This is a genomic window from Janthinobacterium sp. BJB304, from assembly GCF_002735765.1.
Classification (GTDB): domain Bacteria; phylum Pseudomonadota; class Gammaproteobacteria; order Burkholderiales; family Burkholderiaceae_D; genus Janthinobacterium.
On record NZ_PDZN01000006.1, the window covers coordinates 226,373 to 268,792 of the forward strand.

Annotated in this window: 30 protein-coding genes and 1 riboswitch (1 of these 31 running past the window's edge); of the genes, 18 read left to right on the forward strand and 12 right to left on the reverse strand. The window is 64.4% G+C overall.

Translation table 11 applies throughout. The features are described from left to right. A protein-coding gene (locus tag CSQ95_RS09715) for a DNA mismatch repair protein MutS (RefSeq protein WP_099409341.1) crosses the window boundary here: on the reverse strand, positions 1-691 show its 5' end (the start). It extends 875 nt beyond the left edge of the window; the window shows 691 of its 1,566 coding nt (coding positions 1-691); the start codon lies at positions 689-691; the stop codon falls past the left edge of the window. Between the two features lie 207 nt (positions 692-898). Between CSQ95_RS09715 and CSQ95_RS09720 the strand changes: the two genes are divergently transcribed. The 8 genes from CSQ95_RS09720 (at position 899) to CSQ95_RS09755 (ending at position 9,829) form a co-directional block, all read left to right on the forward strand. Further along, positions 899-2,164 (forward strand): efflux RND transporter periplasmic adaptor subunit, encoded by a 1,266-nt coding sequence (locus CSQ95_RS09720; protein ID WP_099409342.1) that lies wholly within the window; start codon positions 899-901, stop codon positions 2,162-2,164. Between the two features lie 34 nt (positions 2,165-2,198). Then, positions 2,199-2,915, forward strand: a complete 717-nt coding sequence (locus tag CSQ95_RS09725; protein WP_070223441.1) for an ABC transporter ATP-binding protein — start codon at positions 2,199-2,201, stop codon at positions 2,913-2,915. Positions 2,916-2,924: 9 nt separating this feature from the next. Beyond that, entirely contained in the window at positions 2,925-4,247 is a 1,323-nt protein-coding gene (locus CSQ95_RS09730) for an ABC transporter permease (RefSeq protein WP_099409309.1), read from the forward strand. 28 nt (positions 4,248-4,275) lie between these two features. Then, on the forward strand, positions 4,276-5,514 hold the full coding sequence (locus CSQ95_RS09735) for an ABC transporter permease (protein WP_099409310.1): 1,239 nt from the start codon (positions 4,276-4,278) through the stop codon (positions 5,512-5,514). Positions 5,515-5,542: 28 nt separating this feature from the next. Next, the gene (locus tag CSQ95_RS09740; RefSeq protein WP_099409311.1) at positions 5,543-6,895 is read left to right on the forward strand and encodes a sigma-54 dependent transcriptional regulator; all 1,353 of its coding nucleotides are present in this window, start codon (positions 5,543-5,545) and stop codon (positions 6,893-6,895) included. A gap of 14 nt (positions 6,896-6,909) precedes the next feature. Continuing rightward, positions 6,910-8,226: a PAS domain-containing sensor histidine kinase gene (locus tag CSQ95_RS09745; RefSeq protein WP_257218002.1), complete on the forward strand. Its 1,317-nt coding sequence runs from the start codon at positions 6,910-6,912 to the stop codon at positions 8,224-8,226. A 239-nt stretch (positions 8,227-8,465) separates the two neighbouring features. Beyond that, positions 8,466-8,990: an FxDxF family PEP-CTERM protein gene (locus CSQ95_RS29655; RefSeq protein ID WP_180279008.1), complete on the forward strand. Its 525-nt coding sequence runs from the start codon at positions 8,466-8,468 to the stop codon at positions 8,988-8,990. Positions 8,991-9,049: 59 nt separating this feature from the next. Then, positions 9,050-9,829 (forward strand): spermidine synthase, encoded by a 780-nt coding sequence (locus CSQ95_RS09755; protein ID WP_099409313.1) that lies wholly within the window; start codon positions 9,050-9,052, stop codon positions 9,827-9,829. A 15-nt stretch (positions 9,830-9,844) separates the two neighbouring features. Here CSQ95_RS09755 and CSQ95_RS09760 read toward each other — a convergent pair whose 3' ends face one another. Continuing rightward, positions 9,845-11,317: a PLP-dependent aminotransferase family protein gene (locus tag CSQ95_RS09760; protein WP_099409314.1), complete on the reverse strand. Its 1,473-nt coding sequence runs from the start codon at positions 11,315-11,317 to the stop codon at positions 9,845-9,847. A 108-nt stretch (positions 11,318-11,425) separates the two neighbouring features. On the opposite strand from CSQ95_RS09760, the gene CSQ95_RS09765 reads away from it, so the two are divergent. Both CSQ95_RS09765 and CSQ95_RS09770 read left to right on the forward strand, forming a co-directional pair. After that, positions 11,426-12,082: a pyridoxamine 5'-phosphate oxidase family protein gene (locus tag CSQ95_RS09765; protein ID WP_099409315.1), complete on the forward strand. Its 657-nt coding sequence runs from the start codon at positions 11,426-11,428 to the stop codon at positions 12,080-12,082. A gap of 88 nt (positions 12,083-12,170) precedes the next feature. Further along, entirely contained in the window at positions 12,171-12,998 is an 828-nt protein-coding gene (locus CSQ95_RS09770) for a class I SAM-dependent methyltransferase (protein WP_373631729.1), read from the forward strand. 59 nt (positions 12,999-13,057) lie between these two features. On the opposite strand, the gene CSQ95_RS09775 is transcribed toward CSQ95_RS09770, so the two are convergent. The 4 genes from CSQ95_RS09775 to CSQ95_RS09790 all read right to left on the reverse strand — a co-directional run bounded on the left by CSQ95_RS09775 (position 13,058) and on the right by CSQ95_RS09790 (position 19,551). Further along, complete coding sequence (locus tag CSQ95_RS09775; protein WP_099409316.1) at positions 13,058-13,252, reverse strand: hypothetical protein; 195 nt, start codon at positions 13,250-13,252, stop codon at positions 13,058-13,060. 267 nt (positions 13,253-13,519) lie between these two features. Continuing rightward, a complete protein-coding gene (locus tag CSQ95_RS09780) occupies positions 13,520-15,157 on the reverse strand; it encodes a serine hydrolase (protein WP_099409344.1) in 1,638 nt (545 codons plus the stop codon). A 22-nt stretch (positions 15,158-15,179) separates the two neighbouring features. Further along, positions 15,180-17,039, reverse strand: a complete 1,860-nt coding sequence (locus tag CSQ95_RS09785; RefSeq protein WP_099409317.1) for a M1 family metallopeptidase — start codon at positions 17,037-17,039, stop codon at positions 15,180-15,182. A gap of 118 nt (positions 17,040-17,157) precedes the next feature. Next, complete coding sequence (locus CSQ95_RS09790) at positions 17,158-19,551, reverse strand: M1 family aminopeptidase (RefSeq protein ID WP_099409345.1); 2,394 nt, start codon at positions 19,549-19,551, stop codon at positions 17,158-17,160. Positions 19,552-19,696: 145 nt separating this feature from the next. Further along, a riboswitch (yybP-ykoY riboswitch) is annotated at positions 19,697-19,878 on the forward strand. Between the two features lie 9 nt (positions 19,879-19,887). Here CSQ95_RS09790 and CSQ95_RS09795 point away from each other — a divergent pair. Then, positions 19,888-20,463 (forward strand): TMEM165/GDT1 family protein, encoded by a 576-nt coding sequence (locus CSQ95_RS09795; RefSeq protein WP_099409318.1) that lies wholly within the window; start codon positions 19,888-19,890, stop codon positions 20,461-20,463. Positions 20,464-20,575: 112 nt separating this feature from the next. Beyond that, entirely contained in the window at positions 20,576-20,782 is a 207-nt protein-coding gene (locus tag CSQ95_RS09800; RefSeq protein WP_099409319.1) for a hypothetical protein, read from the forward strand. On the opposite strand, the gene CSQ95_RS09805 is transcribed toward CSQ95_RS09800, so the two are convergent. Together CSQ95_RS09805 and CSQ95_RS09810 are read right to left on the reverse strand one after the other, a co-directional pair. Beyond that, positions 20,779-29,406: a GH36-type glycosyl hydrolase domain-containing protein gene (locus tag CSQ95_RS09805; protein ID WP_180279010.1), complete on the reverse strand. Its 8,628-nt coding sequence runs from the start codon at positions 29,404-29,406 to the stop codon at positions 20,779-20,781. The two genes, CSQ95_RS09800 and CSQ95_RS09805, sit on opposite strands and share 4 nt — an antisense overlap. 407 nt (positions 29,407-29,813) lie before the next feature. Continuing rightward, positions 29,814-31,841 carry an aminotransferase class V-fold PLP-dependent enzyme gene (locus CSQ95_RS09810; protein ID WP_099409320.1) on the reverse strand — a complete coding sequence of 676 codons (2,028 nt, stop codon included), beginning with the start codon at positions 31,839-31,841 and terminating at the stop codon, positions 29,814-29,816. A gap of 167 nt (positions 31,842-32,008) precedes the next feature. Between CSQ95_RS09810 and CSQ95_RS09815 the strand changes: the two genes are divergently transcribed. Then, positions 32,009-32,506, forward strand: coding sequence for an Lrp/AsnC family transcriptional regulator (locus CSQ95_RS09815; protein ID WP_099409321.1), 498 nt, complete (start codon positions 32,009-32,011; stop codon positions 32,504-32,506). 168 nt (positions 32,507-32,674) lie between these two features. After that, complete coding sequence (locus CSQ95_RS09820) at positions 32,675-34,657, forward strand: methyl-accepting chemotaxis protein (protein WP_099409322.1); 1,983 nt, start codon at positions 32,675-32,677, stop codon at positions 34,655-34,657. A gap of 17 nt (positions 34,658-34,674) precedes the next feature. Here the strand turns inward: CSQ95_RS09820 and CSQ95_RS09825 are convergent, their stop codons facing one another. After that, complete coding sequence (locus CSQ95_RS09825) at positions 34,675-35,187, reverse strand: co-chaperone YbbN (RefSeq protein WP_205602315.1); 513 nt, start codon at positions 35,185-35,187, stop codon at positions 34,675-34,677. A gap of 167 nt (positions 35,188-35,354) precedes the next feature. Here CSQ95_RS09825 and CSQ95_RS09830 point away from each other — a divergent pair, with 167 nt between their 5' ends. The 4 genes from CSQ95_RS09830 (at position 35,355) to CSQ95_RS09845 (ending at position 39,941) form a co-directional block, all read left to right on the forward strand. Next, entirely contained in the window at positions 35,355-35,645 is a 291-nt protein-coding gene (locus CSQ95_RS09830) for a DUF3349 domain-containing protein (protein WP_257218007.1), read from the forward strand. A 79-nt stretch (positions 35,646-35,724) separates the two neighbouring features. Then, positions 35,725-36,891, forward strand: coding sequence for an HPP family protein (locus CSQ95_RS09835; RefSeq protein WP_099409324.1), 1,167 nt, complete (start codon positions 35,725-35,727; stop codon positions 36,889-36,891). Further along, positions 36,888-37,985: a M48 family metallopeptidase gene (locus CSQ95_RS09840; protein ID WP_099409325.1), complete on the forward strand. Its 1,098-nt coding sequence runs from the start codon at positions 36,888-36,890 to the stop codon at positions 37,983-37,985. The genes CSQ95_RS09835 and CSQ95_RS09840 overlap by 4 nt, the downstream gene beginning before the upstream one ends. Before the next feature lie 135 nt (positions 37,986-38,120). After that, complete coding sequence (locus CSQ95_RS09845) at positions 38,121-39,941, forward strand: DUF885 family protein (protein ID WP_099409326.1); 1,821 nt, start codon at positions 38,121-38,123, stop codon at positions 39,939-39,941. A gap of 73 nt (positions 39,942-40,014) precedes the next feature. Here CSQ95_RS09845 and CSQ95_RS09850 read toward each other — a convergent pair whose 3' ends face one another. The 3 genes from CSQ95_RS09850 to CSQ95_RS29830 form a co-directional block, all read right to left on the reverse strand. Continuing rightward, the gene (locus tag CSQ95_RS09850; protein WP_099409327.1) at positions 40,015-40,854 is read right to left on the reverse strand and encodes an HDOD domain-containing protein; all 840 of its coding nucleotides are present in this window, start codon (positions 40,852-40,854) and stop codon (positions 40,015-40,017) included. Positions 40,855-40,930: 76 nt separating this feature from the next. Continuing rightward, entirely contained in the window at positions 40,931-41,779 is an 849-nt protein-coding gene (locus CSQ95_RS09855) for an ArsR family transcriptional regulator (RefSeq protein ID WP_257218003.1), read from the reverse strand. 441 nt (positions 41,780-42,220) lie between these two features. Then, on the reverse strand, positions 42,221-42,420 hold a 200-nt coding region (locus tag CSQ95_RS29830), incomplete at its 5' end, for a hypothetical protein (protein ID WP_218963594.1).

A 42,420-nucleotide genomic window follows, 5' to 3' on the forward strand; every position in this document is an offset into this window, starting at 1 on the left:
TGAAGGGCACGTAGTGCAGCAGCGAGCGCTCGATGGCGCGCGTCAGCCTGGCCGCCTGCGGGCCGCCGGCAGCCCATGGCAAGGCTGCCGGTCCATCAAGCCGCGCCAGCGCGGCACGGGTTTTCAGCAGGTGGCGCAAGGTATCGAGCGTGCGCTCCCATAGCTTGGCGCTTTCGTAAAAACGCACCTGTACGGCCATCAGCGCGACACAGGCGGCCAGCACGCCAAACAGCGCCGGCCAGCCCACCAGCCAGGCGGCGGCGATGGCCAGCAACAGGGCCAGCGGCACCAGCCATAGCCAGGCGCTCCACCATGGCGCCGGTGCCAGCGCCGCGCCGAACAGGGTCTCGCTCACCTCTGTATCGGCCTGGCGCAAGGGCAGGCAGGCGCGCTCCAGGCTGGTCACTTGTGCCGGGTCGTCCAGCAATTGCCGGACGCGCGCGACAGAGGCGGGATCGGCCTGGCCGCCGCTCAGACGCCGGTGCAGCTCCTGCTGGCCGAAGATGCCGGTCTCGCGCGCCAGCTGCGCCGCATACTGGTCAAGCAGCAGCTCGTCCCAGGTCTGGCCATCGAGCGATGGCGCCTCGCCCGTCAGCCGCTGCAGCATCGCCACGTCGCTGCGCGCGAACGGATAATCGAGCGCCGGCGCGAAGGCAGCGGCAGGGAAAAGTTGCTGGAGGAATGGATGCATGGCGCCTGCGGAGGAGTCGATGAAGGGAATGCCACAGCAGATGCAGGCGATTGCCAATTTATCAAGTGCCGCCTGCGGCCGCGGACACGCCGGACGGCGCGGACACGGCGGACAGCCGGACGCCCGATATTTTTCCCATTCAAATCAACGGCTTAATCATTGGCATGGATCGTGCATTGGAAAAGTCATCCTTCACGAGACATGACCATGATCCGCGATACCTCCTCTCAAGACGCCGTACTGTCCGCCCCGCCGGGCCAGCGCCGCAGGCAACACGCCCTTTTGCTGGCCGGCGCCGTCATCGTCATCGGCGCCGCCGTCGCGGTCGTTGCCGGCTGGCGCAACAGCGAGCATTCCGTCAACAGCAGCCGCCTGCGCATCGCCGACGTCACGCGCGGCACCCTGATCCGCGACGCGGCCGTCACGGGCCGCGTGGTCGCCTCGATCAGCCCCACCCTGTATTCGACCACGGTGGCCACCGTCACGCTGAAAGCGAAGGCGGGCGACACGGTGAAAAAGGGCGACATCCTGGCCGTGCTGGAGTCGCCTGACCTGTCCGACGCCCTCAAGCGCGAACAGTCGAGCGTGCAGCAGCTGGAGGCGGAAGTGGCGCGCCAGCAGATCCTGGCCAAGAAGCAGAAACTGCTGGCGCGCCGTGAAGCCGACACGGCCGAGATCGAGCGCCTGTCCGCGCAGCGCACCCTGGAGCGCTACGAAAGCGTGGCGCAGGTAGGCATCATCGCCAAGATCGATTACCAGAAGGCGAAGGATGCCTTGAATTCCGCCGATATCCGCAGCAAGCACGCGTCGCAGGCGGCGGGCCTGGAAAGCGAAGACGTGACCCTGGCGCTCAAGACCAAGGTCAACGAACTGGAACGCCAGCGCCTCGTCCGCGACAACGCCCAGCGCAGGGTCGACGAGCTGACCGTGCGCGCGCCCGTCAACGGCTTCATCGGCACCCTGTCGGTGGCCAACCGCAGCGTGGTGCAAGCCAATACCGCCCTGATGACGCTGGTCGACCTGTCGCAGCTGGAAGTCGAGCTTGAAGTGCCGGAAACCTATGTGGCCGACATGGGCCTGGGCATGCGCGCCGAGATCGAAACGGGCGCCGTCAAGGCGACCGGCAAGCTGTCGGCGCTGTCGCCTGAAGTAGTGAAAAACCAGGTGCTGGCACGCGTGCGTTTCGACGGCGCGCAGCCGGCCGGCCTGCGCCAGAACCAGCGCGTGGCGGCGCGCCTGCTGATCGATGAAAAACCGGATGTGCTGATGCTGGCGCGCGGCTCCTTCGTCGAAGCCGAAGGCGGCCGTTTCGCCTACGTCGTGCGCAACGGCATGGCGATGCGCACACCGATCAAACTGGGCGCGACCAGCGTGGCGGCCGTGGAAATCCTCGACGGCTTGAAGCTGGGCGACAAGGTGGTCGTCGCCGGCACGGAAAACTTCGAGAACGCGGCCCGCGTCTCGCTCAACTGAATCTCACTCATCTCACCCCACAAGAGGCCCCGCCATGCTGCGCATGCACAACCTGAGCAAAGTCTACCGCACCCACATGATCGAAACCCACGCGCTGCGCGGCTTCGACATCCACGTACAACAAGGTGAATTCGTCACCGTCACGGGGCCGTCCGGCTCCGGCAAGACGAGCTTTCTGAACATCGCCGGCCTGCTCGAGGAATTCACGGACGGCGAATACATCCTTGACGGCGTCAACGTCAGGGGCATGGACGACAATGCCCGTTCGCGCCTGCGCAATGAAAAGCTGGGCTTCATCTTCCAGGGTTTTAATCTGATTCCCGACCTGTCGCTGTTCGACAATGTCGACGTGCCGCTGCGCTATCGGGGCTTCAACCGCGCCGAACGCAAGGAGCGCATCGAGGACGCGCTGGCCAAGGTGGGCCTGGCGTCGCGCATGAAACACTATCCAGCCGAATTGTCGGGCGGCCAGCAGCAGCGCGTGGCAATCGCGCGCGCGCTGGCCGGGTCGCCCAAGCTGCTGCTGGCCGATGAACCGACGGGCAACCTGGACACGCAGATGGCGCGCGGCGTGATGGAACTGCTGGAAGACATTAATGCGCAAGGCACCACCATCCTGATGGTCACGCACGATCCGGAACTGGCGCTGCGCAGCCAGCGCAATGTGCACATCATCGACGGCCAGGTGTCGGACCTGGTGCAGCACGGCGCCTCGCTGTCGGCCAGGCCGCAGCACGCCGCGACCGCGTAAGGAGAGACCATGTTCCGCTACTATTTCACGCTGGGCCTGCGCAGCCTGCGCCGCAACCGCGCCCTGACCGCGCTGATGGTGCTGACCCTGGCCGTCGGCGTGGCCGCCAGCGTGTCGACCGTCACCATCCTGCACGCCATGTCGGGCGACCCGCTGCCGCACAAGAGCGACCGCATGTTCGTGCCGATGATCGACGTCGTCCCCTTGAAAAGTTATGTGCCGGGCGCCAAGCCCAGCTTCGGCCAGTCGCAGCTGGCTTATACCGACGCGAAGAATTTCATGGCCAGCAAGGTGGGCGTGCGCCGCACCGTCATGTACGGCGTGGCCGGCCCGGTCGAGCCGGCACGCACGGATATCGGTGCCTTCCAGGCCCAGGGCCTGGCGCCCACGCGCGATTTCTTCGCCATGTTCGAAGTCCCCTTCCTGTATGGCCAGCCATGGAGCGAAGCCGATGACGCCAGCGGCGCCGACGTCATCGTGCTGAGCCGCTCGCTGGCGGAAAAACTGCTGGGTACGGTCAATCCCGTGGGCCGGCGCGTGACGGTACTGGGACAGCCCTATCTGGTCAGCGGCGTGCTCGATCACTGGGATCCCGTGCCGCGCATACACCGCATCATCGGCAGCAAGGGCGCCTTTGGCACGGAAGATGAATTCTTCATTCCGTTTGCCAGCGCCATCCGCCATGAAACGCGGCATGACGGCGGCATGGCCTGCAGCGGCGTCGAACGCGGCCCCGGCTTCCAGGGCACCCTGGCGTCGGACTGCACCTGGCTGCAGTTCTGGTTCGAGATGGAGAGCGCGGGCCAGCGTGGCGAGCTGCAGGCATATCTCGACAGCTATGCTGCCGAGCAGCGCAAGCTGGGCCGCATGCCGCGCCACGCGCCCAACGCGCTGTACAACGTCAAGGAATGGATGGTGTTCCTGAACGTGGTCGACAACGACAACAAGCTGGCGGCCTGGCTGGCCTTCGGCTTCCTGCTGCTATGCCTGATCAATACCATCGGCCTGCTGCTGGCGAAGTTTTCCGTACGCGCCAGTGAAGTGGGGATCCGCCGTGCGCTGGGCGCCACGCGGCGCGACATCTTTCGCCAGTTCCTGATCGAGACGGGCGTCATCGGCCTGGCCGGCGGCGTGCTGGGCCTGCTGCTGGCGTATGCAGCGCTGGCCGTCGTGCGTTCGCAATCGAAGGAACTGGGCACCGTGGCGCACATGGATATCCCGATGCTGCTGCTGACGTTTGCCGTCTCCGTGCTGGCCGCCCTGCTGGCGGGGTTGCTGCCCACCTGGCGCGCCTGCCAGGTGACGCCGGCGATACAGCTCAAATCCCAATGACATTCACCGTACCGCAATGAGGTTCAACATGGAAATCCGCCCCATTCTGTCGGCACTGATGCGCAGCAAAACCGGTGCCGTACTCGTCGCCGTGCAGGTCGCCATCAGCCTGGCCATCCTGGCCAACGCCCTGCATATCGTTAACCTGCGCCAGGCGATCGCCGCCCGCCCCACCGGCGTGGCCGCTGAAAACGACATCTTTTATGTCAATATCCAAAGCATGGACAAAGGCAGCCACCAGCGCCAGCTGGCCGACCAGAAACGCCAGGCCGCCTTGCTGCGCGGCCTGCCCGGCGTGCTCTCCGTGGCGCAGACCTCGCAGGCCGTGCTGTCGCGTTCCGGCAGCAGCACCAATGTCTCCATCAAGCGTGGACAGCCCACGGCCAGCGCCACCACGTCGATGTATTTCACGCCAGACTCGCTGGTCAAGACATACGGACTCAAGCTGGTGGAAGGCCGTGATTTCCATCCCGACGAGGTGCTGGAAATCGATGAAAAAGTCGATGAGACCTTTCCCAAGGTGATCATCGTGACGCTCGCCGCAGCGCAAAAGATCTGGCCTGGCGAAAGCAGCTTTGTCGGCAAGACCCTGTTCAACGGCACCGGCGACGATGACGACGAAATGCGCGTGATCGGCGTGGTGGAGCGGTTGCAGACACAGGTCGGCCAGGTCAGCGCGCAGGGCGAGCATTCGCTGATCCTGCCGGCGCGCCTGACGGGTTCGCGCGACTCGCTGCTGTACGCCGTGCGGGCCGAGCCTGGCCAGCGCGACCGCCTGATGAAGGAGGCCGAGCAAGCCATCCGCAGCGCCACCAGCGAGCGCCTGCTGGTACGCACCGATACACTGGAAAAGCACCGCACGTCACGCTACCGGGCCGACCAGGGCCTGTCCTGGATGCTGATCGCCGTGTCGACCTTGCTGCTGCTCGTGACGGCCAGCGGCATCGTCGGCATCGCCAGCCTGTGGGTGACGCAGCGCAGAAAGCAGATCGGCGTGCGGCGCGCACTGGGCGCCCGCCGCGTCGACATCCTGCGCTACTTCCTGACCGAGAATTTCATGATCACCAGCGTCGGCGTGGCGTGCGGCGTGCTGCTGGCCCTGGGCTTGAACCAGCTGCTGGTAAGCCAGCTGGAAATGGCGCGCCTGCCGCCCGGCTACCTGCTGGCCGGCGCGCTCGTGTTCTGGCTGCTGGGCCTGGGCGCCGTGTACGGCCCGGCATGGCGCGCGGCCAGCATTTCGCCGGCCACCGCCACCCGCAGTACCTGAGCCGGCACCTGAGTGATATGCTGCGCGCATGCCTACCGTACTGATTATTGACGACAATGCCGCCGTGGCCATCGCGCTCGACGTGCTGTTTTCCCTGCACGAGATCGACGCCGTGCGCGCCGCCTCGCCCGAGGAAGGCCTGCACCTGCTCGAGCGCCACGCCATCGACCTGGTGGTGCAGGACATGAACTTCACGGCCGACACCACGTCGGGCGAGGAAGGCGGCGCGCTGTTCCACGCAATCCGCACGCGCTACCCCGACCTGCCCGTGATCCTGCTGACGGCATGGACCCAGCTCGACGCGGCCGTCGACCTGATCAAGTCCGGCGCGGCCGACTACCTGGCCAAGCCCTGGGATGACCGGCGCCTGATCGCCAGCGTGCAGAACCTGCTGGAACTGGGACAGGCCAACCGCGCGCTGCGCCAGCGCGTGCTGACCGAGCAGCGCCAGCGCCACGCCCTGGAACACGACTTCGACTTGCGCGGCATGGTGTGGCAAGACCCGGCCACGGAAAGAGTCGTGCACCTGGCGTGCCAGGTGGCGCGCGCCGACGTGCCCGTGCTCATTTCGGGGCCGAACGGCAGCGGCAAGGAACGCATCGCCGCCATCGTGCAAGCCAATTCCCAGGTCGCCGGCGGCCCCTTCGTCGTGCTCAATTGCGGCGCCGTTCCCGTGGAGCTGATTGAGGCGGAACTGTTCGGCGCCGAGGCCGGCGCCTATACCGGCATCACACGGGCGCGCGACGGCAAGTTCGACGCGGCCGACGGCGGCACCCTGTTCCTCGACGAGATCGGCAACCTGCCGCTGGCAGGACAAATGAAACTGCTGCGCGTGCTCGAAACGGGACGCTTCGAACGCCTCGGCTCCAACCGCGAGCGGCAAGTGAAAGTGCGCGTCATCAGCGCCAGCAACGCCGACCTGCCGGCGATGATCAAGGCCGGCACGTTTCGCGAAGACCTGTTCTACCGCCTGAACGTGATCGAACTGCGCCTGCCGCCGCTGGCCCAGCGCCCGCTGGACATCCTGGTACTGGCGCGGCATTTCCTGGGCAGCGAAAAAACGCTGGATGCGCAGGCGCAGGCTAGTTTGCTGGCCCACGGCTGGCCGGGCAATGTGCGCGAACTGAAAAACGTCATGCAGCGCGCCAGCCTGCTGACGGCCGGCCCGGTCATCGGCGCGATGGAAACGGGCTTGCCGCTGGCCGGTGCCACATCGCCGCGCGCGCCGCAGGATGCCGGCGCGGCGGAACCGGACCGCGACAACGTCACCGCGGCGCTCGCGCGCGCACACGGCGTGGTGGCGCAGGCGGCGCAGGAACTGGGCCTGTCGCGCCAGGCCCTGTACCGGCGCATGGAGCGCCTGGGCATCGCGCGCGGCTGATGGCAGACCGCCCCATGCGTCTTTCCTTGCTCACGCGCTGGACGGCGCTGATCGTCACCTTGCTGGTGCTGGGCATCGTCATCGCCCTGCTGCTCGCGCATTTTTTGCCAGGCCAGCCGCTGCTGGTGCTGGCCGGTACCCTGCTGTGCGTGCTGCCGGTGGCCGTCATTACCATACGCGCGCAACTGCAGGCGATGCTGTCGCTGTTTCGCGCCTTGAGCGGCACAGTCGCCAGCTACCAGGACGGCGACTTCGGCTTCAGCCTGCGCTGGCCGCAGAACGATGAACTGGCCGACTTGGTGGCGGCCCACAATGCGCTGGGCGACGTGCTGCGCAAGCAGCGCCTGGACCTGGTGCAGCGCGAACTGCTGCTCGACACCATGGTGCAAAACACGCCGGTGGCCATGCTGCTGGTGGCCGAGGGCAGCGCCATCGTCTACGCCAACCTGGCCGCGCGCCAGTTGCTGCACCACGGCCGCCGGCTCGAAGGGCATCATCTGGCCGACATCGTGCAGCAGGCGGCGCCGGCCCTGGCCGAAGCGCTGGCGCGCCGCAACGACGGCTTGTTTACCAGCGGCGAAGGGGAGCAGGAAGAGGTGTATCACCTGGCGCGGCGCAGCTTCAGCCTGAACGGGCGCAAGCACGAACTGCTGCTGCTGCGCCAGCTGACGCTGGAGCTGCGGCGCCAGGAAGTGCAGACCTGGAAAAAGGTCATCCGCGTCATCAGCCATGAGCTCAACAACTCGCTGGCGCCGCTGGCCTCGCTGGCCCATTCCGGCGCCGAGCTGGTGCGCCGTGGCCAGACGGAGCGCCTGCCGCAAATCCTCGCCACCATCGAGGAGCGCACGCGCCATCTGGAAACCTTCATCCTCGGCTACGCGCGCTTTGCCAAGCTGCCCGCACCGCGACTGGCACCGTGCGAATGGCAACCCTTCCTCGACAGCCTGGCCTCGCAAGCGGCCTTCACGCTGGACGGTCCGCCTCCCGCGCAGGTTGCCGTGTTCGATGCGGCGCAAATGCAGCAGGCGCTGCTGAACCTGCTCAAGAATGCGCTGGAGTCCGGCTCCAGGCTCCAGCATATCGGCCTGCACGTCAGCCAGGCGCAAGGGCAGCTGCGCATCGAAGTGCGCGACCGTGGGCCGGGCATGAGCGGCGCCGTGCTGGAAAACGCGCTGGTCCCGTTTTATTCCACCAAGCGCAGCGGCACGGGACTGGGCCTGGCCCTGGCGCGCGAAATCGCCGAAGCGCATGGCGGGCGCATCACCCTGGCCAACCGCGAAGGTGGCGGGCTGGCAGTGACCTTGATTCTTCCCTTGCTGGATAGAAATTAGTTCCTCGTGTAACGATTTTTACATCACAAAATCCCAGACTATTTTTGAATAAAATATTGATAATAATAGTTTTAATTATCACAACTTCTCGCAGCCTATGCCCGTGTGTTAGAAATAAGCTATTTAAGTTTTCATAATGATATAAAAATAGCTCGTTGACAACGAATTATCTTGGCGATAATTTATCACTGCGGCACGGTTTTTTTTGAAACATTAATCGTTTTTTCGCGGGGATAAATATGAAACTGAAATCACTCATCGCAGCGGCGGTACTCGGTGCTGCCTCCATCGGCAGCGCCAGCGCCGCCGCCTACACCGTCAACCTCGTCAATACCACGGGCAATCTATGGACGAGCGGCTTCGACGCCGTACCCAGCCCGCTCGGCGACTTCACCGATACCTTCACGTTCACACCCAACGCGACCTTCGGTTCCACCGCGCAAGCCTTCCTGGCCAATCTGTCTGTCACGGGCTCGGACAGCTCTTCCATCAGCTTCAGCAGTGCCAACCTGAACGGCATTTCGCTAAGCGGCTTTGGCGGCCCCACCGTCTTTGGCTATGCCCAGGGCGAAGTCCTGGCGCCAACGAGCATCCTGTTCAACGGCCCGCTGGTTCTGACCGTGATGGGCAACACCAAGGGCGGCAGCTATGGCGGCGTCTTCAACCTGAACCTGGCGCCCGTTCCTGAACCGGAAACCTATGGCATGCTGCTGGCAGGCCTGGGCATACTCGGCTTCCTGGCACGACGCCGCAAGCAATCTTGAGCGCACCACCCAAAAGACGCTACGGCGTCTTTTTCTTTGGCGGCTGCTAAACTGGCGCCATGACGACCGACTTTATCTCCACCAGCCACACCGCTTTCAGCCACCCGGGCCACCCGCCCGCCACCACCACCGAACACCGCGGCATCCGCTACCTGCACCTGGGTACCAAGTGGGTGCAGGGCGCGATGCGCCTGGACAAGCCCGACGCCATCGAGCTCGAATACGTGCAGATGATGATGATGTGGATGCTGTTCAAGACGCAGCCCAAACGCATCGTGCAGCTGGGCCTGGGCAGCGCCGCGCTGACCAAGTTCAGCTACCGCCGCTTTCCCGACGCCACGGTCACGGCCATCGAACTCAATCCGAACGTGATCGCCATCTGCGGCGCCCAGTTCGCACTGCCGCCGAACGACGCTCGTCTGGACGTGCGCGAAATGAATGCGCTCGACTTCGTGCTCGACCCGGCCAACCACGGCACGGTCGACGCGCTGCAAGTGGACCTGTACGACGAAGACGCACGCGGCCCCGTGCTCGACACGCCCGAGTTCTACCAGGCCTGCTTTGACTGCCTGACGGACGACGGCATCATGTGCACGAATGTCTTCGGCGACTTCCCCAACTACGACAAGAACTTGCAGGCGATGGAACTGGTCTTCGACGCCGTCGTCTGGGTGCCGGAAATGGAAGATGAAAACATCGTCGTGCTGGCCTTCAAAAAATCGCCATCGCTCGACTTCAGCGAGCTATATGAACGCGCCGCCACCATCAAGAAACAGTTCAACCTGCCCGCCAAGAACTGGGTCAACGGCTTGAAGCAGTGGATGCAGGATCAGCAGTAAGGCGGTAGCGCCGCATCACGCCGGCAGCAGCGCGCCCAGGCGGCGCGCCAGGCCATCCATGTTCTCGGCCGGCACCTGCGCATAACCGAGCAGGAAACCGCTCCAGCCCGCCCCGTCTCCCGTGCCATGCGCGGACAGCGCCAGCGCCACGATGCCGTCCTGCGCGGCGCGGCGGCTCAGCGCCAGGTCATCCCATGCCGTATCGTGAAAACGCAGCGCCAGGTGCATGCCGGCCGTGCCGCCATGGATGGCCGCGCCCGCACACGCATGGCGCTGCAAGGCCTCGCTCAAGGCGTCGCGGCGCTGGCGGTACAGCCTGCGCATGCGGCGCACATGGCGCGCAAACAGGCCGCTGCGCAGGAACTCGGCCAGCGCCAGCTGCTCGGCGACGCGCCCCCGTGCGGCGCCCTGCGCCTGCATCTGCGCGAAGGCGCCGGCCAGCGCGACGGGCACGACGATAAAGGCGATGCGCAAGGCGGGAAACATGGTCTTGCTGAAAGTGCCCAGATACACGACGGGCGCGTCGGCCACCAGTCCCTGCATGGCTGCCAGGGGCGGTCCGCCATGGCGAAACTCGCTGTCGTAATCGTCTTCGATGATCAGCGCTCCGGTCGCGCGCGCGCGTTCGAGCAGCGCCATGCGGCGCGCGGGACTGAGCACGCTGCCCGTCGGATACTGGTGCGACGGCGTCGTATAGATCAGACGCGGCGGCGTATCGCGCCAGTCGGCGTCCGTCGGCGCGATGCCATCCATGTCGACGGCGACGCCGGTCACCTGCAAGCCGGCGCCACGGCCCGCCGCCAGCGCGCCGCCATAGCCGGGATGCTCGATCCACAAGGTATCGCCCTGGTCGGCAAACGCGCGCAGGCAGACATCGAGGCTGCTCTGCGTGCCGTCCGTGATGAACACCTGGCCCGCATCGCAGACGACGCCGCGCGCGGCGCGCAAATGGTCGGCGATGGCCATGCGCAGCTGCGGCTCGCCGGCAGGGTCGCCATAATTGAGCTGGCGCGGCGTCAGCGCGCGCCACGCGCGGTCCAGCATGCGCCGCCACTGCGCCAGCGGAAATGCGTCGAGCGCCGGTACCCCAGGCGCGAACGCGCCCATGGCGTCGGCGGGAAACACCAGCGCCGCGCTGGCATCCTGTCCTGACACGCCGCGCAAATGCCGGGCGCGGCCCGACAAGCCATCCTGGCCGCCGCTCACTGGCGACGTCACCGGCATGCCGGCGCCGCCGGCGACGACGGTGCCGCGCCGGTCCGGCAAGACAAACCCTTCGCTGGCGAGCTGCTCGTAGGCATACAGCACGGTATTGCGCGCCACTCCCAGTTCGGCCGCCAGCACGCGCGTGGCGGCCAGGCGCGTGCCGGGCGCCAGCTGGCCGCCGCGGATGGCCGCGCGCAGGCATTCATGCAGCAGGCGCTGGCGCGGCCAGCCCCGCTCGCGGTGCGTGCGCTCGAACGCGCCCAGCAGCAAAGCGAAATCCATGCGCCCCTTTCATCGTGGCTCTATATTATTTGGCAGTTCTGGATCTTTTTTCAGGGCCAGATGCCGATTATAGTGCGGTCTGCTTCTTCAACCAACCGGATTCCCGCCATGACCGCTACCGCCCTGCCTCCCAGCCCCCGTACCCGCGTGCGCCGCGTCGCCGAACTGGCCAGCTACGAGCAAGCAGCCCTGTACGCCATCGTCGATGCCGCCTACCTGTGCCATATCGCCTTCCACGACGACAAGGGCAGCCATTGCATCCCGACCGCCTGCTGGCGCATCGATGGCCACCTGTACATCCATGGCTCGAACGGCAGCCGCATGCTCAAGCGTTTGCAAGAGAGCGACGTATGCGTGACCATCACCCATCTCGACGGCCTGGTGCTGGCGCGCTCCGCCTTCAACCACACGATGAACTACCGCTCGGCGACGGTGTACGGGCAGTTTGAAAAAGTAAGCGATATCGGCCGGCAGCATGCGGCCATGGATGCGCTGATGGAAAAGCTGGTGCCGGGACGCCTGGCGCACGTGCGCGGCGGCAGCGCCAAGGAATACGCGGCCACCACCGTGCTGCGCATCGCGCTCGACGAATATGCCGTCAAGCAGCGCCAGGGCGGCCCGCTCGACGACGCGGACGACATGGCGCATGCCGTCTGGACGGGCGAACTGCCGTTTACCCACGGCCGTGGCGCGGCCATCGCCGATGCGCTCAACACCAGCGACATGCCCGCGTATGCCGCCGCATGGGGTACGGAATCCGCTTGACCGGCCGGCGTGCTTGACCGATGATCGGCGTTGATGGCGATCGCCACCAAGTTACCAACCGATCCAATCACGCATGGAGCATATGATGATGAAGCGAGTATCCCTGGCAGCGGCCCTCACGGTCATGCTGGCCAGTGGCGGCAGCGGCGCGGCACTGGCCGCCGATACGGGCGACGCGGCCCTGAAGGCGGCCATCGCCGGCAACGCGCGCACGCCGGCCAATGCGCTGCGCGACAGTGCCCGCCACCCGTATGAAACACTGACGTTCTTCGGCATCAAGCCGACCATGACGGTGGTGGAACTGGCACCCGGCGGCGGTTGGTACACGGAGATCCTGGCGCCCTACCTGCGCGACAACGGCAAGCTGATCGCGGCCGGCAACGACCCGCAATCGGCCAGCGAAGGCGCCCGCCGTGGCGCGGCGCGCTTCCAGCAAAAACTCGACGCCAACCAGGCCGCCTTCGGCAAGGTGGAAATCGGCGCCTTCGCACCGCCCACCACCTACCGCATCGCGCCCAAGGGCACGGCCGACATGGTGCTCACCTTCCGCAATATCCACAACTGGATACCGATCGGCGAAGCGGGCATGCAGACCCTGTTCAAGGAGGTGTATGACAGCCTGAAACCGGGTGGCGTCTTCGGCGTCGTCGAGCATCGCCTGCCGGCGCACAAGGCGCAGGACGCCACGGCCAGCAGCGGCTACATGCACGAAGCGTATGTGATCAAGCTGGCCGAAGGCGCGGGCTTCAAGCTGGCGGGCAAGTCGGACATCAACGCCAATCCGAAAGACACGGCGGACCACCAGGGCGGCGTCTGGGCGCTGCCACCCACCTACGCCAACAAGGATGTGGACCGGGCCAGGTACACGGCCATCGGCGAGAGCGACCGCATGACCTTGAAGTTCGTCAAGCCATAGTCAATCCAACGGCGGCGTGCCAATCCGGTGCGCCGCCCGAGCGCGGATTTACCTGCCGGCTACAGGTGGATGCCGTACACGCCGCACAGGCGCTTGACCAGGGTGCAGGAGCCGGCATCGCCGTCCACCACGCACGCGGTGTAGGCTTCCTCGCAGGTTTCGCGCGACGGCAGGGCATACGCCGAAGAACTGACGGCGCCGGCAAAACCGACGGCGGCGCAAAAGACAAATACGGCTTTTTTCACATTGATCATTTTTATCCCATTCCCAAGAGTTGAGTCGTTATAAAAAACATGGCACAAGCGCCAGCCGCCCGCATGCATCGGTCTCCAGGCATAGGGCGCATGGAAATAGTAGCACCTTGAAAAGTTAGTAAATACGCAAACTACAAATCAAGATAACGTTTATTTTTCGCCCCATTTCATGGAATAAAAACCGGCCCGCCGCCCTTGCGCCGCGCATTTGCATGGCAACGGGCGAAAAAAAACCGCAGCACAGGCTGCGGTTTTGGTATCGACCCTTTATTTCTTCGCTTCCTTCGGCTTCACCGGCACCAGGCTCAGGTCCTGGAAGTCGTAGCTGAAATCCGTCTCGGCCGACACAGGCGCCATCTTTACCCGGTCGATGCTGCCATCGGGGTTGAGCGAGAACGTCACGTAGGCGTCCGCATTGAAATTGCGCTCTTTCCAGCGCACGATGAAGGTGTCGTGCTGCCAGTGTTCCAGCTCGCCCGTCAAGTCCGGCGTGCGCGTAAAACTGAGGATATGTTTTTTCCCTTCCGGCTTGATCACGACCTTGCCGTACCAGGCGTCTTCATACTCGCCGTCATACGCCGCCAGCGGCAGCGAAGGCCGCGATTTCGCCGCGCGCGCGCTCGACGCCTTGCCCTGCTTTTTCACTTCTTCCGCATGCTGGTCCTGCTCCACCTTGGCCACCAGCGCCAGCCAGTCCGACGGCGCCGCCTGCAGGTAATGGTCGAGGATGCGCCATTGCAGCGCCGTCATCGAACCGCCATTTTCCGCATTGGTGAGGATGGCCACGCCCAATTTCGCTTCCGGCACCATCACCACGCGCGAATAAAATCCCTGCAGCGCGCCGCCGTGCATGGCGACCTTCATGCCCTTGTAGTCGCGCAGCTGGAAGCCCAGGCCATACGCGCTGAAGTTCGGTTTCGTCGCGGCCAACGCCGGTTTCGGCTCGGGGATCTTGATCGGCGTTTGCGCCGTCCACATTTCGCGGCCCTGCTTTTCGCTGAACAGGCGCGCTTCCTTGCCGTCCTTGCCCTGCACGCCGGCGATCTTGCCGCCGTCGAGCAGCACCATCATCCACTTGGCGATGTCTTCCGCATTCGTGTTGATGCCGACGGCGCCCACGGCGTTCGGCACGGGCATCGACTTGACGGCGGCGATCTTGCCGTCGATCTTGCTGTGCGCGCTGGCGACGTCGGGATTGCCCGCATTCTCGGCCAGGCTGGTGGTGGTGCCCGTCATGCCCAGCGGCGCCAGGATGCGCTCATGCATGGCCTCGCCCCAGCTTTTCCCCGCCTTGTCGGCGATGATCTTGCCGGCCACGATGTACAGCAGGTTATCGTAGGCATAGCTGTTGCGAAAACTCGTGGCCGGACGGATGTAGCGCAGCTTCTCGATAATCTCGTCGGTGCTGAACGTGGTGGTGGGCCACCACAGCAAGTCGCCGGCGCCCAGGCCCAGGCCGCTACGGTGCGTCAGCAAATCGCGGATGGTCATGGCGCCCGTGACGTAGGAATCGTGCATCTGGAAGCCGGGCAGATGCTTGGTGACGGGATCGTCCCAGGCCAGCTTGCCCTCGTCGACCAGCATGGCCAGCGCGGCGGCCGTAAAACCCTTCGAGTTCGATGCCACCTCGAACACGGTCTGCGCATCGACGGCGGCCGGTTCGCCCAGCTTGCGTACGCCAAAACCCTTGGCGGTGACGACTTTGCCATCCTTGACGATGGCGATCGCCATGCCGGGCACGTCGAACACTTTCAGGGCGGTGGCGACGTCGCGCTCAAGATCGAAGGCCGGCGCGGGGGCGGGCGCAGCGGCAACGACGGGGGCGGCGTCAAATGCCAGCGCCGGCACGGCGATTCCGGAAAACGCCAGCACGATGGCGGCGGCGAGGCGGTACATGGTATGCATGGTCAGGTTATCCAAAGAAGATTCAATGCGCTTGCGCGGCCATCAATTTATCGACGCTTTCCTGCGTCACCGGGTGGTAGCGTTCGCGCGCCTGCGCATACACGTCCTTGGCCCAGGCATGGCCTTGCGGCGTCTTCATCAAGGCGCTGTACAGGGGCACGACGAACTTCTGGCGGCCCACGCTCAGCAGGAATGCCTGCAAGGGCTGGCGCACGTCGTAGCCGGCGTTCACGGAGGCCAGGTAGAAGCGGTAGGCCACTTCATTGTTGCCGCTCTTGCCCACGCCATACGCCTGGTCCAGCTCACGCAATTGCGCCGCGCTGGCCTTGTTGTTGATGTCGTTCAGGAAGTGCATCGATTCGATGGCGATCCACTTGTCCATGCCCAGGTCCTTGGTCGCCAGCTCGCCCTTGAGCCAGGCGTCGCGGTGCTGGTCGAGCAGCGCCAGGCGCGGCGAGACGACGCGCTGCGCGCTGGCCGGCACGCCCGTGCCATACAGCCATTCATCGAGTTCCGCTTGCGGCATCACGTCCGGATGCTGCGCCAGCAGGTTCTTGCGCAGGTAGGCGATGAACTGCTCCGTCGTCACGCTCTGGAACGCATGCTGGTCGAACCAGCCGCGCAGGAAAGGATCGAACACGGCGCGGCCGGCGCGGCGCTCCATGGTGGCCAGGAACCAGGCGCCTTTCGGGTAGATGATGCCGTCGTCCGTGTACGTTTCCGCCGGGTTGGCATCGGCGTCGCGCGTGATCAGCGCCGTTTTCGCCGCCGGCAATTCGCGGATCGCAGCGGCCAGTTCTTCCTGGTCGACCTGCACGCCCATCTGCGCCACGTCGCTGCCATACAGCTGCTCGACGATGCGCGTCGTGACGTAGGTGGTGAAGCCTTCGTTGAGCCACATGTGCTTCCACGAGGCGTTGGTGACCAGGTTGCCCGACCATGAGTGGGCCAGTTCATGCGCGATCAGGTCGACCAGGCTGCGGTCGCCCGCGATCATGGTCGGCGTGAGGAAGGTCAGGCGCGGGTTTTCCATGCCGCCGTAGGGGAACGATGGCGGCAGCACGATCATGTCGTAGCGCCCCCAGCCATACGGGCCATACAGCGCTTCGGCCGCCTGGATCATCTTTTCCGTGTCGGCCAGCTCGTATTCGGCCGCCTTGATGCGCGGCGGTTCCGCATACACGGCGGAGCGTGGGCCGAGTTTGCGCACTTCGAGTTCGCCGATGGCGATCGCCAGCAGGTACGAGGGAATAGGCTGCGGCATCCTGAATTTCCAGCCGCCCTTGCCGGTCGCCTTTTCGTCGTTCTCGGCGCTCATCACGACGCGCATGCCGCTTGGTGCCTCGATGCGCGCGCTATACGTAAAGCGCACGGCCGGCGTATCCTGCGACGGCACCCACGAGCGGGCGTTGATGCTTTGCGACTGGCTGAACATGAAAGGCAGCTTGCCCGACATCGTCTGCTGCGGCGTGAGCCACTGCAGGGCGATGGCGTTCGGCGCCGTGTGATAGTAGACGCGCACCTTGCCCGGCTGGCCCGTGGTCATGATGCGCAGCGCCTGGCCCTTTTCCGGGTCGGCCTTGTCCAGCTGGTACGGCGCCATCTGCCAGGCGCCGCGCTTGTCCTGTACCTGCACCTTGGCGATCGACAGATCGCGCGTATCGAGCACCAGCGTGCGCGCCGCCGGATCGATCCAGTTCAAGGACAGCTCGGCATAGCCGGAGAGCGTCTTTTGCTTGAAGTCGGCTTTCAGGTCCAGCTGCAGGTCGCGCGTGCGCACCTGGTCGTAGCGCGCGTAGCTGAGGGGATCGGCGTGCGCAGCCAGCGTTAGCTGGCAAAATAGCGCACAGCCCAGCGCGCGCAGGAAGGTCAAAGTTTGCATGGTCGTCTTTTGAATGATTTGCGAAAGCCCCGGTCCGTGTGCGCCGGGGCGTCGCGCAGAATAGCACTTCCGGCGCAGGCCGGCAGAAAAAAGCGCCGGACCGGCCGACGCTGTTTCCCTATTTTTCATCTGCCCTGGCTTGCGGCTTGGCCTCGGGCGCCTTCAGCGGCGTATTCAAATCCTTCATCAGATTATGCTTGTCGCGGTCCTGCTTGAACAACTCCAGGCGCGACGGCGTGATCTTTCGCGGCCAGGCGTTATTGCTGGTGTCGATATCGGCCGTCTCCCAGTACGGGTCCTGCACCAGGCCCACCATCGGCTCGTCCGTGATGATCACCTTGCTGATCTTGTGCGGCGCGTAGCGCCACACTTCGGCCGGCACGCGCTCGATGATTTTCTTGCCGCTTTGCAGTTCGATTTCCAGGATCAGCGGCATCACCAGGCCGCCGAGATTCGAAAAATCGACCAGGTACAGATGCTTGCCCATGTTGCGCTGTTCCAGCAGCTTCCGCTCCCACGGCTCCAGCGTTTCCTGCTCTTCCGCATAGCTGTTGCGGTCCTTGTTGGTGACCGTGAATTCATCGTGCCGGTTATAGAAATCCTTCAGCGCTGGATCGGTATCCACCTTCTTCGGCAGCGCCTTGTTGCGCTGGTCCGAGATCGAGATGGGCTGCGCCTCCTTCTGCGCCTTCTTCCACGCTTTCTCGACCTCCGGATTCTTCGTGCTCACGCCGTATTCGCTGATGCCGTCGATGCTGATGTCGACCGCATCGGTTGTATAGAACCAGCCGCGCCAGAACCAGTCCAGGTCCGTGCCGGAAGCGTCTTCCATGGTGCGAAAAAAGTCGGCCGGCGTCGGGCGCTTGAACTTCCAGCGCAAGGCGTACTGCTTGAAGGCGAAGTCGAACAGCTCGCGCCCGAGGATGGTTTCACGCAGGATGTTGAGCGCCGTGGCCGGCTTGTCGTAGGCATTCGCCGTGAACTGCAGCAGGGACTCGGAATTGGTCATGATGGGCACCTGGTTCTGGCTGCGCATGTAGTCGACGATCTTGCGCGGCTCGCCATTCCAGGAAGGGAAATGCTCTTCCCACGCCTGCTCGGCCAGGTACTGCAGGAAGGAGTTGAGGCCCTCGTCCATCCACGTCCACTGGCGCTCGTCCGAATTGACGATCATGGGGAAATAATTGTGCCCCACTTCATGGATGATCACGCCGATCAGGTCATATTTGGTCGTCTTCGAATACGTGAGTTCCCCCGTCTTCTTGTCCTTCACGGGGCGCCCGCCATTGAACGCAATCATCGGATACTCCATGCCGCCCACGGCGCCATTGACGGAAATCGCATTCGGATACGGGTAATCGAAACTGTACTTGTTGTACTGCTCGATCGCATGCACGACGGCGCGCGTGCTGTACTGCTGCCACAGCGGATTGCCCTCGTTCGGATAATACGACATGGCCATCACGCGCTTGCCGCCGCTGTCGAGCCCCTGCGCATCCCAGATGAACTTGCGGCTTGAAGCCCACGCCACGTCGCGCACATTGGCCGCCTTGAAGTGCCAGGTTTTCATGCCCGCCGGCTTGCCCTTTTCCGCCGCCAGCGCCTCGGCGGGCGTGATCACCAGCAGCGGCGTAGCGCTGTTTTTCGCCCGCGCCAGGCGCTCGCGCTGCGCCGCGCTCAATACGGCGCCAGGATTTTGCAGCTCGCCCGTGGCGGCCACCACGTGGTCGTCCGGCACGGTCAGGTACAGCTCGTAGTCGCCAAACTCCAGCGTGAATTCGCCGGAGCCGAGGAACTGCTTGTGCTGCCAGCCGACGGCGTCGTAATACGCGGCCATACGCGGGAACCACTGCGCGATCTGGAAGATAGCGTTCTTGTCGTCCTCAAAATACTCATAGCCGGAGCGCTCGACCAGCACCTTCTGGTCATTGATCCGGTACGACCAGTCGATGTTGAACGTGACGCTCTGGCCGGGCGCCAGCGCCACCGGCAAATCGATGCGCAGCATGGTCTGGTTGACCACATACGGCAGCGGCTTGCCGCTGGCCGCTTTCACGGCGGTGAGCTTGAAGCCGCCGTCAAACTCGCGCCCCGCATGGATGGCGCGCAAGTCCTCGAATTTCAGCGCTTCATCTTCGTTGCCGCTCAACCAGGCCTGGCGCGACGGTGCGCTTAATACGCGGCGCTGGTCGGCATCCTGGCGCAAGCCATTCTGGTCCAGCTGCAGCCACAGATACGCGAGGCTGTCGGGCGAGCGGTTGTGATAGGTGATCTGTTCGCTGGCCGTAATGGCGCGCCGGGCCTCATCGAGCGTGGCGCGGATCACGTAATCGGCGCGCTGCTGCCAGTAGGCGTGACCGGGCGCGCCGGACGCCGTGCGGTAGCTGTTCGGCGTGGGCAGCAGTTCTTCGAGCTGGCGGAACTTGTCGTCGAAGGGCGCGGCGGCGCACAGGCCAGGCAAGGGAGCAAACAAGGTCAAACACAGGGCAAGCAAGCGGACAAGAACCGGCATGGCGCATTCCATCTGGGAGTCGTGGACAGAACTGCATTCTAAGTCGAGTCTGTTTGCAATCGATCATTGTTGTGGAAGTCCCACACGCAGCACGGCGCCCGCGGCCGGCGGCACTGGCGCAGAAACACGCATAGGCGTATGATGCGCCTCGAACATTGGGGAGTAGTCGTCCCGCGGTCCTGCCGCGGGAACCTGTATCAACATGATTGGCCCGCAGGCCATGGTGCAGGTGGTTGCAAAACTTGACGAGACCATTGATCCAGGGCGGCCGCATGGGCCGGAGTCGCCCGTGGATCATTGGTTAATTCGTCCGGCCCGCGTACCTCTTGCAATCTCATGGAAGCATTCCTCATCTCCACCGGCATCGTCGGTCTCGCTGAAATCGGCGACAAAACCCAACTGCTGGCCTTTTTGCTGGCCGCCAAATTCCGCAAACCCCTGCCCATCGTGCTGGCCATTTTCGTCGCCACCGTCGCCAACCACGCGTTCGCCGCCGCCGTCGGCGCCTGGATCACCGGCATGCTGGGCCCGGACGTGCTGCGCTGGGTGCTGGGCGTATCCTTTTTGGCCATGGCCGCCTGGACCCTGATCCCCGACAAGCTCGATGAAGAAGAGACCAAGCTGGCCAAATACGGCGTCTTCCTGACCACCCTGATCGCCTTCTTCATGGCGGAAATGGGAGACAAGACGCAGGTGGCGACGGTGGCGCTGGCGGCGCGCTACCACGATATCGTTTCCGTCGTGCTGGGTACCACCTTCGGCATGATGCTGGCCAACGTGCCGGCCGTCTACCTGGGCGACAGGATCGCCAACCGCGTCCCGCTGCGCCTCGTGCATGGTATCGCGGCCCTGGTCTTTGCCGTGCTGGGCGTGGCCACCCTGCTGGGCGCGGGCGCCGCCCTGGGATTTTGAGACAACTCTGCATAATTTCCTATTTACAATATTCATGCTCATAATTACAATATCGGCGACATGAATACCGGCGCGCCGATCCGGAACGGTCAGCGCGCTTCTTGAGGAATATATGCAGTTGAATAGAAACGTGGCGGCGCTGTGCCTGGCCGCTTGCGCCAGCCAGCCTGCCGCCGCCATGGTGGCACCCTTGCGTCACCACCAGACGGCGACGCCATCCGCGCCCGAAGTGCGCACGCGCGATTTGCTGCTATTTGGCGCCGGCCTGATCCTGCTGGCTGGCCGGCGCCGTCCCGAACACGAGAAGTGGCAAAACTAGAGCAGCAGTAGCACCGCATACTCGCGGCCCTCGTCGCGCAGGGCGATGCTGTTGCCGCCCTGTACCACGCCATCGAGCGACAATCCCGCGGGCCGCCCCTGCGCCTGCTCCACCGTGATGGCATAGCTGCTGGCGCCGAAACGGTAATGCAGCTTGAAGCTGTCCCATTCGACCGGCATGGACGGCGCCAGACGCAGCACGTTCGCTTCGCGCGTCAAGCCGAGCAGGGATTCGACGATCAGGCGGTACAGCCAGCCCGACGATCCCGTGTACCAGCTCCAGCCGCCGCGCCCCACGTGCGGCGCCACGGCATACACGTCGGCCGTCACCACGTACGGTTCCACCTTGTAGCGCGCCACCGCCTGCGCGTCGACGCCATGGCGTACGGGATTGATCATGCGCAGCAATTCCCACGCCTTTTCGCCGTCGCCCATGCGGGCAAACGCCATCGCCGTCCAGATGGCAGCATGCGTGTACTGGCCGCCGTTCTCGCGCACGCCCGGCACATAGCCGAGGATGTAGCCGGGATTGAGGTCGGCCTTGTCGAACGGCGGATCGAGCAGCTGGATCACGCCGGAATCCCGGCGCACGAGGCGCGCATCGACCTGGCGCATGGCCCCGGCGACCCGCTCCTTGTTGGCGGCGCCCGACAGCACGCCCCAGCTTTGCGAAATCGAATCGATCTGGCATTCCTCGTTCGTGTGCGAGCCCAGTGGCGTGCCGTCGTCGAAATACGCGCGCCGGTACCACTCGCCATCCCAAGCATGTTCCTCGACGTTGGCCGCCAGTTTCACGGCTTCGTCGCGGCAGAACTGGGCGAATGCGGCGTCGCCGCGCAGCATGGCCACCTCGGCGAAACGCTGCAGCACTTCGTACAGGAAGAAGGCCAGCCAGACGCTCTCGCCCTTGCCATGTTCGCCCACCTTGTCCATGCCGTCGTTCCAGTCGCAGGAACCGATCAGCGGCAAGCCGTGCACGCCCATGCGCAAGCCATGGCGGATGGCGCGCACGCAGTGCTCGTACAGGTCGGCCGACTCGCCCGAACGCATGGGCAAGTCATAGTAGGAATCCTCTTCCGGCTTGACGGCCCGGCCCTCAATGAAGGGCGCCACTTCCGACAGCACGTTGACGTCGCCCGTGGCGATCACATAGCGGCAGGCGGCCAGCGGCAACCACAGGTAATCGTCGGAGCAGTGCGTGCGCACGCCCCGGTCCGACGGCGGATGCCACCAATGCTGCACATCGCCTTCGACAAACTGGTGCGCCGCGCACAGCAGCAAGTGCTTGCGCAGCAATTGCGGCGCCGTGTGGATCATCGCCATCGCGTCCTGCAGCTGGTCGCGGAAACCGTAGGCGCCGCCGGATTGGTAATAACCACTGCGCGCCCACAAACGGCAGGCGATGGTCTGGTACATCAGCCAGCCATTGGCGATCACGTCGAGCGACGGGTCGGGCGTTTCGATGCGCACCGCGCCCAGAGTGGTGTCCCAGTGCGCGCGTACCGCGTCGAGCGCCATGCGGGCCGCTTCCTTGCCCGCATGGCGCTGCACCATGGTGCTGGCGTCGGCATTGCGGCGCCCGCCCACGCCGAGCAGGAAGACGATCTCGCGCTCCTGTCCCGGCTGCAGTTCGAACGGCACCTGGATGGCGGCACACTGGTCCAGCCCCGTGCCCGCCTTGCCGGACAGGCGCACGCGGCGCAGCGCCGCCGGCTGCGCCAGGCTGCCGTTGCGGCCGATGAATTCATTACGGTCGCAGGTGATGGAGCGGATGCTGGCGTCCGTATTGAAAAAGCCGACGCGGCCGGAAAACTCCGTGTTGTAGTTATTGCGCGCAAACAGCGCGCCGCTGATCGTATCGACTTCGGTGGCCACATGCATGCCGGACTTGGCGCGCAGGTCGGCCATCACCCATTCCACGTAGCCGGTGACGGACAAACGGCGCGGCACGCCGCTGTCGTTGCGCACCTTGATCACCGAGTATTTGACGGCCGCATCGAGCGCCACATAGGTGCACAACTCGGTGGCGATACCGCCCTCGCTGTGCTCAAAAATGCTGTAGCCGAAACCGTGACGCGTCACGTAGTCGCCGCTGCCGCGCGCGGGCAGGGACGAAGGCGACCAGAACTGGCCGGTCTGCTCGTCGCGCACATAAAACGCTTCGCCCGACAGGTCCGACACGGGGTCGTTCTGCCATGGCGTGAGGCGGAATTCATGCGCATTCTCGCTCCACGTGTACGCCTGGCCGGCTTCGGACACCACCGTGCCGAACTGCGCATTGGCCAGCACGTTCGACCACGGCGCCGGCGTCTGCTTGCCTTCTGCCGTGGTGATCACGTATTCGCGCCCATCGGGCGTGAAACCGCCGAGGCCATTTTCCAGGATCAGCTCGCGCTGCGGCGCCCGGTGCGGCACGCCGCCATGCTCGCGTGCCGGGTCCTGCAGCAGCGGCGGCATGCGCAGCACGGGGCTCGGCGGACGCTTGACCTGCTCGGCCAGGGTGCCGCGCAAATCGCTGATGATGGCGCGCGCCACCGATTGCAGCAAGATGCGGTCTTCGTTGGCGATCTGCTCGGCCAGGCGCACAAAGATGCCGCCCGGGCGGTCGATCGCCTGCGCATCGATGCCCGAGGCGATCAAGCCCATGATCTGGTCGTGCAGCAGCTGGCGGTAGCCCGACTGCTCTTCGTACCAGATCACCAGGTCGACGATCAATCCTTTCAGGCGCCAATAGGCATGCGCCTGCACCATCTGGCGCGCCAGTTCGATATTGGCCGCGTCGCGTATCTGCAGCAGCACGATGGGCAGGTCGCCGGATATCGCATAGGCCCACAGGCCGGACTGGCCGCGCTGGTTCTTGATCAGGATGCTCGCTTCGGCGCGCAGGGCCGCATTCGGGTAGATCACGGCGTTGGCCAGGCGCGCATACAGCTGCGCGTCCGCTTCGCTGGCGTTCAACTGGCGCAGCACCACCTGGCTGTGCGTCCAGGCCAGTTCGAAGACGCGGTCGGCCAGATGGCGGTCCTGGTATTTGTCGATCAGGTGCAGCGCCGCCTCGCGCTGCTCCACCATGCCGGTGACGCTGTCGACGGTGACGGCCTGGTCGGGTTCGAGCGTGATGACGTAGCGGATGGCCACGATGGGGTCGAGCACGGAACCGTGGCCGCCGCTGAGCGGCCCGTCGTCCTGCAGCGCCTGCGGCAGTTGCGCCGTGTTGCCGCGGCCGATGAAGCGCGCGCGGTCCGTCTCGAACGACACTTCGTAGCGCTCGATATCGTGCACGGTCATCACGTGCAGCAGCCACGGCATCTGCTCGTCCTTCGAGCGGGGCCGGCGCGTGCACAGGATCGCCTTTTCATGCGCGAGGATTTCCGTCTGCACGAACAGCTTGCTGAACGCGGGGTGGGCCGCGTCGGCCGCCGCCGGCGCCATCACCACTTCGGCAAAACTGGTGATCTCGATGCGCCGCTGGCGGTTCGAATTATTGCTGATGCGCGTACGGCGGATTTCGATGTCGTCCTCGGGCGAGACGACGATTTCCGTGTACAGGTCGAGACCATGGTCGGCGCGGCGAAACTCGGCCCGCCCTTCCGAAAAAATCACTTCGTATTTCTTCGGTTCGGCCAGGGTCGGCTGGTACATGGTGGACCAGACGGCGCCGTCGTCGAGGTCGCGCAGGTAGCAGAAATTGCCCCAGTTGTCGCGCGTGCTGTCCTCGCGCCAGCGCGTCACGGACAGGTCTTTCCAGCGGCTGTAGCTGCCGCCCGCATTGCTCACCATGACGTGGTAACGGCCATTCGACAGCAGCTGCGTTTCCGGCACGGCGCTGTTGGCCTGCGTGAGGATGCGCATCGGCATGGCCTGCTCGGGCGCGCCGCTGCGCAGCACCGCCAGTTCGGCCGTGTTCGAGTAAAACGCGCCGGCCTGCGGCGTGCGCTCCTGCAGCACCAGCAAGGCCGATTGCAGCAGCGGATCGGACTCGAAACGGCGCTGCATCGGGCGGTCGTGCAGCAGGTAGCTGAGGGCCAGAAAGCCCATGCCCTGGTGGTGCACCATGAAGGAGCGGATGACGGCGCTGCCCTGTCCGCGCGGCAGGCGCGCGGTGGTGAAATCGATCGCTTCAAAAAAGCCGTAGCGGCCCATGTAGCCGGCCGCCTGCATGCGCTGCAGGTTCTGGCACGACGCTTCCGGCTGCACCATCAGGCCCATCATGCTGGCGTACGGCGCCACCACCAGGTCGTCGGCCAGGCCCCGCTTCAGGCCCAGGCCGGGCACGCCAAAGGCGCGGTACTGGTAATTCAGGCTGGCGTCGACCGTGTTGTAGCCGGACTCGGAAATCCCCCACGGCACGTCGCGCTGGCGGCCATAGTCGATCTGCGCCTCGATGACGGAGTGGTAGGTCTGGTCGAGCAGGGTGTTCGGGTAGTTCGGCATCACCAGCAGCGGCATCAGGTACTCGAACATCGAGCCGCTCCACGACAGCAGCACGGGCTGGCCGGCCACCATGCACAGCTGGCGGCCCAGGGCGAACCAGTGCTCCTGCGGCAGCTGGCCCTGGGCGATGGCGATGAAGCTGGCCAGACGCACTTCGGAAGCCAATAAATCGTAGTAGCTGGGGTCCAGGCGCCGTTCGCTGACGTTGTAGCCGATGGCCAGCAGCTTGGTCGACGGGTTGTACAGGAAGCCGTATTCGATCTGCGCGAAGTCGCGCGCCTGGCCCGCCGCGTGGGCGATGTCGCGCATATGGCGGCCGGCCTGTTCGCGGCCTTGCGCCAGCAGGGCGGCCAGCTCGGATGGCGTGCCTTCGGGCACCTCCAGGTTGGCCAGTTCGCGCAGGGTCGGCATGCGCAGCCAAGCAGGATCGACACCCGCCTGCGCCACCCACGGCGCCAGTTGCAGCAATTCGGCCAGCGCCGCGCGGCACTGGCGCGCCAGCGCGCCCGTCCACATGGACAGCTCGCCATCCTCGCTTTGCAGGGTCAGCGACAACAGCGCATCGGCCGCGCCATTCGCGGCGGCGAGATAAGCATGCCATTCGGCCAAGGTGGCGGGCGCGGCCTGCGCCTGCAACAGGCTCATGCTCTCGCGCATGGCCTTGCCCTCGCCTTCGGCGGCGATGAATTCCTGCAGCACCTGCGCCGTCGTGCGGATGCCCTGCACCACTTGCGCGCCGATGATGGGAGCGTCGTACAGTTCCACCAGTCCCGGTTGCAAGGTCAGCAGATGGCCGGCCAGGTTGCCGCTGTCGACCGTCGAGATGTACATCGGCTGCAACGCCTTGAGCGTTTGCGTGTCGTACCAGTTATAGAAATGGCCCTGGAAGCGTTCCAGCTCCCCCATGCTGTGCAGGGTAGCGCGGCTGCGCTCGATCAACTGGCCCAGGGTCACGTAGCCGAAATCGTAGGCCGTCAGGTTGGCCAGCAGCGCCAGGCCGATATTCGTCGGCGAAGTGCGGTGCGCCACCACGAGGTTCGGATGTTCCTGCATGTTATCGGGCGGCAGCCAGTGGTCGTCCGGCCCGACAAAGGTATCGAAATACGCCCAGGTCTTGCGCGCCACGCCATGCAGGAAACGTCCCTGCTCGGCCGACAGGCGCGCCACGGCCCGCTCGATGGGGCGGCTGATCCACCAGGCGATGGCGGGCGCGGCCAGCCACAACAGCAGCACCACGGCGGCGGCCGGCAAGGCGGCCGGGCGCCAGTAGAGCAAGGAGGCGAAGGTGGCCAGCGCCAGCGCGGGCGAGCACCACATGGCGCGCCAGCTGTCGGCTTGACTGCCGGAAGAGCTGTGCAGGTTCGAGGCGCGCCAGTCGAGCAAGTGCTTGTGCGACACGCCGAGGCGCCACAGCGTGCGCGCGATGGCGTCCAGGCTGATCCACGCTTCATACGGCAGGAAGACGAGGGTCAGCATGGCGTGCGAAAACTGCACGCCGCAGCGCCGCTCGAAGGCGGCCAGATGCTGGCGCCACAGGGTGTCGCGCGGTTTGCGCAGCAGATCGTACAGGGCCGAAAACACGGGCGGCAGGAAGATGATGGCCAGCACGGCCGCGCTCCAGAAGGCCACGTGCGGCAGGAAGCCCCACACCAGCAACAGGGACACGGTGGTGGCCGGCGCCACGACGCTGCGGCGCAGGTTGTCGAACAGCTTCCAGCGCGACAGCATCGACAAAGGATTGCGTTCGCGCTTGCCGGCGCGGCCCGGCACCCGGCCCAGCAGCCAGCCGATCAGCTGCCAGTCGCCGCGGATCCAGCGCTGGCGGCGGCTGACGTCGGCGTCGTAGCGGGCCGGATATTCCTCGTACAGCTGCGAGTCGCTGAGCAGGCCGGCGCGCAAATAACAGCCTTCCAGCAAATCGTGGCTGAGGATTTTATTGTCGGGCAGGCGCTGGCCCAGCACGCGCTCGAACATGTCGAGGTCATAGATGCCCTTGCCGATGAACGAGCCTTCATAAAACACGTCCTGGTACAGGTCGGAGACGGTGCGCGTGTACGGGTCGATGCCCGGTTCGCCGCCGCACAGCAGCTCGTAGCGCGACGCGTTCGCGCTGGGCAGCGCCACGGCCACGCGCGGCTGCAGGATGCCGTAGCCGGCCACCACGCGCGTGCCGGCCGCGTCGAGCACGGGACGGTTCAGCGGGTGCATCATGGTGGCGATGAATTCGCGCGCCGCGTCGCGCGGCAGCTGCGTATCGGTGTCGAGCGTGATCACGTATTTGATCGTGCGCAGGCCGCGCAACTCGCCTTCCACCAGCGAGAATTTGTCGCGCGCGCCGCCGCGCAAAAACGCGTGCAGGTCGGACAATTTGCCGCGCTTGCGCTCTTGCCCCATCCACGCATTCTGCTGCGAATTCCACAGGCGCGGACGATGCAGCAGCAGGAACGGCCCCACATGGCCCAGCTCTTCCGGGTCGGCCAGGTCGCCGTTGTCCTTGAACTCGGCTCCCTCCACGCGGTATTTCTCGTTCAGGCCACGGATGGTCTCCTGCGCCTGGTTCAGCAGGGCTTCGTCGCCGGGCAGGGTTTGCGCCTGCGCGTCGACAAAATCCGTCAGCAGGCAGAAACGCAGGTTCGGGTCGCGGTTGGCGAGATAACGCACTTCCAGCGCCTCGCACAGGGCCGCTACGTTTTCCGCGCTGTAGATCAGGGTCGGCACCACGACGATGCCGCGCGCATCGGACGGAATGCCGGACCGGTAGTCCATGCGCGGCAGCGGATGCGGCGACGTCATCAGGGTTGCCAGCCAGTTCACCACGGCCACGGCCAGCTGGCTGCTGCCCAGCAGCGCCAGCGCGCCCAGTGCCGCCAGGGGCCAGCCCTGCACGCCATGGCGCACGGCGCGCTCGAGCAGCAAGGCGCTCGTCGCCAGGGTCAGGAACACAATGGCGCCCAGATAGCTGGCCAGCGGCGCGGCGCGCGCCGTATGCTGCAGCGCCTCGATGAACGGCAGCCTGGCGCCAGCCTGCTTTTCCAATACCAGCACGCCGCGCCCCACCAGGTAAAAGCCGATATGGCCGCGGCGCGCGTCATTGCCATTGCCGTGCGTGTGCGCCAGCTGCACCGCCATCTCGGCCACTTCCACTTCGCTGCGCGCGCTGCGCTTGGCGATGCGTTCGATGGCGTGGCGGTAGCTGTCGCGCGTAGCGAAATCCATCAAGCCATACGTGCCGGCCGGGTCCAGGCGCAAGGTTTGCTCGACCACGCTCATGGTCTCGACGAACTCCTGCCAATCCATGGTGCCGAGAAAACGCAGGCTACCGATGCTGTTGGCGATCGAGACCTGGTCGGCCGCTTGCTGCCCGATCTCCGACTGGATCTGCTGCTCGATGGTGAGGCCCGACTCGGCCAGCTTGTGCGTCAGCCACGACAGCGCCAGGGTCAGCGAGGAACTCTGTCCCTGCAGGCGGCGCGACAATTCGGCCACGAAGGCGCTGGTCATCGGCGGATTCGAACGGGCCATGTCCGCCACGAGCAGGATCAAGCCGCTGGGATTGCGCTCGGCGATCTCCGTCATCTGGTCGGCCCAGGTGTTGGCCAGATCGCGCTGCATGCGGTCGTCGGCCACGCGCGCGGCGACGCGGCGCAGATTTTCGATCAGCGCCAGACGCAGCATGATGGGCACGGCCCACAGTTCACCCAGGGTCAAGGTGGCCACGTCCTGGTATGCCTCGACGAAGTGGCAGAGGTTTTCCAGGTCGACCCTGCCATCGCCGTGCGAGATGATTTCCAGCGCGATTTTATACACGCGCGGGCAGCCCGCATCCACGCCGGAACTCAGCCGTGGCAACTCCTTGCTGTAATTCTTCGGCAAGTGGCGCCGCGTGGTGCGGATCTGCTCTTCGATCAGGTAAAAATTATCGAGCAGCCACTCCGAGGCGGGCGTGACCTGGCGCCCGCTTTTGACAGTCGCCGTCAGCTCATTGACGGTGGCCGTGATGAGGGCCGCATTGTCGGCCAGGCGCGCCAACAGGCGGTCGCGGCCATGATGCCTGCCCACCGCATGGCCGGCGGCCACGTGCTTGCCGTGGGCGGCCATCTGCATGGCGCTGAATAACTCGGAACGCAGGGGCAAGGCATCGTCGCGCGCGGCGTCGAAGGTGTCCGGTCCAAGGGAATGGTCGCGGAAGATTTCTTTGACTTTGGAAACCTGTTCCTTGATCTGCTGCGTGACAACTGCTGTGTACTCTTTCAACTTTAGCCTCGCTAGGTGCGCGCAGGCAGCCAGCGGCCACCGTCATGCGGGCCCAGTCTGGAAGAACACGATCGGACACTGGCGAAGACGGAAAGCGAAGCGCCGGAGCGTTGCGACGAATCTCAGGGTATAGGGAGATTTTCTGAACTTCATCGTAGGAGGGCGGCGCAGGCAAGACCGTGCGCTAGCGTACATACTCCGTGTTTTAGGGGCGTTTCAGCAAAGAAATCAGCGCGTTGAATGGCAGAAAAATGCCGCTGGGAAATGAACGGGAGAAAAGGCGCGACATGCACCGTGCCGATGATGGCACGGTGCAATATTTCATGGAAGAAAGTTCAAGCAGTTCAGGCCGCAATCGCCAGCGGATGGCGCGTCGCCTCCGCCATCGCCATGCCGCCGTTGAGTTGCCATGCCGCGCCGTGACCGAAGCGGCGCAGGCAGGCGGCGGCCCGTGCGCTGCGGTTACCGCTGCGGCAGAAAAACACTAGCGGGCGCTGCGGATGCTGCAGCCAGGCCGCCACCTGCCCCGCCAAGCGGCTCAGCGGTACGCTGCGCACTTCGCAGCCCTCGAAGACCGTGCCGGCGCACGCCGCGTGTTCATAGGCTTCGCGCACGTCGACGAGGATGGCGTCGGGATGCTGGCGCAGGAAGGCGGGCAAGGCGGCCGCGTCGAGCTGCAGTTCGGCGGCCGGCACGCTACCGTTCTGCACCGTGCGCACGGTGCCGCAGATGCTGCCGTCGTCGCCGGACGCGCACAGCACCGTGTCTTGCGTCAGCAGCGCCGCATCCAGCAAGGGGGTCAGCGCCTCGGGCGCCAGGGAGCCGATGAAGGCGAAGCGCTGCTCCAGCAGGTACACATGGGTTTCGCCGCACTCGATGCGGCGCAGCCGCTGCCGGCCCAGCGCCAGCTCGCCATCGATATCGACGCGGCCCACCTGCTCGATAGCGAGTTCCTGCAGCAGCGCCAGACGCGCGGCGCCATGGTCCGCTGGCGCCGTCGTGTGCACGATGGCGCGCAAGGCCAGGTGCTGGCAGCGGATGAAAGCGGCCAGACGCGGCACGAGCGCGGCTGCGGGATCGATGACGACGCAACTGGCGCTGGCGGCGTCGCTGAGCAGCCAGGTGCACTGGCCGTCGACGCTCAGCTGGATTATGCCGTCCTGCGGCGATGGCGCCAGCGCCGACGGCAGCAAACAGCTGCTGCGCAGCGCTTCGCCGCAGCGCTCGATGCGCGCGCAGGCGGAAGCGACCGTCGCCGCATCGATCAGGGGACCGAACGACAGCCGGATGGCGGAACTGGCGCGCCATTGCGGCACGTGCATCGCTTCCAGCACATAACTGGGCAGCGCCTTGGCGGCGGAACAGGCGCTGCCAGAGCTGACGCGCACGCGCGCCGCGTCGAACAGATCCAGCAGCTCTTTCGAGGACAGGCCCGGCACGGAAAAATTGAGCGTCGTCGGCAAGGACAAATCGAACGGCATATTGAACACGATGCCAGGGAAAGCGTGTTCCAGGCTGGCCACCAGCTGCTCGCGGAACGCGGCCAGGTCGGCGTGGCTGCGGAAGGTCTTGCCATCGTCCAGCGCGGCGAGCACGGCGTCCAGCGCGGCGATACCGGCCATGTTTTCCGTGCCAGAACGCAGGCCCGCTTCCTGGCCGCCGCCCATCATCAAGGGCGTAAATGGCGCGCCAGCGCGCACATACAGCATGCCGATGCCCTTGGGCGCATACAGCTTGTGGCCGGAAAACGGCGCGTAGTCGATGCGCGTGGCGGCCAGGTTCAGTTTCAGCTTGCCCAGCGCCTGCACGCAATCGACCATCCAGTAGGCGTCGGCACCGCGTTCCTGCAGCAGCTGGGCGATGGCGGACAAATCGCTGACGACGCCGGTTTCATTATTCGCCGCCATCGTGCACAGCATGGCCGCCTCGCCGATCAGCGCATCGAGCGCCTGCAGGTCGTGGCGCCCCTGCGCATCGACGGGCAGCTTGCGCACTTCCAGGTTCAGGCCCAGTAAACGGTTCCAGTGCGCCAGGCTTTCCGGCACGGCCTTGTGCTCGGTCGCGCCATACAGCAGCAGGCTGCCGATGCGCTTGCCCGCGTCGCGCCGTTCGCGCAGCGCGCACAGGGCCGACAGCACGGCCGTCTGGATGCCCTCGGTGGCGCCGCTGTTGAACATCAGACGGCCATCGCCCACGCCCAGCAAGCCGCTGGCGCGCTGGCGCACGCCATCCATCATGGCCTTGGCCTGCAAACCCGTCGCATGTGTGCTGCTGGGGTTGCCATAGCCCTGCTCCATCGCTTGCCGGGCGGCGGCAACGGCGGCGGGCAGCACGCAAGTGGTGGCATTGCTGTCGAGGTAGATTTCTTTCATGATGGCAGTCCGAATATTCTATAAAAAGGGCGCAGTTAAAAAGGCGCAGCGCAGGTGGCTGGAACATCTCGATAGTCTACCGGCCGGTCCCCGTGAAGATATGCCAAAAGACACTGCAACTACGCTACTATGCAGCATGTTCATGCCATAAAAACCGGAATATTAAAATGAATTCACCAAACGCCTCGCTCGACAAATTCGACTGCGCCATCCTCGCCGCCCTGCAGCAGGACAGCACCTTGTCGATCGCCGCCCTCAGCGAAAAGATCGGCCTGTCCAGCACGCCGTGCTGGAAGCGGGTCAAGCGCCTCGAGGAAGACGGCTATATCGAGAGCCGCGTGGCCATCGTCAACCGGCAAAAAGTGGGTTTGCCCGTGACCGTCTTCGTCAGCGTGCGTACGGGACAGCACGATGAAAAATGGCTGCGCCGCTTCGCCGCCGCCGTCATCGTCTTGCCCGAGGTACAGGAATTTCACCGCATGAGCGGCGACATCGACTACCTGCTGAAAGTCGTCACCACCGATATCAAGGGCTATGACACGTTTTATAAAAAACTCATCAAGGCAGCACAACTGACGGGCGTGTCGTCCGCCTTTTCCATGGAACAAATCAAGTACAGCACGGAATTGCCGCTGGAATTGATCGCCCACGGCTTGCCTGCCTGAGGCGTTTTCCGGCCATGCGGGGCAGATGTGGAAAACACGTTGCCGTAACGCAACATTAGTGAACGAAAAGCAGCAATAGTGCGGCGGGACGGCAGGCCCGGCCGGTATACTGGCCGCTCGCCTGCCCGCTTTTCTGTCTATTGTGCAGGCCATCCTCCAAGGTCTTCCATGTCTCTGCTCCGCCGCCTCTCCATCCAGAAAAAACTCCTGTTCAGCATGGGCTTGTGCCTGCTGCTCTTCATGGCGATCTCGTCTTTCCTCAGCGTGCGCATGAGCAGCGATTACGTGCGCGAGCGCGTCGTCAGCCAGGAGTTGCCGGCGCAGGTGGGCGAGATCCGCAACGACGTGCTGCGCCAGATCAGCCAACCCCTGTCGGTGGTGCAAACCATGGCCAACGATGTTTATCTGCAAGACTGGGAAGACGCCGGCTTGCCCGACAGCGGCATCGCCACCTTCCAGCGCTACGCCACCGTGGTCAAGGACAAGAACAAGGCCGCCTCGATCAACTGGGCTTCCGCCAGCACGGGCAAATACTTCACCACGGAAGGCTTGCTGCGCACCCTGGACAAGAACCAGGCAGCCGACCAGTGGTTTTATGGCTTGCTGGCCGGCGACAAGGCCTACACGCTCGATATCGACAAGGCGGACAATTCCAGCGACCTGATGCTCTATCTGAATGCGCGCGGCCAGACGGCGGGCGGCAAACAGATCGCGGCCGGCCTGGGCTTGTCCATCAATGCGCTGGCCGACACCATCCGCAGCTACAAGATCGGCCAGACGGGCCATGTCTACCTGGCGCGCGCCAATGGCGTGCTGCTGGTGCACCGCGACACGGCCCTGTCCGACGGCAAGCACCTGCTCAAGGATTTGCCCGGATTTAGCGATAGCCTGAGCAAGAGCCTGCTGACCGGCAACAAATACGCGTACGCCGTCTACGACGCGCCTGCGGGACGCCGGTTCGTCGCCGCTTCCTTCGTGCCGGAACTCAATCTATATGTGATGGCCGAAGTGCCGGAAGCGGAAGTGCTGGGCAATGTCACGCGCTCGGCCCTGATCGCCGCCCTGATTGCAGGCCTGGTCGGTGGCGGTATCGCCCTGTGCATCATTTATGTCATCAGCCGCGCCATCGCCGCGCCCGTCGCGCGGGCAGCGGATATGCTCAGCGAAATCGCCAGCGGGAATGGCGACTTGAGCCGCCGCATGCCCGTGGAATCGGAAGACGAGGTCGGCGCGCTGGCCGCTGCCTTCAACCGTTTCGTCGCGTCGCTGAACGTGACGATACGCGAAGTTCGCGACAGTACCGGGGCCATTGCCAGTGCATCGAGCCAGATCGCGTCGGGCAACCTGGACCTGTCTGCCCGCACGGAAGCCCAGGCATCGAGCCTGGAAGAGACGGCGGCGGCCATGGAAGAGCTGACGTCGACCGTGAAACAGAATGCGGACAACGCGCGCCAGGCGAATCAGCTGGTGGTGTCGGCCTCGGGCCACGCCGTCAAAGGCGGCGAAGTGGTCGGACAAGTCGTGCAGACGATGGGTGCGATTACGGAAAGTTCGCGCAAGATCGCGGACATTATCGGCGTGATCGACGGCATTGCCTTTCAAACCAATATCCTCGCCCTGAACGCTGCCGTCGAGGCGGCCCGCGCGGGCGAACAGGGCCGCGGCTTTGCCGTGGTGGCAACCGAAGTGCGCAACCTGGCGCAACGCTCAGCGGCAGCAGCCCGGGAAATCAAGGACTTGATCGTCGACTCGGGCAGCAAGGTGGAAGCGGGCAGCAAGCTGGTCGACTCGGCCGGCACCACCATGCAGGACATCGTCGTCTCCGTCCAGAGAGTCGCCGACCTGATGGGAGAGATCGCGTCGGCCAGCCAGGAACAAAGCCAGGGCATCGCGCAAGTCAATGCCACGGTCACGCAGATGGATGATGCGACCCAGCAAAATGCAGCGCTGGTGGAAGAAGCGGCGGCGGCGGCCCAATCCCTGCAGGACCAGGCGGGACGCCTGGCGCAGGTGGTCAGCGTTTTCAAGCTGGAAGAAACGGGGCATGCGGCGCAGCAGCAGCAGCAGCCTCGGCAGCCAGCGCACAAGCCCATGCTGCCCACGCCAGCGCGCCCGAAAGCGCCGGCCAGCGATGCGTGGGAAGAGTTTTAAGGAAGTTTGAAAAACGCTTAAATCGCCGGCGCTTTCACGCTGGCGGCTTGTTTAAAGAAATCATAGATGCCGCTCTCGCTCATGCGGCGGGCATTCGCCAGTTCGCCGCCCTTGGTGGCGTACAGCACCTGGTTGTTGTCGCTCGAGACCAGCACGGCGGCGGGGATGCCTTTCTTGAGCGGATTGCCATAGGCTTGCGCCACGTCCAGGTTATGGTCGAAGTTACCCACGTCGACCTTGACGACCTTGAACTGCTGTTGCATCAGCTCGGCGTTCTTGCCTTCCTTCAAGGCCTTGTCGAGTGCGCGGCAATCCTCGCACCAGTTGGCGCCAAAGATCAGCAAGACAGGCACGTGCGCCGCCTTGGCTTCGGCCAGCGCGCGGGCCACGTCGGCCTTGGCGTCGGCCGCCGCGTTGTACGGCAGATGCGGCGTGGCGACCGGGTTGGCCGGTGTGGGGGCGGCGGCAATAGCGGTACCGGCAAGCAGCAGGCTGGCAAAGAATGGGGCGACGAAACGGGAAAGGCGCATGCAGGGCTCCTGAGAGAAATCGTGAAGCCAGCTGAACAGCTGCCAGCGGGCGTGATTGTCTAGAATATGCCTGCTTGTAAGAAATATCCACCATTTAATTGCACTGTGCTTATGCGGAAAACATATAAGCACGTATCAGAGCACCACCCAGGAGAAGCCGCTTGAGCATGCCAGATACCCTGCCCCCAACGCTGTCCGGCGCCGCGCGCATGCTGCGCAGCGGCTATCCCGGCGGCATGCCAGACACGGCGTATTTCGCCGTGCTGGCCCTGCTATATGAACACTTTTCCGACCGTAACCTGGCCGAGCTGATGGCCGCCGTCACGGGCAAAGATGCGGCGACGATCCTCAATGACATCTATGCCTGCGCCAGCAGCGAGCCGGCGCCGTCCGCCATCGCGGCCGCCAGGAAACTGCTGGCACGGCACGGCTTGCAGGCCGTCTGCGCCGAGGATTAATGCCCACCGGCAGCGAAATGGAACGCATGGGATAATATCGGGCTCACACTGAGCAACGCGGCCCGAACGCGCCCTCCCCATGACGACTTCTTTCCTGGCACGCTGGCTGCCGCAACCGAACAACGGCAGCCGCCGCGAACAATTGCGCGCTTGCGCGGGCGCCATCTGCGGCTTGCTGCTGACGGGCCTGATCTGCCATTTCCTGCTGGCCCCGGACAGCGCCAGCGTCTACCTGATCGCGCCCATGGGCGCCTCGGCGGTGCTGCTGTTCTGCCTGCCGGCCAGCCCGCTGGCGCAACCGTGGTCCGTGGTGGGCGGCAACGTCGTCTCCGGCCTGGTCGGCATGGCCTGCGTCAAATGGTTCGGATCCAGCGTGGGCGTGGCGGCGCTGGCCGCCTGCCTGGCCATCGGCGCCATGTTTGCCCTGCGCTGTTTGCATCCGCCGGGCGGGGCCGTCGCGCTCACCACCGTCGTCGGCGGCGCCAGCGTGCATGCGGCCGGCTTTGAATTCGTCTTCATCACGGTGCTGTTCAATTCCGCCGTGCTGGTCGCTTGCGCCGTGCTGTACAACAACCTGACGGGACGCCGCTACCCGCACGTCCAGCAACTGGTGGCGCCGCATCCGCACGCCACCAAGGATGACGTGCCCAGCAACCGCCTGGGGTTTTCACCGGATGACCTCGATGCCGTCTTGCGCCAGCACAGTGAAGTGCTCGACATCAGCCGCGACGATTTGCAGGCGATCTTCCTGCAAACGGAAATGCGCGCCTACCAGCGCCGCTTCGGCGTCGTCACCTGCGCCGATATCATGTCGAAGGATGTGCTCAGCGTGGAATTCGGCACGCCGCTCGATGTTGCCTGGCGCACCATGCGCGAGCACGATGTGGGTGCGCTACCCGTCGTGAACCGGGCGCGCCGCGTCATCGGCATCATCACGCAGACGGATTTCCTGCGCCATGGCGGGCTCGACGATTATCAGGGCATGCGCCAGCGCCTGCGCGGCTTGCTGCAGCGCAGCGGCCTGTCCCACAGCGACAAGCCGGAAGCGGTGGGACAGCTGATGACGCCGTCGCCGCACACGGCCCGCCTCGGCACGCCCATCATCGACCTCGTGCCCTTGATGGCCGACGCCGGCTACCACCATATCCCCATCCTCGACGAGGAAGAACGCCTGGCCGGCATCATCAGCCAGTCCGACCTGATGGCGGCCCTGTACGAAAGCCGCTTTGCCGAGGCCGCCGCATGACACCCTTCCAGGCCCTGCTGAGCGGCCCCGACGGCGGCCCGGCGGGCACAGCCGTCAGCGCGCATTTCTTCGGCAGCCAGCTGACCATCGATGCGCCCGGCCATGATGTCGACGTGGCGCAGCTGGTCGTCAGCGTGGGCGGTGTCGACGGACCGGAACTGTCCCTGAACTGGCTCGACGAACAAGGACGGCAAGCCTCGCTCAAGCCGCTGACGGCGGACGACATCGCCATCGTCTTGCGCGAAGCGCCGGCCGCGCTGCAGCCGCAACTGCAGCGCCTGTGGGGCGAGCGCCAGCGCAACCGGCGGCAGGTGTCGGGCTGGCTGGCCGGCTTGACGGGCGCGGCCGTCGTCGCTGCGGCCCTGCTGTGGTGGCAAGGAAGCAACGCCATCGGCGCGCTGGCGGGATGGATTCCCCTCTCGACGGAAAAGCAGCTGGGCGAACTGGCCCTGGCGCAAGTGCGCGCGCAGGGCGGCATCGTCGAGAACGGCGTGGCGCAGCAGACGGTGCAGGACATCGGCCGCAAGCTGACGGCCGGTTCGCGCTACCAGTACCGCTGGCTGGTCAAGCAGGATGACACGGTCAACGCGTTTGCCATGCCCGGCGGCATCATCATCGTGCATACGGGCTTGCTGCGCCAGGCGGGGGACCCGGACGAACTGGCCGGCGTGCTCGCGCATGAAGTGCAGCACGTGGAACAGCGCCATTCGTTGCGGCAAATGATCACCAGCCTGGGCTGGGGCGCCCTGGTGGGCGTGACCATCGGCGACATCAGCGCCGTGGCCGCCATGCTGGCGCACCAGGCCGGCACCCTGTATTTCAGCCGCGACATGGAGGAAGAAGCGGACCGGCTCGGTTTGCTGGCCTTGCAGCGCGCGCAGATCCGTCCCGACGGCATGCTGCGTTTTTTTCAGAAGCTCGATGACAAGGACCAGGCCAAGGTGCCGGGCTGGATTTCCTCGCATCCGCAAACGGCGGCGCGCGCGCAGCAAATCGAAAGCCTGATCGCCGCCACGCCCTGCCCTGCTTGCCGTCCCTTGACCAGCAGCCACTGGTCAGCCATGAAAGCGGCCCTGCCGCCTACGGCAAAATAGCAACATTCCTTCCGCACAATTTATCCAAACGCACTGGGCAATGGCGTATGCTTACGCCCCGGCTGTTCCTTCTTGAACGGCCACCCCCGACCTCGCTACGCCTCCGTTCATTCCCTCCTTCAAAGGATCTCGCGCATGAAGCATCGTTTTGCCGCCGGCACCCTCGGCACCCTGGCCATCTCCCTGTTGCTCGCCTACTCTCCCATGGCGCAAGCGGCCCAGCCCGCGGCCAAAGCGGCCGTCGCGCCGGCCGTCAGCGCGCCAAAAGCCAAGCAGCAGCTGCAAGTGCTGGCCGACCAGTACTACGATGCGTTGGCCCGTTTCGAGCCGATCAATGCCACCGAGAGCGGCGACAACCGTTTTGACGACCAGCTCGGTTCAGCCATCGTGCCCGCCGCGCGCGCAAAGCAGTTCACCCTGTACCGCCAGTACCAGAAGACCCTGCGCGGTATTGCCCGCGCGCAGCTGTCGCACCAGGACCAGATCAACTACGATATCCTCGACTATGAACTGGCCACGGCGCAGAGCTTCGAGCGCTTCCCCGAATACCTGCTGCCTTTGAACCAGATGGACAGCATGCCCGTCACCCTGGCCAATTATGCGGGCGGCGAGGCATCGCAACCTTTGACCACGGTCAAGGAGTATGACGCTTACCTGAGCCGTATCGGCCAGTTGCCGGGCTGGATAGACCAGGCCATCGCCAACATGAAAGTCGGCATGCAAAAGGGCATCGTGCTGCCAAAGGCGCTGACGGAATCGGCCCTGCCGCAATTCAAGAAGCTCGTCAGCGCCACGCCGCAGGACAGCGTGTATTACACGCCCATCAAGAACTTGCCGGCCAGCTTTTCCGCCGCCGACAGGGAACGCCTGACGCAAACCTACACCGTCATCATCGAGGCCAAGCTGATGCCTGCGCTGCAGCGCCTGGCCACCTTCATGGAACGCGATTACCTGCCGGTCGGCCGCACGAGCAGCGGCTGGAGCGCCCTGCCCGATGGCGCGGCCTGGTACCAGGCGCGCGTGGCTAGCAGCACCACGACGGATTTGAAACCGGAGCAGATCCACGCCATCGGCTTGAAGGAAGTGGCGCGCATCCAGGAACAATACGCGATCGTCGGTCCGAAGATGGGCTACAACGGCCCGGCCGCCGGCTTGCCCGTGTGGGTGTCGGAACAAGCGAAATACCGCCCGTTCAAGACGGAGCAGGAAGTGCTCGACGTCTACCGCAAGCTGAACGTGCTGCTGGACAGCAAATTGCCCGCCCTGTTCACCCTGGTGCCGAAAGCGCCGCTGGACTTGCGCCTGGAACCTGAACTGAGCCGCGACACGGCCGCCGACCACTACACGGCCCCGGCCGCCGACGGTTCGCGCCCGGGCGTCTTCTGGTCCGTCGTCACCGATCCGAAACTGTATGGCGACACGGGCATGACCACCCTGTTCCTGCACGAAGGTAAACCTGGCCACCATTTCCACCTGGCGCTGGTGCAAGAGATGGACTTGCCGAACTTCCGCCGTTTCGGCGGCAACAATGCCTTCACGGAAGGCTGGGCCCTGTATGCGGAAACCCTGGGCAAGGAAATGGGTCTGTTCGACGATCCTGCCCAGTACTTCGGCCATTTGAACGACGAGATGCTGCGCGCCGTGCGCCTGGTGGTCGACACGGGCTTGCACACCAAGGGCTGGACGCGCGAGCAGACGATCAAGTACATGCGCGACACCCTCGGCTATGACGCGGTGGCGAGGAGCGAAACGGAACGCTACATGGCCTGGCCTGGCCAGGCGCTGGGCTACAAGATCGGTTCGCTGAAAATCGTCGAACTGCGCCAGCGTGCCCAGCAGGCGTTGGGTGACAAGTTCAGCCTGCCAAAGTTCCACGAAGTGGTGCTCAGTGACGGCACCCTGCCCCTGAAACTGCTGGAAGCCAAGGTCGACCGGTGGATCGCGCAGCAGAAGTAAAACACAGCACCTGAAGGTAAAACGGCAACGCCTCGATGGCGCTGCCGTTTTTTTTCGCCGGTGGCGTTTTCAGCTACACCAGCAAAGCCGCACTCATCGAGCGTACTTCCTCGTCCGATTCGGCCAGGATGCTTTGCAGGGTCTCGTTGTCGATGATGAAATCGATGACGGAATCGGAGGGCGTGAGCATTTCCACGTACGTCACCTGCAAGGGCGAGGGCACGGGCGACAGTTGCTTGGCCAACAACAAGGTATCGAGCAGGGAGTCGGGCGGAATGGACAGCAAGCCATCGCGCAAGCCTTCGATGGCTTCGCTCACGGCCCGCGGAATCAGCAGCTTCTTCATGACTTCGCGGGAAATAATTTCTTCGGCGGACTCCATCCAGTGATCGACATCGTCGTCGAGCAGGCCGGGAAATTCATCGGCACGCGACAACAGGTAAAAACCGCCCACCTCATGCACGATGCCGGCGAACAGCGCTGTATCGGCATCGACGTGCGTCACGCGGCGGGCCAGCACATGCGCCAGCGCCGCCACGTGCGCCGTGTGCTCCCACAGCTGGGTCGCCTTCTGGCGCAGCACGGGGTCGATGATCTTGCTGCCGAACTGGCGCACCACCATGGCCGCCACCAGCGCGTACAGATTGCGGTAGCCCATGCGCATGACGGCGGCGCGCACGCTGGTCACGGGCGCCGCATCGCCGCGGCTGTACACGGCCGAATTGGCCAGCGCGACCGTGCGCGCCGCCAGCAAGGGCTCGGCCAGTACCAGCTTGATCGCATGGTCGATATGGCAGTCCGGTTCAGCCAGGGCCAATTGCAATTGCAGTGCTGAATTAACACTCGTGGGAAACGTTAATTCTCCACGCACCGCCTGGGAAACAATTAAACCGAAAGCCTGTAGTTTGTTCATCATACGATCAGTCCGCCTCAGATATTATTCTGGTCAACAATTTCATGCACCTGAAATTGAATGCCAGGCCCGGCCTTTAGAATACAGATGGCATGTCATTCACTTGTAATGAAGAATCCGGTAATGCCAGCGCATGCAATAGCGATTCATCGCCGATGACAAACAACTTCGGCTGCTGTAATACCTGCAGCAGAAATGGCTGGCCTTCACGCAGCCGCCGGCGATAATCGGCCAGCGTATATAGGTTGGGATTGATTTTACGCCGTAAGGTTCGCTCGGCCGGGGCCAATCCCGTCAATAGATCGCCATAATTGGCTTCTTCGCCCACCAGCAGCAAATCGATGGCGCTGCCGGGCATGTCCTGCCCCTTCGCCGCGGCGCCCGATACAAATGCCAGGTGCAGCTGGGCACGCAAGGGCGCCAGGGTCATGCTGAGCACGCCGACGATGCCGAAGGTTTTTTGCACCAGTCCGCTCAACTCCGGATACACGAGACTTTCCTTGTTAGGCCAGAAGCGCCGCACATTACCGATCCGCTCCGATATGATCAGGCCGGACTCATGCAGACGGCGCAGCTCGCGCTGCGCCGACGCGCTGCCCAGCCCCGTCAAGCGCATGATCTCGTTCAAGTGAAAGCCTTCATTCACGCGGACAAAGAGCAAACCCAGCAGTTTTTGCTGGGCGGGAGTAAACAGGGCTTGGGCAATCATGCGCCAAATCTTAGCATGAATGAACTGAAAACTGGCGTGGCGCAGGCAACGGGGCGTGACGCCACAACAACGCCGTGATGCGTCATCACCAGCAGTTGGGCGAGCCCATAGGCAGCAAAGCGGGATGACGCAACAGCAGTAGCCAAGAGCCGTCAACGGCAAGCAGCCATTCTTGTAAGCGCTCACTTCAAATTCGTCGGCGCGACGTCTACCCATCCTGCCTCGCACCTGCACGAGTCTGGCGTCAACCGCGTTACACGGTTTTAGTCCATCAATTCAAACATGCTCGACGTAATTTAACTCGGCCGTATTAAGCTATCAGCGTATCAGGATGCATGCCTGCATAGGAATCTTGTTCGTCATCTGGGCCAGTAATAAGAGCATGACTTCTAATGCATGCGTTGACCTTCCATTTTACGCTTGCCATTTATATAGATAGGCTGCGAAATAAAAATGAATGGGTGCGAACAAGCGACAGCCGAAAATCGTGTTTTTCAGTGAGCGATATAAATGATGTGCTGCCGTAGCGATATGCATGCCAATCGAATAGACAAATGGAATGGGCTGCCATCATTTACCGCCTGCCACGCTATCTTTTCGCGCATGGCAATGTGGACAGGCATAAAAAACGGCACCCGAAGGTGCCGTTCTTGTCAGCTAGCAGCGGTCAGCTAGCAGCGCGCAGATTACGCTTCGTCGCCGTGGTGTTGCTGGGTCTCGATTTTCTAGCAGATCTTCGGTGGCTGCACCGGCCAGCGTGGTTTTATCGGCCAGCAGCAGCGCTTGACGCTCTTCCACTTCCCACGCTTCTTTCTCTTTGCATGCATCGTGGAAGGCCGCGCAACGGGCATAAAAAA

Coding starts and splice junctions, on each gene's coding strand:
- CSQ95_RS09765 (WP_099409315.1), top strand. CDS start 11,426: ATGACCGCTACCGCCCTGCCTCCCAGCCCCCGTACCCGCGTGCGCCGC.
- CSQ95_RS09820 (WP_099409322.1), top strand. CDS start 32,675: ATGTCTCTGCTCCGCCGCCTCTCCATCCAGAAAAAACTCCTGTTCAGC.
- CSQ95_RS09770 (WP_373631729.1), top strand. CDS start 12,171: ATGAAGCGAGTATCCCTGGCAGCGGCCCTCACGGTCATGCTGGCCAGT.
- CSQ95_RS09735 (WP_099409310.1), top strand. CDS start 4,276: ATGGAAATCCGCCCCATTCTGTCGGCACTGATGCGCAGCAAAACCGGT.
- CSQ95_RS09785 (WP_099409317.1), bottom strand. CDS start 17,039: ATGCAAACTTTGACCTTCCTGCGCGCGCTGGGCTGTGCGCTATTTTGC.
- CSQ95_RS09855 (WP_257218003.1), bottom strand. CDS start 41,779: ATGGGTAGACGTCGCGCCGACGAATTTGAAGTGAGCGCTTACAAGAAT.
- CSQ95_RS09845 (WP_099409326.1), top strand. CDS start 38,121: ATGAAGCATCGTTTTGCCGCCGGCACCCTCGGCACCCTGGCCATCTCC.
- CSQ95_RS09790 (WP_099409345.1), bottom strand. CDS start 19,551: ATGCCGGTTCTTGTCCGCTTGCTTGCCCTGTGTTTGACCTTGTTTGCT.
- CSQ95_RS09840 (WP_099409325.1), top strand. CDS start 36,888: ATGACACCCTTCCAGGCCCTGCTGAGCGGCCCCGACGGCGGCCCGGCG.
- CSQ95_RS09730 (WP_099409309.1), top strand. CDS start 2,925: ATGTTCCGCTACTATTTCACGCTGGGCCTGCGCAGCCTGCGCCGCAAC.
- CSQ95_RS09810 (WP_099409320.1), bottom strand. CDS start 31,841: ATGAAAGAAATCTACCTCGACAGCAATGCCACCACTTGCGTGCTGCCC.
- CSQ95_RS09740 (WP_099409311.1), top strand. CDS start 5,543: ATGCCTACCGTACTGATTATTGACGACAATGCCGCCGTGGCCATCGCG.
- CSQ95_RS09835 (WP_099409324.1), top strand. CDS start 35,725: ATGACGACTTCTTTCCTGGCACGCTGGCTGCCGCAACCGAACAACGGC.
- CSQ95_RS09755 (WP_099409313.1), top strand. CDS start 9,050: ATGACGACCGACTTTATCTCCACCAGCCACACCGCTTTCAGCCACCCG.
- CSQ95_RS09800 (WP_099409319.1), top strand. CDS start 20,576: ATGCAGTTGAATAGAAACGTGGCGGCGCTGTGCCTGGCCGCTTGCGCC.
- CSQ95_RS09830 (WP_257218007.1), top strand. CDS start 35,355: ATGCCAGATACCCTGCCCCCAACGCTGTCCGGCGCCGCGCGCATGCTG.
- CSQ95_RS09760 (WP_099409314.1), bottom strand. CDS start 11,317: ATGGATTTCGCTTTGCTGCTGGGCGCGTTCGAGCGCACGCACCGCGAG.
- CSQ95_RS09850 (WP_099409327.1), bottom strand. CDS start 40,854: ATGAACAAACTACAGGCTTTCGGTTTAATTGTTTCCCAGGCGGTGCGT.
- CSQ95_RS29655 (WP_180279008.1), top strand. CDS start 8,466: ATGAAACTGAAATCACTCATCGCAGCGGCGGTACTCGGTGCTGCCTCC.
- CSQ95_RS09815 (WP_099409321.1), top strand. CDS start 32,009: ATGAATTCACCAAACGCCTCGCTCGACAAATTCGACTGCGCCATCCTC.
- CSQ95_RS09745 (WP_257218002.1), top strand. CDS start 6,910: ATGCGTCTTTCCTTGCTCACGCGCTGGACGGCGCTGATCGTCACCTTG.
- CSQ95_RS09795 (WP_099409318.1), top strand. CDS start 19,888: ATGGAAGCATTCCTCATCTCCACCGGCATCGTCGGTCTCGCTGAAATC.
- CSQ95_RS09725 (WP_070223441.1), top strand. CDS start 2,199: ATGCTGCGCATGCACAACCTGAGCAAAGTCTACCGCACCCACATGATC.
- CSQ95_RS09720 (WP_099409342.1), top strand. CDS start 899: ATGATCCGCGATACCTCCTCTCAAGACGCCGTACTGTCCGCCCCGCCG.
- CSQ95_RS09775 (WP_099409316.1), bottom strand. CDS start 13,252: ATGATCAATGTGAAAAAAGCCGTATTTGTCTTTTGCGCCGCCGTCGGT.
- CSQ95_RS09780 (WP_099409344.1), bottom strand. CDS start 15,157: ATGCATACCATGTACCGCCTCGCCGCCGCCATCGTGCTGGCGTTTTCC.
- CSQ95_RS09825 (WP_205602315.1), bottom strand. CDS start 35,187: ATGCGCCTTTCCCGTTTCGTCGCCCCATTCTTTGCCAGCCTGCTGCTT.